This is a genomic window from Vibrio mangrovi, assembly GCF_024346955.1.
GTDB classification, from domain to species: domain Bacteria; phylum Pseudomonadota; class Gammaproteobacteria; order Enterobacterales; family Vibrionaceae; genus Vibrio; species Vibrio mangrovi.
Window position 1 is genome coordinate 1,152,466 of record NZ_AP024884.1, and the last position, 57,671, is coordinate 1,210,136.

At 44.5% G+C, this 57,671-nt stretch carries 53 protein-coding genes (1 of these 53 running past the window's edge); 24 read left to right on the plus strand and 29 right to left on the minus strand.

Annotated elements, in window-relative coordinates; translation table 11 throughout:
* Nucleotides 1-1,379, plus strand: the 3' portion of a protein-coding gene (norR, locus tag OCU74_RS21215; protein WP_087482650.1) for a nitric oxide reductase transcriptional regulator NorR. Its footprint begins 226 nt before the window's first position; the window shows 1,379 of its 1,605 coding nt (coding positions 227-1,605); the start codon falls outside the window, past its left edge; its stop codon occupies nt 1,377-1,379.
* Between the two features lie 4 nt (nt 1,380-1,383).
* Here the strand turns inward: norR and OCU74_RS21220 are convergent, their stop codons facing one another.
* From OCU74_RS21220 to aldA, 3 genes are all read right to left on the minus strand, one after another.
* Entirely contained in the window at nt 1,384-2,268 is an 885-nt protein-coding gene (locus OCU74_RS21220) for a mechanosensitive ion channel family protein (RefSeq protein ID WP_087482651.1), read from the minus strand.
* Nucleotides 2,269-2,490: 222 nt separating this feature from the next.
* On the minus strand, nt 2,491-3,720 hold the full coding sequence (gene pepT, locus OCU74_RS21225; protein WP_087482673.1) for a peptidase T: 1,230 nt from the start codon (nt 3,718-3,720) through the stop codon (nt 2,491-2,493).
* 477 nt (nt 3,721-4,197) lie between these two features.
* A complete protein-coding gene (gene aldA, locus OCU74_RS21230) occupies nt 4,198-5,634 on the minus strand; it encodes an aldehyde dehydrogenase (RefSeq protein ID WP_087482652.1) in 1,437 nt (478 codons plus the stop codon).
* A 479-nt stretch (nt 5,635-6,113) separates the two neighbouring features.
* Between aldA and OCU74_RS21235 the strand changes: the two genes are divergently transcribed.
* Nucleotides 6,114-6,893: a DeoR/GlpR family DNA-binding transcription regulator gene (locus OCU74_RS21235; RefSeq protein ID WP_087482653.1), complete on the plus strand. Its 780-nt coding sequence runs from the start codon at nt 6,114-6,116 to the stop codon at nt 6,891-6,893.
* On the opposite strand, the gene OCU74_RS21240 is transcribed toward OCU74_RS21235, so the two are convergent.
* Complete coding sequence (locus OCU74_RS21240; protein ID WP_087482654.1) at nt 6,866-8,239, minus strand: alpha-amylase family protein; 1,374 nt, start codon at nt 8,237-8,239, stop codon at nt 6,866-6,868. The two genes, OCU74_RS21235 and OCU74_RS21240, sit on opposite strands and share 28 nt — an antisense overlap.
* A gap of 210 nt (nt 8,240-8,449) precedes the next feature.
* Here OCU74_RS21240 and OCU74_RS21245 point away from each other — a divergent pair, with 210 nt between their 5' ends.
* Nucleotides 8,450-9,112 (plus strand): DsbA family oxidoreductase, encoded by a 663-nt coding sequence (locus OCU74_RS21245; protein ID WP_087482655.1) that lies wholly within the window; start codon nt 8,450-8,452, stop codon nt 9,110-9,112.
* Nucleotides 9,113-9,117: 5 nt separating this feature from the next.
* Here OCU74_RS21245 and OCU74_RS21250 read toward each other — a convergent pair whose 3' ends face one another.
* The 3 genes from OCU74_RS21250 to OCU74_RS21260 form a co-directional block, all read right to left on the minus strand.
* A complete protein-coding gene (locus tag OCU74_RS21250; protein ID WP_087482656.1) occupies nt 9,118-10,320 on the minus strand; it encodes an amino acid aminotransferase in 1,203 nt (400 codons plus the stop codon).
* A 96-nt stretch (nt 10,321-10,416) separates the two neighbouring features.
* Nucleotides 10,417-10,617 carry a chromosome partitioning protein ParA gene (locus tag OCU74_RS21255; protein WP_087482657.1) on the minus strand — a complete coding sequence of 67 codons (201 nt, stop codon included), beginning with the start codon at nt 10,615-10,617 and terminating at the stop codon, nt 10,417-10,419.
* Between the two features lie 117 nt (nt 10,618-10,734).
* Nucleotides 10,735-12,651, minus strand: coding sequence for a methyl-accepting chemotaxis protein (locus tag OCU74_RS21260; protein ID WP_087482658.1), 1,917 nt, complete (start codon nt 12,649-12,651; stop codon nt 10,735-10,737).
* 437 nt (nt 12,652-13,088) lie between these two features.
* Between OCU74_RS21260 and OCU74_RS21265 the strand changes: the two genes are divergently transcribed.
* Genes OCU74_RS21265 through OCU74_RS21290 form a run of 6 tightly spaced genes read left to right on the plus strand, consistent with a single transcriptional unit; the run spans nt 13,089 to nt 19,949 of the window.
* Entirely contained in the window at nt 13,089-14,048 is a 960-nt protein-coding gene (locus OCU74_RS21265) for an AAA family ATPase (protein ID WP_087482659.1), read from the plus strand.
* Nucleotides 14,049-14,087: 39 nt separating this feature from the next.
* Nucleotides 14,088-15,017 carry a DUF58 domain-containing protein gene (locus tag OCU74_RS21270; RefSeq protein ID WP_087482660.1) on the plus strand — a complete coding sequence of 310 codons (930 nt, stop codon included), beginning with the start codon at nt 14,088-14,090 and terminating at the stop codon, nt 15,015-15,017.
* Nucleotides 15,018-15,494: a DUF4381 domain-containing protein gene (locus OCU74_RS21275; RefSeq protein WP_087482661.1), complete on the plus strand. Its 477-nt coding sequence runs from the start codon at nt 15,018-15,020 to the stop codon at nt 15,492-15,494.
* Nucleotides 15,495-15,497: 3 nt separating this feature from the next.
* Complete coding sequence (locus OCU74_RS21280; RefSeq protein ID WP_087482662.1) at nt 15,498-16,466, plus strand: vWA domain-containing protein; 969 nt, start codon at nt 15,498-15,500, stop codon at nt 16,464-16,466.
* Complete coding sequence (locus OCU74_RS21285; RefSeq protein WP_087482663.1) at nt 16,459-18,306, plus strand: VWA domain-containing protein; 1,848 nt, start codon at nt 16,459-16,461, stop codon at nt 18,304-18,306. Before OCU74_RS21280 ends, OCU74_RS21285 begins: the two co-directional genes overlap by 8 nt.
* Nucleotides 18,300-19,949, plus strand: coding sequence for a BatD family protein (locus tag OCU74_RS21290; protein ID WP_234993635.1), 1,650 nt, complete (start codon nt 18,300-18,302; stop codon nt 19,947-19,949). Before OCU74_RS21285 ends, OCU74_RS21290 begins: the two co-directional genes overlap by 7 nt.
* A 145-nt stretch (nt 19,950-20,094) precedes the next feature.
* Here OCU74_RS21290 and OCU74_RS21295 read toward each other — a convergent pair whose 3' ends face one another.
* On the minus strand, nt 20,095-21,813 hold the full coding sequence (locus OCU74_RS21295) for a hypothetical protein (protein ID WP_087482664.1): 1,719 nt from the start codon (nt 21,811-21,813) through the stop codon (nt 20,095-20,097).
* Between the two features lie 356 nt (nt 21,814-22,169).
* On the opposite strand from OCU74_RS21295, the gene OCU74_RS21300 reads away from it, so the two are divergent.
* Both OCU74_RS21300 and OCU74_RS21305 read left to right on the plus strand, forming a co-directional pair.
* Entirely contained in the window at nt 22,170-22,643 is a 474-nt protein-coding gene (locus OCU74_RS21300; protein ID WP_087482675.1) for a L,D-transpeptidase family protein, read from the plus strand.
* Between the two features lie 441 nt (nt 22,644-23,084).
* A complete protein-coding gene (locus OCU74_RS21305; RefSeq protein ID WP_261856175.1) occupies nt 23,085-24,041 on the plus strand; it encodes a transposase in 957 nt (318 codons plus the stop codon).
* Nucleotides 24,042-24,245: 204 nt separating this feature from the next.
* On the opposite strand, the gene OCU74_RS21310 is transcribed toward OCU74_RS21305, so the two are convergent.
* The 3 genes from OCU74_RS21310 to OCU74_RS21320 form a co-directional block, all read right to left on the minus strand.
* Nucleotides 24,246-24,464: a DUF3820 family protein gene (locus tag OCU74_RS21310; RefSeq protein WP_087482953.1), complete on the minus strand. Its 219-nt coding sequence runs from the start codon at nt 24,462-24,464 to the stop codon at nt 24,246-24,248.
* 122 nt (nt 24,465-24,586) lie between these two features.
* Entirely contained in the window at nt 24,587-24,796 is a 210-nt protein-coding gene (locus tag OCU74_RS21315) for an SHOCT domain-containing protein (protein WP_200807799.1), read from the minus strand.
* Nucleotides 24,797-24,810: 14 nt separating this feature from the next.
* On the minus strand, nt 24,811-25,143 hold the full coding sequence (locus OCU74_RS21320; protein WP_143693325.1) for a DUF4175 domain-containing protein: 333 nt from the start codon (nt 25,141-25,143) through the stop codon (nt 24,811-24,813).
* Nucleotides 25,144-25,323: 180 nt separating this feature from the next.
* Between OCU74_RS21320 and OCU74_RS21325 the strand changes: the two genes are divergently transcribed.
* From OCU74_RS21325 to speG, 4 genes are all read left to right on the plus strand, one after another.
* A complete protein-coding gene (locus tag OCU74_RS21325) occupies nt 25,324-26,049 on the plus strand; it encodes a response regulator (protein WP_087482955.1) in 726 nt (241 codons plus the stop codon).
* 25 nt (nt 26,050-26,074) lie between these two features.
* On the plus strand, nt 26,075-27,487 hold the full coding sequence (locus tag OCU74_RS21330; RefSeq protein ID WP_087482956.1) for a HAMP domain-containing sensor histidine kinase: 1,413 nt from the start codon (nt 26,075-26,077) through the stop codon (nt 27,485-27,487).
* A 96-nt stretch (nt 27,488-27,583) separates the two neighbouring features.
* Nucleotides 27,584-28,075 carry an acyl-CoA thioesterase gene (locus OCU74_RS21335; protein WP_087482957.1) on the plus strand — a complete coding sequence of 164 codons (492 nt, stop codon included), beginning with the start codon at nt 27,584-27,586 and terminating at the stop codon, nt 28,073-28,075.
* 197 nt (nt 28,076-28,272) lie between these two features.
* Entirely contained in the window at nt 28,273-28,812 is a 540-nt protein-coding gene (speG, locus tag OCU74_RS21340) for a spermidine N1-acetyltransferase (RefSeq protein WP_087482958.1), read from the plus strand.
* A 74-nt stretch (nt 28,813-28,886) separates the two neighbouring features.
* On the opposite strand, the gene ppiC is transcribed toward speG, so the two are convergent.
* The 3 genes from ppiC to OCU74_RS21355 all read right to left on the minus strand — a co-directional run bounded on the left by ppiC (nt 28,887) and on the right by OCU74_RS21355 (nt 30,999).
* Nucleotides 28,887-29,168, minus strand: a complete 282-nt coding sequence (gene ppiC, locus OCU74_RS21345) for a peptidylprolyl isomerase PpiC (protein ID WP_087482959.1) — start codon at nt 29,166-29,168, stop codon at nt 28,887-28,889.
* Nucleotides 29,169-29,244: 76 nt separating this feature from the next.
* Complete coding sequence (locus OCU74_RS21350) at nt 29,245-29,586, minus strand: hypothetical protein (protein WP_087482960.1); 342 nt, start codon at nt 29,584-29,586, stop codon at nt 29,245-29,247.
* A 99-nt stretch (nt 29,587-29,685) separates the two neighbouring features.
* Nucleotides 29,686-30,999, minus strand: coding sequence for a methyl-accepting chemotaxis protein (locus OCU74_RS21355; RefSeq protein ID WP_087482961.1), 1,314 nt, complete (start codon nt 30,997-30,999; stop codon nt 29,686-29,688).
* 374 nt (nt 31,000-31,373) lie between these two features.
* Between OCU74_RS21355 and OCU74_RS21360 the strand changes: the two genes are divergently transcribed.
* Both OCU74_RS21360 and OCU74_RS21365 read left to right on the plus strand, forming a co-directional pair.
* Complete coding sequence (locus tag OCU74_RS21360) at nt 31,374-32,291, plus strand: chemotaxis protein (protein WP_087482962.1); 918 nt, start codon at nt 31,374-31,376, stop codon at nt 32,289-32,291.
* A 105-nt stretch (nt 32,292-32,396) separates the two neighbouring features.
* Entirely contained in the window at nt 32,397-33,014 is a 618-nt protein-coding gene (locus OCU74_RS21365) for an NUDIX hydrolase (protein ID WP_087482963.1), read from the plus strand.
* A gap of 96 nt (nt 33,015-33,110) precedes the next feature.
* Here the strand turns inward: OCU74_RS21365 and OCU74_RS21370 are convergent, their stop codons facing one another.
* The gene (locus OCU74_RS21370; RefSeq protein ID WP_234993651.1) at nt 33,111-33,698 is read right to left on the minus strand and encodes an aldolase/citrate lyase/malate synthase family protein; all 588 of its coding nucleotides are present in this window, start codon (nt 33,696-33,698) and stop codon (nt 33,111-33,113) included.
* A gap of 161 nt (nt 33,699-33,859) precedes the next feature.
* On the opposite strand from OCU74_RS21370, the gene OCU74_RS21375 reads away from it, so the two are divergent.
* Nucleotides 33,860-35,395 carry a DUF3612 domain-containing protein gene (locus OCU74_RS21375; RefSeq protein ID WP_087482965.1) on the plus strand — a complete coding sequence of 512 codons (1,536 nt, stop codon included), beginning with the start codon at nt 33,860-33,862 and terminating at the stop codon, nt 35,393-35,395.
* Nucleotides 35,396-35,425: 30 nt separating this feature from the next.
* Here OCU74_RS21375 and OCU74_RS21380 read toward each other — a convergent pair whose 3' ends face one another.
* Nucleotides 35,426-36,787, minus strand: a complete 1,362-nt coding sequence (locus OCU74_RS21380; protein ID WP_087482966.1) for a diguanylate cyclase — start codon at nt 36,785-36,787, stop codon at nt 35,426-35,428.
* Between the two features lie 373 nt (nt 36,788-37,160).
* Here OCU74_RS21380 and OCU74_RS21385 point away from each other — a divergent pair, with 373 nt between their 5' ends.
* A complete protein-coding gene (locus tag OCU74_RS21385) occupies nt 37,161-38,273 on the plus strand; it encodes a DUF3541 domain-containing protein (protein ID WP_390623663.1) in 1,113 nt (370 codons plus the stop codon).
* A 28-nt stretch (nt 38,274-38,301) separates the two neighbouring features.
* On the opposite strand, the gene OCU74_RS21390 is transcribed toward OCU74_RS21385, so the two are convergent.
* A complete protein-coding gene (locus OCU74_RS21390) occupies nt 38,302-39,018 on the minus strand; it encodes an NUDIX hydrolase (protein WP_087482991.1) in 717 nt (238 codons plus the stop codon).
* 274 nt (nt 39,019-39,292) lie between these two features.
* Here OCU74_RS21390 and pncB point away from each other — a divergent pair, with 274 nt between their 5' ends.
* From pncB to OCU74_RS21405, 3 genes are all read left to right on the plus strand, one after another.
* Nucleotides 39,293-40,600 carry a nicotinate phosphoribosyltransferase gene (pncB, locus tag OCU74_RS21395; protein ID WP_087482968.1) on the plus strand — a complete coding sequence of 436 codons (1,308 nt, stop codon included), beginning with the start codon at nt 39,293-39,295 and terminating at the stop codon, nt 40,598-40,600.
* Nucleotides 40,601-40,738: 138 nt separating this feature from the next.
* Nucleotides 40,739-41,545 (plus strand): DUF5718 family protein, encoded by an 807-nt coding sequence (locus OCU74_RS21400; RefSeq protein ID WP_087482969.1) that lies wholly within the window; start codon nt 40,739-40,741, stop codon nt 41,543-41,545.
* Between the two features lie 90 nt (nt 41,546-41,635).
* The gene (locus tag OCU74_RS21405) at nt 41,636-42,178 is read left to right on the plus strand and encodes a GNAT family N-acetyltransferase (protein WP_087482970.1); all 543 of its coding nucleotides are present in this window, start codon (nt 41,636-41,638) and stop codon (nt 42,176-42,178) included.
* Here OCU74_RS21405 and OCU74_RS21410 read toward each other — a convergent pair.
* The 5 genes from OCU74_RS21410 to OCU74_RS21430 all read right to left on the minus strand — a co-directional run bounded on the left by OCU74_RS21410 (nt 42,175) and on the right by OCU74_RS21430 (nt 47,171).
* Nucleotides 42,175-42,435, minus strand: coding sequence for a transporter associated domain-containing protein (locus tag OCU74_RS21410; protein ID WP_159457483.1), 261 nt, complete (start codon nt 42,433-42,435; stop codon nt 42,175-42,177). The two genes, OCU74_RS21405 and OCU74_RS21410, sit on opposite strands and share 4 nt — an antisense overlap.
* A 270-nt stretch (nt 42,436-42,705) precedes the next feature.
* Nucleotides 42,706-43,803, minus strand: a complete 1,098-nt coding sequence (locus OCU74_RS21415) for a mechanosensitive ion channel family protein (RefSeq protein WP_087482972.1) — start codon at nt 43,801-43,803, stop codon at nt 42,706-42,708.
* Nucleotides 43,804-43,938: 135 nt separating this feature from the next.
* Nucleotides 43,939-44,364, minus strand: coding sequence for a DUF2850 domain-containing protein (locus OCU74_RS21420; RefSeq protein ID WP_087482973.1), 426 nt, complete (start codon nt 44,362-44,364; stop codon nt 43,939-43,941).
* A gap of 176 nt (nt 44,365-44,540) precedes the next feature.
* Nucleotides 44,541-45,410, minus strand: a complete 870-nt coding sequence (locus OCU74_RS21425) for a pirin family protein (protein ID WP_087482974.1) — start codon at nt 45,408-45,410, stop codon at nt 44,541-44,543.
* Nucleotides 45,411-45,524: 114 nt separating this feature from the next.
* Nucleotides 45,525-47,171, minus strand: coding sequence for a methyl-accepting chemotaxis protein (locus tag OCU74_RS21430; protein WP_087482975.1), 1,647 nt, complete (start codon nt 47,169-47,171; stop codon nt 45,525-45,527).
* Nucleotides 47,172-47,217: 46 nt separating this feature from the next.
* On the opposite strand from OCU74_RS21430, the gene OCU74_RS21435 reads away from it, so the two are divergent.
* Entirely contained in the window at nt 47,218-47,364 is a 147-nt protein-coding gene (locus tag OCU74_RS21435) for a hypothetical protein (RefSeq protein ID WP_159457484.1), read from the plus strand.
* 4 nt (nt 47,365-47,368) lie between these two features.
* On the opposite strand, the gene OCU74_RS21440 is transcribed toward OCU74_RS21435, so the two are convergent.
* The 7 genes from OCU74_RS21440 to ectA form a co-directional block, all read right to left on the minus strand.
* Complete coding sequence (locus OCU74_RS21440) at nt 47,369-47,947, minus strand: PDC sensor domain-containing protein (protein WP_200807800.1); 579 nt, start codon at nt 47,945-47,947, stop codon at nt 47,369-47,371.
* A gap of 134 nt (nt 47,948-48,081) precedes the next feature.
* Nucleotides 48,082-49,290, minus strand: coding sequence for a diguanylate cyclase (locus OCU74_RS21445; protein ID WP_087482976.1), 1,209 nt, complete (start codon nt 49,288-49,290; stop codon nt 48,082-48,084).
* A gap of 347 nt (nt 49,291-49,637) precedes the next feature.
* Nucleotides 49,638-50,678, minus strand: a complete 1,041-nt coding sequence (locus tag OCU74_RS21450) for a type II asparaginase (protein WP_087482977.1) — start codon at nt 50,676-50,678, stop codon at nt 49,638-49,640.
* Nucleotides 50,679-51,375: 697 nt separating this feature from the next.
* Complete coding sequence (locus OCU74_RS21455) at nt 51,376-52,800, minus strand: aspartate kinase (protein WP_087482978.1); 1,425 nt, start codon at nt 52,798-52,800, stop codon at nt 51,376-51,378.
* A 156-nt stretch (nt 52,801-52,956) separates the two neighbouring features.
* A complete protein-coding gene (locus OCU74_RS21460; protein WP_087482979.1) occupies nt 52,957-53,346 on the minus strand; it encodes an ectoine synthase in 390 nt (129 codons plus the stop codon).
* A gap of 9 nt (nt 53,347-53,355) precedes the next feature.
* Nucleotides 53,356-54,621 carry a diaminobutyrate--2-oxoglutarate transaminase gene (ectB, locus tag OCU74_RS21465; RefSeq protein WP_087482993.1) on the minus strand — a complete coding sequence of 422 codons (1,266 nt, stop codon included), beginning with the start codon at nt 54,619-54,621 and terminating at the stop codon, nt 53,356-53,358.
* 59 nt (nt 54,622-54,680) lie between these two features.
* Complete coding sequence (ectA, locus tag OCU74_RS21470) at nt 54,681-55,232, minus strand: diaminobutyrate acetyltransferase (protein WP_087482980.1); 552 nt, start codon at nt 55,230-55,232, stop codon at nt 54,681-54,683.
* 705 nt (nt 55,233-55,937) lie between these two features.
* Between ectA and OCU74_RS21475 the strand changes: the two genes are divergently transcribed.
* Nucleotides 55,938-57,458 carry an AMP-binding protein gene (locus OCU74_RS21475; RefSeq protein ID WP_087482981.1) on the plus strand — a complete coding sequence of 507 codons (1,521 nt, stop codon included), beginning with the start codon at nt 55,938-55,940 and terminating at the stop codon, nt 57,456-57,458.
* The last annotated feature ends 213 nt before the right edge of the window (nt 57,459-57,671 follow it).

Below are 57,671 nucleotides of genomic sequence, written 5' to 3' on the forward strand. Positions count from 1 at the left end.
ACCATCCCCGGTTTCAGGAAATTTGCAGCTCCCGTCAGGCTGTGCGGTTTGACACTGACTGCACACTTCCCGATCCATTTGACGGCTTACTGCTTCACCATGACGGTGATGTTCCTATCCATTCCTGCATGGGACTTCCTCTGATTTTTGATGAAAAACTACTGGGTGTTCTCACTCTGGACAGCCTGAAAACCGGTGTCTTTACCCATATACCAACACGTCATCTGGAAGTGCTTTCAGCAATCGCTGCTTCAACCCTGAAAATGGCACTGACATTTTCTCAGTTAGAAATGCAGGCCCGCCAGTCACAGCAACGTCTGGAAGAGTTGAATGAAGATGGCTGGGAAAGAGACCGGGGAGATTTGATTGGTGCAAGCAGTGTGATGCAATCGATGAATGCTGACATTGAGGTTGTGGCTTCATCTAACTTTAATATTCTGATTTTCGGGGAAACCGGGGTCGGCAAAGAGCTGGTTGCCAGACGAATACATCATTTGTCAGCCAGAAAACGTCAGCCTCTCATATATGTGAACTGTGCTGCTATTCCTGAAAACCTGATAGAGAGTGAGCTGTTCGGACACGTGAAAGGAGCTTTCACCGGGGCAGACAGAAACCGGCTTGGTAAATTTGCACTGGCACACGAAGGGACACTCTTTCTTGATGAAATCGGAGAACTTCCGCTTGCAGCCCAGAGCAAGCTGCTCAGGGCATTACAGAATAATGAAATTCAACCGGTCGGACAGGACAGCATCCAGAATATTGACGTACGTGTTCTTGCCGCAACAAACCGCGATTTAAAACAAGAAGTTGAAGCAGGTCGCTTCCGGGCTGATTTATATCACCGTCTGAGTGTTTACCCAATTCATGTTCCGCCTCTCCGGGAACGTGAAGGTGATGTCAGTCTGCTAGCCGGTTACTTTCTCGAACAAGCCAGAAGAAAACTGGGCATGACTCATCTGAAACTGGCACAGGATGTACTGGACTATCTGGTGCAATACAACTGGCCTGGGAATGTCCGGGAAATGGAACACGTGATCAACAGAGCCGCTCTGAAGGCCAAAGCCAGTCAGCGCCAACAAGCACTGATTACCATCAGACTGACTGATATCGGCATTTTAGAAAGCGTGTTACCGGACAACTCTTCAGATATGCCGGATAATACGAATATAACGACAACACCTTCCCATATCTCCGTCAATGACGGGCTCAGGCAGGCAACGGATGATTTTCAGCGCCAACTGGTGAAAGAAGCATTGGTTCAGTCAGACTATAACTGGGCTCAGGCCGGAAGGTTGCTTCAGGTTGACCGGGCCAATCTGACCCGGTTAGCCAAAAGACTGGGTATACAGGTGAGAAAAATTCACAAACTGGAAATGTAGTTACTCAAGATGCAGGATTCAGAGCACCTTCAGGCTGCTGGTTTTCACTCGGCCGGTTGATGAATAGCCTTTCATACTCCGCCATAAAATCTGCCCGAATCAGCTGTTCAAGTTCATGTGCCCGTTCAGTCGGGCAGAAAATCATCACATGAACTTTCTGTTCTCCGGTCGGCATACTGCCAATGTAAACCACGGGGTCGGCTCCGGGCAAATCAACACCAGCATGTTTCTCGATCATAAGGTTATAGCGACGCGCAACTTCAATGAAATGCTCAAAGTGAACTTCCATTCTCTTCCGGAACGAAGGAAGCAAGGTATACAAATTAACAAATTCCGGCACGATAATCTCAAAATTATGAAACACATAACGCTTCATAAAATTCAGGTTTTTGACGGGATATGTAAAAAACATGCTATTGGGTAAGGTGGCGGTTTTCCCCGTGTAGTGATATCGCCCTCCGGCTAAATCAATTTCCTGAATAACCGTTGCCATCATATTGTGCTCAATCACTTCACCACATAGGGAACCAACCTCAATCCAGTCTCCGATACGGAAAGAGCGGGAACTGGCTCGTTGGATCGAACCGGTAAAACACAAAATGATTTCTTTAGATGCTACAACAATCGCAACAGCAATTGCGGTTACAGACAACGCAAACTCATTGATTTCCTCTTTCCACAAAAAGAAACCAATAATCAGCAGCATGGCAAACGTGCCGTTTTTGGTCTGTGACATCCACTTACGCTGCTTCTCGGTAATAAATGCACCATCCCCACGAATCAGAGCCAGAGTGCTCCGACGAACAAGCAAAGTGAAGATAATAATAATGACACTAAACAGTAGTTTGTGGGACAACAGATAATCCAGCACGTTGTTGACATATTCCATGCTTTTCTCTCACAGCCAAAAATCACAAAACGGAGTTCATTTTCAGAAACTCCTTATGCATATCCCAAATAACCAACAAGATAGGTAGACCTGATCCTGTACCTTGAGGTTACTTGGGTATATATAATGTCTGCAAGTTTATCTGAGTTTTTTCATGATGTAGAGATATAAACACCAAAGAACTGATAAATCATAGTGATGCTACACTCTGGACTATGCTGTTCAACGATAAGCCAGTGCTGTCTTTTCAGCAATTCGCACTATAACTTTCACTGCCTGCTCCATGCCCTCAATCGTCACAAACTCATGAATTCCATGAAAATTATAACCACCGGTAAATAAATTAGGGCAAGGTAATCCCTTGAAAGATAGTTGCGCACCGTCCGTTCCTCCCCGGATCGGTTTGATCTTTGGTTCAATCCCCACATCGATCATCGCAGCTTTGGCAATCTCAACAACATGCGGATTTGATTCGATCACATGCCTCATATTCGAGTAGCCATCCGTAATGACAACTTCAATCCGCCCCTTATGCAACTGATGGTTTAGCGTATCAGCCATATCCTGAATAACCGCTTTTCTACGCGCCAATCCCTGCTGATCAAAATCACGCAACAGATAAATCAATTCACTCCGGGAAATCCCCATATTCGCAGATGATAGATGGTAAAAACCTTCATAACCTTCGGTATTTTCCGGTGTTTCATCCTCCGGAATCATCATCTGAAACCGAGCGGCAATATTCATTGCATTGACCAGTTTATCTTTTGCCGTTCCGGTATGAACAGATACGCCATAACAGATAATCTGGGCCGTCGCGGCATTGAAATTCTCATACTCCAGTTCGCCAACAGGGCCACCGTCAACCGTGTATGCCCACTGAGCTCCGAATTTTTCAACATCAAACAGATCTGCGCCACGACCGATTTCTTCATCGGGAGTAAAAGCAACACAGATTTCACCATGGGGAATATCCGGATGCTCAATCAGCACCTTCATAGCAGTCACAATTTCCGCAATACCGGCTTTATCATCAGCTCCCAGTAACGTATTTCCATCAGTCGTAATTAAATTATATCCGTGCAGCTGATGTAGTTCCTGATACTGAATCGGAGACAACACTTCATCACCCCGGCCCAGCGCAATATCACCACCCTGATAATTTTCAACAATCTGAGGAACAATTTTCTTGCCCGGAGCATCAGGAGAAGTATCCATATGGGCAATGAATCCGATAGGTGGTATATCACCATCAACGTTTGCCGGCAGCTTCGCCATGACATAGCCATGAGGATCGAATGTGACATCACTGAGCCCAATTTCTGTCAGCTCCTCATATAATGCCTGTGCCAGTTTCTTCTGCCCCGGCGTACTGGGACAACGATTCCGGTATGGATTGGATTGTGTATCAATCGATACATAATGCAGAAAGCGATCTATCAGACTTTCCATAACATAACTCTCACAGGTTAAATAACAGACACCCCAAGTGTTTCCATCGGATATGGAGCCTTTCATACTAGGGTGCTCTGCCCGGCAAGATGTTGTTGTAAATCAGTTTTTGCGCATTCAATACCATGAATATCTTCAATACCCGACCTAACTCAAAATTTGTTCGGGTATAAACATGGTCTCGGGAGAGAAGAAAGTTGAAATTATGCAGATAAAACAGATGGTTAAATGAGAGGCGACAAATACCTGACAAATAAATTTGCCGGATTATAAATCCTCAACTATGGTTAAAGTAACTCAAAGTTCCCTTCGCTTAACACATAAACGCGCCATTTATGCCTCTCGTGGTTTTATCGCCCGAGAGGTATTTTTCTTTACTTGTTTATTGTTCATTCACGACTTCTCCCGGATTCGGGTCATGAATCAAAAGGGAACAAATCACCATAGTCTGCTCCCTTTTCCAGTTATCAGATATTTCTAATATTGCATGTAAACAACCTGAGTACTCAGATATTCATAAAGCCCATGTTTACCATCAGCGCCACCAATACCTGATTTACGCACCCCGGCATGGAAACCCTGCATTGCTTCAAAGTTTTCCCGGTTAATATAAGTCTCACCAAATTCAAGCATCTTAACCGCCCGGATCGCTTTCGACAGATCTTTGGTATAAATCGATGAAGTCAATCCGTATTCGCAGTCATTGGCATAACCAATGGCTTCATCAAGCGAATCAACGATCTGGATCGGTAAAACCGGCCCAAATGTTTCCTGCCGCATAATGTCCATCGACATATCACAGTTACTCAGCACCGTTGGCAAATAGTAATGTCCGACGGGCATATCGGCGACCGTACCGCCACACTCAAGTTTTGCTCCCTGATCCAACGCTTTGTGAACGCTGTCCCGTACTTTCTCCAGCCCCTGACGGTTAATCAGTGGCCCCATTTCAATGTCAGAGTCAACAAGCGGATTACCGATTCTGGTATCTTTCATAGCCTGCGTAATCCGGGCAATAAACTCATCCGCAATCTCACGCTGAACATAGACACGCTCTGCACAGTTACACACCTGCCCTGAATTAATCACTCTGGAGTCACGAATCGCTTTAACCGCCAGATCCAGATCTGCATCATTAAGTACAATCGCCGGTGCTTTACCGCCCAGCTCCAGATTCAGTTTTGTGATGTGTGGTGCAGCAGCAGCCATAATGTTTTCACCGGTTTTAACACTCCCGGTAAAGCTGATCATATCGACTTTCTCACTTTTACTCAGTGCTGCGCCCACACTTCCATTTCCAGAAACAACATTAAATACTCCGGGAGGCAAATCAGTCTCAGCGACCAGTCTGGCAAACTCAAAACAGTTATTCGGCGTTTCCTCACTCGGTTTGATCACAATAGTATTGCCTGTCACCAGCGCTGGTGCCATCTTCCGCGCAATGAGGAAAAACGGAAAGTTCCAGGGCAGAATTCCGGCCACAACACCAATCGGTTTACGAAAAAGAAAGATGTTCTCATCCTGTCTGTCACTGGTAATGATCTCACCTTCGATCCGTCGTGCCCATTCAGCCATATAGTCGATATAATCCGCAGTAAAGTTGACTTCGACTTCAGCAAGAGCCAGCGTTTTCCCCTGCTCGCGGCTAATCGTTTTTGCCAGATGCTCCACATTCTCACGAATTTTTCCGGCAATCGCTCTCAGATATTTAGCCCGTTCGATAGCAGGTTTTGTTGCCCAGACCTGCTTGGCCTGAGTTGCGGCATCCAGTGCAGACTGAATATCAGCCTCACCTGATGAAGGAATCGTCGATATAAGTTCTTCCGTCGCTGGATTATAAACACTGATCCTTTCGACACATGGCGTAAATTGACCATTAATATAATTATCATAATTAACTATGCTGACTTCCATTTTCGACCTCGATGTTATTAAGCGTATTATTATAAAATTTATTATTTAATCTGATATCAGTTAGCATTCCAAAAATATTTCTACTGAGATAACAAAATACAACTAACAAAAACAAAACCAGTTCGCAACATTTTTACATCATTACTGATTTTATTTTCAAATGAAAATAAAAAACATTTATCAAATATCTTTAAAATATATTGATAACCAATTGAAATATTAGAACTTCAACTAATGACCATTCCCTAAAATAATTTATCCCCATTTTGCCCGGAATTAACCCATATCAGAAATTCCGGGCAATATTTTCAGTCAGAGATCATGTGCAGACAGTCCACAAAATGCCCGATTAACTATTATTTAACCAAAATCGGGCATCAGAGCAGGCATTACCGGTCAAATGTAACAATTTTGTGAACAATGTCGATTCTATTTCGGATGAAATAAATTATGTTACTTTCCGGTTAAGGAGCTAATTTATGCGAAGAAAACAGATCGTTGATATAGTAAACAACAATAGTCAGGTATCAGTTATTCAATTAGCTCAGGAATTTTCAGTTTCGGTTGAAACAATTCGCAGAGATTTAAAATTTTTGGATAAACAGGGGTTAATTGTTCGTATTCATGGTGGAGCAACCAGCAAGACATGTCGTGATATAGGTAAGTCTTTTGACTATCGTGCTAAAAATAATATTCACGAAAAACAAATGTTGGTTGAATATGCATTAGAATATATTGAAGCAGGAATGATTATTGGCTTAGATGCTAGCTCTTCCAGCTGGTTATTAGCTCAGGCAATTCCAAACATTCAGTGTACCATCGTAACCAACTGTACATATGTAATATCAGCACTCAGTCATAAAAACAATATTAATATTGTCGGAGTCGGTGGTAGTTACTCTGAAAAATATAAATCTTTTTATGGCATCATTGCCAGAAATACACTGGAAAAGATTGCACTGGACGTGTGTTTTATCTCATGTGTCGGTGTAGACTTTGACACTGGAATCTGGGACTCCAATGAATACAATTACGATATCAAACAAAGCCTGATACGTTCTTCAAAGAAAACCATTCTTATTGCGGATAAAAGCAAGCTGCATAAACGCAGTTTATTAAAAATATGCGACATCAATACGCTGGCTTGTCTGATCACCAATGCAGAACTCAATCAGCAAGAGAAAGAACATCTGCAATCATCTGGCGTCGGCTTTTCCGGCAACACTCTTCCTCAACCGGTTTCTGAAGGTGTGGAATAAGGTAACAGCATATAGCTATCATGCCCGGGAACCTCAATTGTCAACATATCCGACTGACAGAGGAAGAATCGTCCCGATAACATATCCTGCATCGGGCAAGGCCAGTGAAGTGATAGCACCTTCGGTGATCCGGACTTATTAAGCACAACCAGGCCTCGGTCACCACGGGAAAACACCAGACAATCTTTTTCACTGACCAGCATCTGCATTGGCAATCCATGCAACCGGTTGTGGAAGTCTATCCGGGCTGACATTGCTTCAGCCTGCCATGCATTTTCCCAGCGGGGAAACCCCATCTGATTAGTCATACCACTTGAATCCAGATCAGAATAGACGAGTGGAACACCGCCATCCCGTCCCAGAATATACGAGTAGGCCAGAGCTTCGGCCCACTCTTCCATCACCTGTCCCCGGAATATATCATTATTGGGTATATCATGGGTGATAGAGAAAGTAATCGCCCTTTCCGGAGAAAGAGCCTGCCCGAACCAGTATGGATTAACCAGAGAAGTCAGATCGCCCTGTGGGCTCATTGCATTATAGATAGTCTGAAACAACGGAAAATCATACGCAGCCAAATGAGTCTCCTGAAGATAAGGCTGCAAAAAGATCTGATATTCTTCGTGGCTTGCTCCACCATCAGTAATAATCTCACCAAAAATATGTACATCATGAGTCAACTCTTCAGTCCAGACCTGCTTCAGATGTTCAAGGGTCATATGTTTGGCTGCATCGATCCGGAATCCTTTGACACCCAGCGACTTCATGACCTGAACATATTGTTGCTGCTGTTGCACCACATGAGGATTAGCAACCAGCGTCGGTAACCCCTGATCGTGCGGTCCTCCGGTAATCCGGCCATTCTGAACCTCCCAGGGATCATTCCAGTCCCGGATGCCGAACGCATCAACAAAATCTTCTTCATGGAAAAGCGGCTGACTCAAATCGCCAAAAAGCCGCATTTCCTGATAATAATGTTCATCCTGTTGGTACTGTGCTAACACTTCATGACTCGGATATTGTAAGTCCAGACGCTGTTTGGACTCATTGGCCATATGGTTGAATACTACATCGATATAAACCCAGATATCCTGTTCAGCCAATGTTGCCACCATCCGTCTGAATTCATGCGTATCACCTAACTGGTTTTCAATAACCCGGTAATCCTGAGGCTGGTAGCGCTGCCACCATAATGTTCCCTGCTCTGACATGGCTGATTTCATCGGCGGAGAAACCAACACAGCCCGATAACCACACCGGGCAATCCGGACTGCCCGCTCAGCAATCAACCGATACGGCCAGTCGAAAGCATGTAAAATTACATCCGTTGACTGAGTATCCATCATTATTTCACATCCTTTGTCTGTCCTGATACCGCTCCACCGGGAAGCTCCTGAGACAGCGAAAGCATCATCATCGCTTATTGAATCATACACACATCACAAAAAAATTACCATTTTGCAACATTTTCATATCTTCTTGTTAAGTAGATAACTCGCTTTGAATGCATAACCATCGGTATACTGGAGGTCATCGGTAAGATTTCAGGAGGCTCAATGAAGAAGCTGCGTATCGACATTTTATCGGATATGGTCTGTCCCTGGTGTTTGATCGGCTATGCGCGTCTGGAGCAAGTTCTCAGACAGCTCGAAGTGGAGCAACATCTTCAGGCCGAGATTCACTGGCATCCTTTTGAACTGAATCCAACGCTACCGGCGGGTGGTGAAATGCTGAATCAGCACCTACAGAAAAAGTACAAAATGACCGTGAAACAGCGAAAACAAAGCCAGCAGAAGTTAACCGAGCTTGGCAATGAACTGGGAATCAATTTTCAGTTTACGCCGGAAATGCGTATCTACAATACGCGTAAAGCACACCAGTTGATGATGTGGGCGGCCCGCAGCCAACAACAGACTTCATTTCAGAAAGCACTTTTTCTTGCCTACTTTCAGGAAGGAAAAGTTATGGACGACACTGACGTACTACTGGATATTGCTGAAGCTCAGGGACTGGATCGCAGAGATTGCAGACGGGTACTCGCTGATCCGGGATGGTCTTCTGCTGTTGCCCAGACAGAGCAACAGTGGCTGGATGCCGGAATACAGGCCGTACCGGCCATGATTATCGAACAAAATATTCTGCTGTGCGGTGCCCAGCCAATGGCTGAGCTCCACGATACACTCGACGGGCTGATTGAATCCCTCCCGCCACTACATTAGTTCATTCAGGCCTGGACAACAGAAGCAAACGCCTGAGCGACCTGCTCAAGGTTATGTTCGTTCAAGCCAGCCAGACACATCCGCCCACTTTCAATCAGATAGATACCATACTGCTTACGCAGGGTTTCTACTCTGTCGACCGAAAAACCGGTATAGCTGAACATGCCTTTTTGCTGAACCAGAAAATCAAAATCCTGTTCCGGGCATAACTGCTGCAAACGTTGATGAAGTTTTTGCCGCATAGCAGCAATCCGCTCACGCATCGTAGCAACTTCAGTCAACCACTGCGCATTCAGCACCTGATCATTGAGGACACGGGAAACCAGTACCGCACCATGTTTGGCCGGACTTGAATAGTTACGCCGGACTGTCGCCTTCAACTGTCCAAGAACATTACCGGCTTCCTGTGCATCATCACAAACAACAGACAACCCACCAACCCGTTCTCCGTAGAGCGAAAAAATCTTTGAGAAAGAGTTACTGACTAAAAACGAAACGGATGTCCGTTCTGCCAGAGTCGTAATTGCATAAGCATCCTGAACTGTATCTTCACCAAATCCCTGATATGCCATATCAAAAAAAGGAATCAACTGCCGGGCTTCAAGGATCTCAATCACCTGATCCCATTGCTCAGGCGTCAAATCAACACCGGTCGGGTTATGGCAACAGGGATGCAGCAACACAATATCTTTTTCCGGCAGTTGTGACAGTGCCTGAATCATGCCACTGAAATCCAGCATCCGGGTTTTTGGATTAAAATATGGGTAGCTCCCGACGGCAAATCCTGCGCCTTCAAAGATCGCATTGTGATTTTCCCAGGTTGGACTACTGACCCATACTTTTGAATCAGGGAAATAACGGTGCAGAAAATCAGCTCCAATCATCAGCGCACCAGAACCACCCAAGGTCTGAATCGTTGCTACCCGCTGCTCACTCAGTACCGGATGTGCCGCACCGAAAACCAGTTTCTGGACAGCCAGGCGGTAAGCTTCAATTCCTTCCATCGGTAAATAAATGCAAGGTTCTTTCTCCGCAGCAAACCACTCCTGTTCTGCCTGCCGGACACTCGGTAATGTCGGAATTTTCCCCGCTTCATCATAATAAAGACCGATACTTAAATTCACTTTTTCAGGGCGATTGTCCGTCATGAACTCTTCCATCAGAGACAGAATCGGATCTCCCGCATAGGGGGTAATATGATGAAACACGTTATTCTCCTTTATTTTCAATAAGGCTGACTTTTTATCTGTGATAACTGTTACACCCAGCGTACTGCCGGATGCTCTGCTGTTGAGTGGATCGGCTTAGTGAACCGGCCCTTCAGCATCCGCAGCAAACTGACCAAAATGTGCTTCAAGAACTTCCGGCGTTAGTTTCCCCTGAGCTTCCAGTTCTTTCAGCTTTGCCACAACAGCTTTCTGCTCATCCAGAGAGGGAAGTTTGGTTTCTTCCTCCCCGAATTCCTGCGCTGCTAATCCAGCCAGTTCCTGTTCAAAATCGTTCATACACCACCTCCGCTAATTTTCTGTGCCAGAGTTTACACTGCTCCCGAAAAATGCTCCAGAGCCGTGTTATTCTCTCACTTCCGACACTCTGACCGTAAGTATTCCACTCATCTGCACTTAAAGTTTGAAACCCCCAACCAGATGATCCAGGCGTTCAGAAAGTGTTTTCAGTTCACGACTGGCATCTGCCAGCTCTTCTGCTGTTGTAGTCGTCAGTTCGTTGATTGCATTAATCTCTTCAATGTTCTCATTGATGTTCTGTACTGCTGCTGACTGCTCTTCCGTCGCAGTTGCAACCTGAGTATTCCGATCCGAGATTTCGTAGATACGTTCTGAGATCTGACGCAACTGTTCCACTGTATTTTCAGCCGCCGCCACACCTTCCTGAGTTCTCTCTTGTCCGGTGTTCATCGCGCGCACCGCATTCTGCGATTCACTCTGTAGCTGATCCATCATTGCCTGAATCTCTTCTGTCGATGCCGCCGTCCGTCCAGCCAGATTCCGGACTTCATCAGCAACAACAGCAAAACCTCTTCCCTGTTCTCCGGCCCGGGCCGCTTCAATTGCAGCATTCAGAGCCAGCAGATTCGTTTGATCGGAAATTTCACGAATAACCGCCAGAATTGAACCAATCTCATTGGTCGTCGCAGCAAGCTTTTCAACCACCTGAGTCGTTGTCAGCATATCTTCCGCCAATCGGTGGATGACTTCTTTCGCCTGATTCACGACAGTCTGGCCGGAGTCACTGCTCACTGACGCTTCATTCGCGGTTTCGGCGGCAACAGCTGCATTCGATGCAATTTCACTAATCGTTGCTCCCATTTCATTCATTGCCGTCACGACCTGAATCGTCTGATCACGCTGATTCTGGCTATTATCATGTGTCAGATGAGCCTTCTCAGCAACCAACTGAGATTCATATGACAATGTCCGGCTCGTCGATGCCACTTCCTGCATCGACTGATGAATCTTCGCAATAAAATCATTAAAACCAACCGATAAGCGGGTTATCTCATCATTACCGACAATCTCAATACGCTGAGACAGATCACCCTCGCCTTTACCCAAATCGGTAAAACGTTCCGCAATCTGACGAATCGGTTTAGTAATACTGTTTGCCAGCAAAGCACTCATGAAAATAAAAAGTGCCGCAATAATCACCGTCCCAATCATCATATTCCGGGCAGCTTTATCCATGTCGGCATAAACTTCATTAACCGGTACGGAAGCAATCACGTACCAGTTCATTGTTTTAATGTACTCACTGGCAACAAAAACTTTTTCGCCTTTGTATTGGGCTTCAATCAGATGAAATCCACCATCACTCAGCAGCGCGGATGCTCCTGGCCCATAAAGATCGACCAGTTTCTTACCCGACTGTCCTTTACCCGGATGAATTTTGACTTCACCTTTAGCATCCGTCAGGAAAACAAAGCCGGATTTTTCGATTCGGAAACCATTGAGCAGGCGAACCATATCATCCATAGACTTTGACATACCGGATAATGTAAAACCATCAACCGACTGATAGTTGGCAAACATCTTCACTTCACCGTTTGGTTCCTGAAAAATACTCACCATCGTCGGTTTTCCGGATGCAATAAACTGGAAAAACCATTGATCCTGCTGATGATTTAACTGACGCAAAAATCCATTCTGATTCCAGTAATACGCCGTCTTCCGGTTTGCAACTGAAGCATCATTCAGGTGGTATTGTTGTTTGAGATTGTTCAATTGCTGAATCAGAACTTTTTCTGACTGCTTATCAATGTTTGTCGTATCGACCGTTGCTTTAACAAACTCATTATTGGCAATCTGTTCCGCTGCCAGCAATAATTCGGCAACTTCCCGATCGATCTGATGACGAATTTCATTTAAAAACGATGGTAGCTCGATATTAACAAGCCGGTGTTCCAGAACATTTCTGGACTGATACTGGGCAATAAATCCCACAATGACAGTCGACGCCAGTACAGCAAATGCCATACTCCATACAACTTTCTTTTTAATACTCACTGAATTGAAAAAAAACATATCTACTTGCCTTTATTATTTTTGTCACTGCCCGTCATCGATCGGTATATCCGGATAACAGAGAAACAACACAATACCACTGCACGGTTCTGGAACGGGCAGCTGATAAATCAATCATACATACTTTGAGGTTGAAATTATTGCCGGCATGCGGTGCAATACAAGCCCAAAAAGCATAGATTCTGGCTGAAAATTTGCTATGCGTTTATCACACTGGCATTCATCAGACGTATAGTATACGTCATCGTTTGAGGAATAGTGAACGGTATACGCAATACTTTAAACCTTGCTTTGAGAACACTCTCTGGAAGATGAAGTCTAAAGCCATCGACGTGTAAAAGTGAACTTTTCTGTGTTTTATCAAACTAATCCAGAGGTTGTTGAACCCATAACAACAAATTTTCTGTAGATAAATAAAAATCGGAGCAATACTGGTCATGCAATCAGCAGCAGCTTTTCAACAATTACAACACTATTTAAACAGTCAGGTTATTGGTCAGGAATCTCTGGTCAGACAGGTGTTGGTCGCTTTGCTGGCCGATGGACATATTCTGGTTGAAGGTCCACCGGGACTGGCAAAAACCCGGGCAATCAAATCACTGGCCGACTGCATCGAAGGTTCTTTTCACCGGGTACAGTTTACCCCGGATCTACTTCCCGCAGACTTAACCGGAACCGATATATTTCGCCCGGAAACCGGCGAGTTTCAATTTCAGCCCGGTCCGGTATTTCATTCACTGCTACTTGCCGACGAGATTAACCGGGCTCCGGCAAAAGTGCAGGCAGCGATGCTTGAAGCGATGGCCGAAAGACAAGTCACGGCAGGCAGGAAAACATACGCACTCCCCAAACTATTTCTGGTGATGGCCACACAAAACCCGATAGAGCAGGAAGGGACTTATCCACTCCCTGAAGCACAGCTGGACCGTTTTTTACTGCATCTCAATGTCGACTATCCGGATGCAGATAGTGAATTGTCAATTCTGCGTCTCAACCGGGGAGAAGCTCAGGGCGTTAAACCACAGCAACCGGAAAAACTGTCTCAGGACGATATTTTCAGCGCCCGTCAGGAAGTTCTGAATATTCATATGGCAGAAGCTATCGAGCAATATATTGTTCGTCTGGTCATGGCAACGCGCCAGCCGGAAAAATATGACGATAAACTCAGACAATGGCTTGAAATGGGAGTTAGTCCCAGAGCAACAATTGCTCTGGATCGTTGTGCCCGGGCCAGCGCCTGGCTTGCCGGGCGGGATTTCGTCAGCCCGGAAGATGTCCAGAGCATGGCCTTTCCGGTGCTACGCCATCGCCTGCTTCTGACCTATCAGGCTCAGGCCGAAGGCATTCATCCGAATCAGATCATCAACCACGTTCTTTCTTTGGTCGGTAGTGCCTGATGGCACCAGAATGTCATGATTGAGAAGATGTAACGAGGTATGGCAATGGAACTCCCTGCTTACAGTAATGGTGTCACTCTATGTCTGGAAGAACTGCTCGCTTATAAACAGCACTGTGCTTCCTGGCTGCCACCAGCCAAAAGTCTGTGGTCAACCATGTCCGGACAACACCTGAGCCGCCAGCTGGGCCGGGGCATGAACTTTTCAGAGGTTCGCCGCTATCAGCCCGGAGATGATATTCGGGCAATCGACTGGCGGGTAACCGCCCGGACCGGTAAACCACACACAAAGCTCTTTAGTGAAGAACGGGAGAAACCGGTGATTCTCTATATTGATCTGAGTGCCACAATGCATATGGGTTCCCGCTTATTGCTGAAGTCAGTCCAGGCTGCTCATATGGCTGCATTGCTGGCATGGCTGTCACTGGCTCAGAAAGATCGCTGCGGAGCACTGATCGATTTGGGAGACAGCCTGATCGATATTAAACCTAAAAGTCACCAACCCGGTGTGCTGGCTCTGCTCCAGAAACTGATTGATTGTCAGACCAGACAACTACAGATAAATCAGACACACACATCAGCTGTCTTACCTATGTCAGAAAGTTTAACCGCCTTAAACCGTCTGTCCCCGAAAGGCAGTGAGGTGATACTGGTAAGTGATTACACACGCTATCACGATGATCTGAAACCACAGTTCAGTCAGTTACGCAGACATAATCAGGTACGGCTAATCCATATCTATGACCCACTCGAACAGGGAGAAACCGCCTTTCGGGGGATCGAATTCGTCGCCGATCAACAGCAGAGCCGATGGCTCAACTTTTCAGCACAAAGTACACGGACAGGAATTAAAAAAGCCTTTGAATCTCAGAAAGATAGGCTAGAATTACTCAGTCGGAGTCTGGGAATCCCCTACACCCGGCTTTCGAGTGATACACCTTTGCTGAAACAACTATCCGGAAGTTACTAAATGGCACGATCGATCTCAGAGTTACTTGACCTTCAACCTCTTCATCTGCCGGATTCACCATCGTGGTGGCCCCTTGCATGGGGCTGGCTGAGCCTCGCCGGGTGCATCATCATCACAGTGTTACTGATAACCTGGATGATCCTCTGGCAGCGTAAACGTATTGCACCCAAAAAAGTCGCATTACGATTATTGCAACCTACACATGGTCACGTCACACCATCCGATGCAATCGAGTTGGTCAGACAGGCTTCGCTGAGCTATTTCCCCCGTCAGGACATTGCACATTTAACCGGACATGACTGGTATGCATTCTTAGATGACCAGTTGGGGAAACCGCTGTTTATTCCCAATGAGTCCCTGTGGCAAAAAGCACTGTATCAAAAATCGAAATCAGAAGAACCGCAACAACATCTGATTAACGACTGCCTCATCTGGGTACAGGAAGCCTTACCGCCAAAGAGAAGAAAAAGGAGATAATCTTTGGCACATATTGAGTTCATCTGGTGGTGGATGTTGTTCCTGCTACCACTACCATTGTTGGTTATTAAACTGCTTCCACCGCACAAACAACCCGCAGCAATTCAACTGGCCTATCTCCCGGAAGAAGGCGGTCTGACAAAACCCAGTCACTGGTTTGCCCAACTGCTGACCGGAGCAATTTGGGTGGCACTGGTCGTTGCTTGTGCCCGTCCGGCCTGGTTTGGTGATCCAGTTACGGTTCAGCCCAAACACCGGGATTTGATGCTGGTTGTCGACTTATCTTATTCAATGAGCCAGAAAGACATGCAAGACGGAGATGATTTCGTTGACCGTCTGACAGCAGTCAAACGTGTACTTGGCCGGTTTATCGAGCAGAGACAAGGCGACCGTCTGGGGCTGGTACTTTTTGCTGATCATGCTTATCTGCAAACACCACTGACTTTTGATCGGGAAACCGTACGCCGGAAATTGAATCAAACCGTATTGAAACTAATCGGGACAGAAACTGCCATCGGAGAAGGCATCGGACTTGCCACAAAAACATTTATTGATGGACATGCACCTCAGCGGGTGATGATTCTGCTCAGTGACGGAACCAACACGGCCGGAGTGCTGGATCCAATTCAGGCTGCACATATTGCAAAAAAATATCATGCTATTATCTATACCGTCGGGATTGGCGCCGGTGAAATGGTCGTCAAAGACTTTGTATTCAGCCGTAAGGTAAATACCGCCCGGGATTTAGATGAAGATACACTGAAACAAATTGCCAAAATTACCGGAGGAAAGTATTTCCGGGCACGGAATCGTCAGGATCTGGATAATATCTATGCAACGATTAACCAGTTGGAACCCGTTCAGCAAGCCAGCCAGACCTGGCGCCCTCAGAGTGAATGGTTCATCTATCCGCTCGCGCTTGCACTACTACTCTCGTTTGTTCTGGTGATCGTAAGGAGAAATCATGTCTGACTTTGTATTTCTCAATCCGGTCTGGCTGACCGGGCTGTTTCCTGTAGCGCTACTGCTTGCATGGCTGACGATGCGTAGAAAACAACAATCGCTGATTGCCCCACATATTGCTCAGGCTCTCGGGATGTATAACGAAACAACATCCAGCAATAAGTTGCTCCTGCTTGCTCTGAGCTGGACGATAGCAATCGTGGCACTTTCCGGCCCCAGCTTCGAACGCCAGCTTCGCCCGACATATAACAATACCGGAGCCAGAGTGTTGGTCATGGATATGTCCCGTTCTATGTATGCGACAGACAATCATCCCAGCCGACTGATACAGGCCCGCTATAAAGCCGTTGATTTACTGAAACACTGGAAAGAAGGCGTCACCGGGCTGGTCGCCTATGCCGGAGATGCCTATACCGTCAGTCCGATGACAACTGACACTGCAACAATCCGTAACCTGCTCCCCAACCTGACACCAGATATCATGCCATATCAGGGTGCTGATGCTGCCCGTGGTGTAAAACAAGCGATTCAGATGATGAAAGATGCCGGGCTTCATCAGGGTGCGATCATTCTGATCACCGACGAACTGGATGCACAAGAACGCCAGGGTATCACCGATCTACTCTCCGGTAGTCGCTGGCAACTGGCTATTTTAGGCATGGGCTCCCGAACCGGTGCACCAATTCCTACCGATAATGGTGCGCTTCTCAAAACAACTCAGGGACAAACCGTCATCGCCAAAGCAAATTTCAATGAGATGAAATCACTGGCTCAATCGCTGCACGGTACATTTATTTCCGTACAGCTGAATAATCAGGATATCGACACATTGGTCAATGCAACTCAGGTGAATACCGCAAAGAGCCGTATGTCAGGTAAGCAACAGATAGCGGATCGTATCAATCAGGGTTACTGGCTGGTACCACTCCTCTTAATTCCGGCACTCCTGCTATTTCGTAGAGGATTACTCTTCTGCTGGATTGGATTGTGCGTATCTATTGGTACGACACCCCGTGTGCAGGCCTCGCCCTGGCTTAATACGGATCAGGAAGCAAAACATCTTTTCGATGCACAGGATTACCAGAAAGCCGCCCGGCAATTTTCTGACCCGGACTGGAAAGCAGCCGCCTACTATCGCTCAGGGGATTATCAGCAAGCGATTAAGGCATTGTCATCAATCAAATCCCCAACACCGAGCCAGCAATACAATCTGGCCAATGCGTACGCAAAGCATGGCGATCTCCAAAAAGCAATTGACCTTTATAAGCAGGTGCTTCAGGCAACCCCGGATGATCAGGATGCACGCCATAATCTTGATGTGGTGAAAAAAGCCCAGCAACAGCAACAGCAACAGCAACAGCAACAGCAACAGCAACAGCAACAGCAACAGCAACAAAAGAATAATCGTTCTTCCGCACAGAACCAGTCTTCACAGTCTGCATCACAACAGAAGCAGCCCCAACAGGGACAGTCGCAGGAAGAAAAAACGCAACAAGCGCGACAAGGACAGTCGTCTCAAAATCCATCCGAGCAGAAACAGTCACAGCAGAGTCAACAGTCAGGACAAACCAAAAAACAGAATCAACAGCAAAACTCTCAGACAAAAACGGCTCAGAAGCAGGATGCAACGAAAAAGGCTGCGAATACAGCTCACACCAGAAATACAGATCAAAACCAGAGCAAAGACAAAATGACTCAGCCTCAGGAGCAGAACCGGCAAACAGATCCTGAGCTACGCAAGCTGCAACAGGTTGAAAATACCAGAGATCCCAGCCGCCTGCTTCGGGCAGAGCTGATGCTTCAGGCTGAGCAGAAAGAACCACCAGAGGACAATGGCAAATCATGGTAAACAGACACCAGCATTCTATACGCAAAAGTACACTCTGGATCCTGTTCATCAGTCTGATGGTCAGCCTGAACGCTCAGGCAGCTACTTATGCGACAGTCAGCAAGAATAAGGTCACCCGGAATGAGTTGTTCCAATTACAGATCATCACCGATCAAAGAGCTTCCGGAGATGATGTGAATTTTGAACAGCTTAAACCGGATTTCTTCGTCAACCGTCCAAGTTTCGGCACATCCACCAATATAATTAACGGTCAACGCAGTGTTCGCAGTGAGTGGGATGTATCCATTGCAGCAACCCGGACGGGTGTAGTCACGATTCCTAGCTTTGACATTAACGGAGAGAAAACCCAACCCATCGCCATTCAGGTGGTACGGGATTCAATGTTACCTAATACGGATGATCTGATAGAAATTCAGTCGACTCTCGACAAAGACACTCTGTATCCGGACGAAAGTACCCTGTTTCACGTAAAGATGATGGTAAAAATCAATCCCCGTCGTCTTCAGGACACAAAAATTACACCTCCCTCAGTAGATGGTATGACGTTGGAGGCGGCCAGTGATTCTGAACAACACCGGGAAATTGTCAATGGATTATCTGTCACTGTCGTTCAGCAGACATTCCGCATTACAGCACTGAATCCCGGGCGATTTTCCGTCACTGATCCCCATTTTAGCAGCACACTGCTATACAGTGGTATGAACGGTGAAACTAAAGTACTTTCTATCAACACCAAGTCAAAAGAGTTCCCGATTCAGGTGATGGCAAAACCTACAAATTATCAGGGAGTCTGGCTACCAACCTCAAAACTGTCTCTCAAACAAAACTGGACCGATAGTCAGGGTAAGGCTATCTCTGAAGACACTGCAACACTGAAAGTTGGTGATTCCATCACCCGAACCATCGATCTGCAAATCCGGGGCATAAGTCAGGAGAAAATCCCTGATCTGAAGATTACTTATCCGGAGAGTCTGCGGGTCTATCAGGAAAAACCACAGTTTAAAACACTGGATAATGGTGATGTGGTGATGACCCTTAAACAGGTACTGATCCCGAATCAATCCGGACAAATAAACTTACCCGGTGTTTCTCTCAACTGGTGGGATACCCAGAAACACCGGCAACGCAGGACATTGCTGACCGGGCTTGTACTCAGTGTAGCAAAGGGAACACCTATTGATACAGTGGTCACAGTGCCACAGTCATCTACGATACCATCAACCTCTCAGGTTGTTCGGGTAAGCGATCCCGGTGTCTGGCCTTATCTGACAGCTGTATTTGCCCTCTTATGGCTGATGACAGCAGGGTTATGGCTGTATAGCCGCCGTCATAACACCCACGCAGAGCCAACTGAAACACCGGATTCTCCCAAAAATTCTGAAAACCTGTCTCTGAAAGAAGCACTACAGCAGCAAGACGGGATTCGGATTCAACATCTGGTACAAGAACAACTGGTACAGATGAGTCTGTCACCAGAGGAAAGATCAGCAATCGAATGTGAAGTGAAAAAACTTCAGGCTGCTATCTACTCTTCCCGGCAGGCAACTTACGATCCAAAATCTCTTCTTCGTTTGTTAGCAGAAGCAAATAAGCAGCAGAAGAAAAGAGGTAAAAAGAGTAAAGAAACACTACAGGAACTTTAAGTTAGCCGGTCTTCAATGACCGGCTTCATCGGTATAAATCCCGAAAAGTGTTTTATTGCTGAATCCAATGAAAACACACTATATTAAATTCTAGAATGTGATTTAGAAAATCGGAGACAAAACACTAATCTTTATATAATTCAAATTATATTTCTTCCCACATTCCAGAAGTATTAGAATATAACCACCCTATCGATCCTCCGATTCCGAAAGCCATATTTTTGCTAAATTCTCCGTTATAAGAATTAATCGATTTAGGTTTCATTGAACCAATTGTTCCTCCTTTAGCATAACTTGATAAATCAATTCTAATTCGACTATTCCCCTCGGTAACTTCCGTCAGATTTCCCCCAATATACGAGCCTCCAGTCATAATCAGATTTGAATTATCAGTCTGCACTGAACCTTCATATTTTGACCCGGTATGTAGCTCCAGAGTTTTAGATCTTATATTAGTATCACCACCTAGTGTGACTATAGAATTGATAAATTTACCATAAAATAAAGGGACATAAGAGCCAATAGTGCACCCATCAAATGTCGCTGACGCATAATCATTACCAGGAATAACACTGCTTATATCGCAGTCATAGAATGTAAGACTCTTTTCATCAGTTGAAACAGAATGAACCGTAAGTAATGTGATATTAGCTCCTTCTACAGTTCCATTGATCGATGAGATATCCATACCATTAATTACACCACCGATAATATTATAATGACCGATTTGGTTGGTGACGGTTGTCAGACTCCCCTCAATATGAGGATTATTCAATGTAATCTGCGCTCCATTTACACCTTCTAACCATGTAGTTACAACCGTCCCCTCAGCCCTGTACGCGTTATAACAGGAATTAGATCCAGAAATCGTAACACTGGCGACGCCTGATGTGCTCAACCGGATTGCATTGTACACACATCCAGATCCACCGAGAACCCAGGTGTATACTTTTGTATCTGCAATGCCCCCTTCTGAATGTATTGTGTTAAAGGTACAGCTCAGTGTTTCCGGATCAATAAAAATAGGGTTAATGCTATTCTCTACCTGAATTCTGTTGAAGGTTGATGTATTACTGGTATCTCCATCGTTATTTATAGAGAATGCATATTCGTCAGACGATCCACACTGCTCAACGGAAATAGTGTTAACTAAAGAATCCCACATTCTATTAATTTTACACCCAGCTCCAGCAAAGTTATTCACCCGAATATCAATATCTTTTCCATGACTGATACTTTGTAATACAACTCCATTCGCTGGCTGACCTTCGCCATGTAAAGCAAGTTTCAATTTACTTGGAGCTCCTGTAATGGTGAGACAGTCAATTCCTTTAGTCGGGCAATAAAGATGTGAATCACCACTACCATCATCAATAAATTCAAACTCAAATCCACCAACATACAGATTTAGTGGCGATTCAATTTGGAACACTCCTCTTTTAGCTTTGATCACTCGTTGATTTCCAGCAAAATCAGCACATTTTTTAATACAAGGTGTATTATCAACAGTATAGTTATTAGAAATAGCACCAAACTGTTCAATATATATTCCTTCTGGGAACAATCCATACAACTGATTTCCATCTGATGTATTAATTATAGCCCCATGATCCTCTGGTCGTGATTGACCACTTATTTTTATATAAGTATTACCACCAGCAGGAATTCCTGAAGATATGGTCTCCCATCCGGCGTAATATGATTCTGTTTTTACAATCGAACCGACATCGATGGATGAATCTGATATACAGTCAGATACCGTAGCTCTATAGTGTACCACTAGAGATTCAGTGTTATTTATTATTTTATCCATATTATGATCCATTTCTGTTACAGATTTATCTATCAAATTTTCATCTTTCATTCCATCCTACCTTAATTATTGTCAGTTCATTATCCATTCAATATAAATAACTTCTATATGCTAGAATTTATATTAACTAATAAAATGAATTATAAAACTATCATATTTACTAATGTATCCTCACATTCATTCTCTGACAAATCAGTTTGCGAACTGCCAAATTAGTTATTTGATTATTTTGAATAAAAATCAATTAATTAAATAAGCATAATTTATTGACGAAGCTAGAAATCAATTCAGAGAAAAAGGAGTAACTATTGAGGTCGGCTGAGGATGTGTTACATTGTTTTCAGGCTTTCAAAAACTATCGTCCCGTTATTTCTGGAGTTCTTCAGGTAATCAAAATGACAAAATGTATGACAACCTTTTTTATTTTCATGGCTTGCCTGAGTTTTTCCATTGCAGCTCAAATCGATTTGGTAAAAGTCGATAAATCAAAACGTCGTTTGTATCTGATCGAACAGGGACAGACGATAAAAACATACCGGATTGCTCTGGGAAAATTTCCTAAAGGAGCCAAACACCAAGAAGGCGACCAGCGAACACCAGAAGGGGAGTATGTACTGGATGCGGTCAATCTTAACTCAAATTTCTATAAAGCTTTTCATATCAGCTATCCGGCAACCAAAGACATTGACTATGCCAAGCAGCACACATTAAACCCTGGTGGAGATATACAGATTCACGGTCTGAAAAACGGCTATAACCGTCCTCCTGAATTTATTCAGAGCTTCGACTGGACCAATGGCTGCATCGCTCTGACCAATGAGGAAATGGATGAATTGATTCGGCTAGTTCCTATCGGAACACCAATTCACATTGAGTGGTGAAATCTTTTTCTTATCCTTATAGGGACACACACCCCTGCTTATAAGGACTGCTTATAAGGACAGTCGCTTCAAACTAAGGTATTAACTTTAAATTTTCCACTTTACTTTTATCAGAACGAAGAGGCTTTTTAGGTATGAAAAAACCACAGGCTTCCCTGGTTGCAACTGTCGGTTGTTCCCAGGCTCCGCATAAATCTTTAAGATGATTTTCAGCTCTTTCAAAGTGACGGCATTGACCACAACGATACATCAGAAGGTTCCTTTACTTACGAAGTACTTACGAGGACATACACCTTAAGACAAAGTCAGTATGTCATCCTTTATCAACATCAAAGTTACATCGAAAAAAACAATATGACTCGTATTGTGTTCATATACCCCTTTCCCTCAACTCTCCACTTCGACATACTGCCAGTACCATTCACAGACAGTGTTTCCCTCATGACTATCGCCAGAGCTCAGTTGGTTGCTCTTCATCTCACCACCTACTATCACTGTGTATCACGCTGTGTCCGCCGGGCATTCCTGTGTGGTGAAGACCCTCTGACCGGAAAATCTTACGCGCACCGGCGTGACTGGGTTGAACAACGTATTCTGTCCCTGGCTCAGGTTTATTGCATCGACATCTGTGCCTATGCCGTGATGAGTAACCATTATCATCTGGTGGTTCATATCAATCAGGCAAAAGCCTCACAACTCCCAGACAGTGAAGTGATTGAACTCTGGAAGAAAGAACATCAGCTCCCTTCTCTGATACAACGGTATCTGAAAAATCAGGTCTCTCCATCGGAAGCTCAGACCTGTCGAAGAATCATCCATCTCTGGCGGGAGCGACTCTATTCCCTGAGCTGGTTTATGAAAGAGCTCAATTTCAGTATTGCCAGACAAGCCAATCAGGAAGACCAATGTCGTGGGCATTTCTGGGAAAGCCGTTTCAAGTCTCAGGCATTACTGGATGAAAAAGCGCTGCTGGCGGCCATGGCCTATACCGACCTGAATCCGGTTCGGGCAGGTATTGCTGAAACTCCGGAAACGTCAGAGTATACCTCCCTCAAGAGACGGCTTGACTCACTGGTGGATAATCCACCTATATCATCGGGATTATTTCCATTTGTTGGTGAATCCTATCAGAAAAAGACTGATGGTCTTCCATTTCGTTTGATTGACTATATTGAGTGGGTCGATTGGGTGGGGCGGCAGATCCGAGAAGGGAAACCGGGATACATTGATAGAAATCAGCCCGCAATTCTCGTGCGGCTGTCTTTGGGGCAAACCAAGAGTTTCAATCTATGTACCCAATTTGAACGAAAGCGGTGTTTGTGGATTGGTCACCCCAAACGACTTCAGGTTGTCAAACACAGTTTGAACAGGCAACGACTACACTGCTTATCTGTTTGAGTACATATAAAAATGTGTAAACAATAATCACTCTTGGCGATAATCAAACCATATCTGAAAAACACTTCATTAGAATCTTAAAGAAGCCCCTTCTACTTCTGAATGTTCGGCTTTGCTTTCACCTGTACCCTAACTAAATATGTTTATGAGATAAGGCGTATGTCCTTTTAATAGTTAAGTTACCGCATGTGTCCCTGTAATAAATTAATCAGCTTTCAACGGTTTCACCAGACTATCCAGTCCTTCAACTTTCAAAGTCAGGCACAATTGCATCAATTCACCAAGCTCACCATGAGGAAATTCACCTTTATTCTGAAACCACAGCAAATATTCTTCTGGCAAATCAATTAATACCCGTCCAGCATAACGACCAAAAGGCATTTTCATTGTTGCCAGTTTAAGTAAACTCTCTTTTTGTAACATGTCCTGATTTCTCTTCGAAATTATCCTCCGGTTCATTCTAATCAATTCAGATGAAACTACCAGTCTGATGCGGCTCGCTCTACCTGTTGTAGAACAAGTCAGCACCAGACAAAGTTTTGAAGTCAAAGATGACTCTTGATCTCGTCCAGCTCATCTTTTGTAATTTCTCCGTTGGCGTACCGTTTCTTTGCCAGATCTAATGCTGACATTTGTGGATCTCTCTTTATAGAAACAACCCACCAGACCACTACGCCAATCAACAGTATCCAGAAAAGAAACATATATCCTCCACCAAACAGACCAAAATGAAAATCATGGAATCCGTGCATCATTCACACCTCCCATATCATTTTTCTGCTTCATCATTATCTGGAACATTCCAGTTACCGTGGCATCCGATACCATTACCGTAATTTCCGGCATTGCGGTGCATTTGAGTCATCCATTGTTGCATGGCTTGTGGATCACTGTGTAACTGCTGCATCCGTTGCTGTCTCTCCTGCAGAGTGCCATTCATCGCCTGATGCATCGGATGATCAACATTCATCATGGTCTGCTGACCGCGTCCACCGTTACCGTTAGCAGCAGCCATATAACCATGACCAGCATAGTGCGCCATTGCGCCGGCTGATAATACAAGAGCGACAATACCAAATACGATTTTATTGTGAGTTTTCATTTTGATTTCCTCCATCTCTGTGTTCACTTTTATTACAACAAAAATGTCCCTGAAATGTGTGTCGTAAATCCTTTTGTTTCTGACAATTGATGGCAATCACCCGCTTTGACAAACTTTGTCACACATTCACCAAGAAACCATATATATTGACAAACAGGGCATGTTGATTCAGAGAAGCAGATGGAACGGAGTTATCATATACTCGTCGTTGACGATCATAGTGAAATCAGGGATTTGTTAAAACGATTCTTACTACAACACGGCCTGCAAGTCAGTGTTGCGGCTGACGGTACTGAAATGGCAAAGCTAATGAATCATAGCCATTTCGACTTAATTATTTTAGATCTGATGCTACCGGGAAAAGATGGCATCACTTTATGTAAAGAAATCCGGGCTGAATCTGACATACCAATCATTATGCTGACAGCATTAGGAGAAGAGATCGATAAAATCGTCGGTCTGGAAGTGGGCGCTGATGACTATGTAGCAAAACCCTTTAATCCCCGGGAATTACTTGCCCGGATCAAGTCAGTACTCAGAAGACATTTTGCCATTCCGAATGTAACACAGCAGATCACCACAAGTCCCGTTCAGTACCAGTTTTCCGGATGGATACTAAACTCAACAACCCGAGAATTAACTAATCCTGATGGGGCACTTATCACTCTGACTTCAACAGAATTTGAGCTGCTGGTTGCATTTCTTTCACACCCGAATGTTGTACTCAGCCGGGAAGATTTGCTCAAACTGGTGCAGGGACGGGGAGCTGATGTTTATGACCGGGCAGTTGACACACTGATTAGCCGCCTACGGAAAAAAATCGAAGCTGATCCCAAAATGCCCAAATTGATTAAAACGATTTGGGGTGGTGGATATCAGTTCAGCTGCGAAGTAAAATCGCTATGAGAATCAAGATATTGAGAGGCACTTCATGATTCAGTGGTATCAACGTCAAAAACTGATTCATCAGATCGGCTGGATCATCTTTATCGGCTTCTGTGTCAGTGGATTGCTTTCCCTTTACCTGCTTTCATCTGAAAAATCGAAAAACCTGAGTTACCTTTCAACCTCTGGCGCTATTCAGCGGGTTATCTCAGTTGTCGATATTCTTTCTCAAACGCCACCAGAACTTCATTCATCAATACTCAGAGCCAGCAGTAGTTCAGATCTGTCACTCGCCATTGCAACTTCACCCAGAATAGAGTCAACAGCTCAAAATCAAGAACTCAACCGACTACGCCGTCAAATGGCATCAGCCGGCATTCAAGAAGTGAACCTATCTCTGATTCAGCAACCTCGCTCAATATTAATTATGTCCGGAAATAATATGGACAACATGCATAACGCCATGATGTCAGGCCGGATGCAAAGAAACCAACCCAATCACCATCGGGGCTATCTGGCAACGATTGATGGTTCTGTCCGGCTACAAAATGGGAGCTGGCTGAACTTTTCATCCGGCGTTCAAAAAGAGATTATCCACTGGTCTAGTAGCGTATTGCTCTCTCTGACTCTGGTCATGCTGGGAACAATTCTGATTTCATTGCTGATTGTCCGTCGAGCTTTGAAACCCATTCGGGACCTAGGTACAGCGGCAGAGACTTTCGCCCAAAAAAAACAAGTCACCCCGGTCAATACTGATGGACCTCAGGATCTCTACCCGACAATCAAAGCATTTAATGAAATGCAAAGTGAACTGGCAAATTATCTTGAAGAAAGAACAAAGTTACTGGCCGCAATCTCTCACGATTTAAGAACTCCGCTAACCAGTCTCCGGCTCCGGTTAGAATTCATTGAAGACAGTGAAGATAAACACCAGATGCTGCGAACCCTGTCAGTCATGGAGAAAATGCTACAAAGTACACTGAGTTTTGCCAAAAATGACACTTACCGGGAAGCAAGACAACCAACAGATATTCATAGCCTCATGCAGACGATTGTCGACGAATATATGGAAAAGAACACGAATATTATCTATCAGGCACCAGCAAATATGATTGAGAATGTTCCTCCTCTGGGTCTGAGAAGAATGACTGAAAATTTGATCAATAACTCGGTTCAGTACGGTGGAGAATCCGTCACTATTACACTATCTGTCAAGACAGACCAACAATACCTGACTGTCTCTGTTATCGACACTGGTATTGGAATTGATGCCACCAGACTGACTGATGTCCTCAAACCATTTACCCGCCTGAACTCAGCCCGGGATACAGACAGCTCAAATGTCGGTCTGGGGCTGTCGATCACGCAATCATTGGCAAAAGCTTATGGTGGCGATTTGACCCTGACAAGTAACAAACCACATGGCCTGATTGCAACCTTCACGATTGCATTGCATTAACTGAATATACCTCTATCAATTGTTATATAAATGTATATTGCTCAATGAGACACATTTTGCTATTTATAACGAATAATTATTGATGAGGATGTCGATATGACAAATAGCAAACGGGAACTCACTCTCCGCTTTCTGGCAGAACCCAGTGATGTAAATTTCGGAGGTAAAGTTCACGGAGGTGCCGTGATGAAATGGATCGATTTGGCAGCCTACGCCTGTTCGGCAGCCTGGAGCGGTAAATATTGTATTACAGCTTATGCCGGCGGTATCCGTTTTGTTGCACCGATTCAGGTTGGCCATCTGGTCGAAGTTACAGCTAAAATCGTCTATACCGGGCGAACATCCATGCATGTTGCAATCGATGTTCAGGCCAGCGATCCCAAAGTACAGGAAAAACGTCTGACCACACACTGCATCGTCATCATGGTTGCTGTCGATGAACATGGTAAACCAAGCTCTGTGCCAGAGTGGGTGCCGACAACCCCGGAAGATATTGCACTCAGAGAATCGGCAATTCGCTTAATGAATATGCGTCAGGAAATCGGTGAAGAAATGGAAGCTCACGTGCAATATCTGAAATCATCCTGACCCATCGCAAACTGGAGCTCCCAGTTTAGGCGTCCGGTTTATGGCGTCTGTCCCTCTAACTATCTTATGACGCCTGTCCCTTTAACTAGGCACTTTCTGGTGCCTGTCCTCCCAACGTGTTATGTTATAAACATAAGATTCCCATCGGCAAACATGCCATGAAGAAACCTAACCCAAATACAAATTCGGACCACATCATGAAAAGCGAGCTTTACCTGCGTGCATTAGAACGTCAGGATTTACGTTTTATTCACAACCTGAACAACAACAGAAATATCATGTCGTACTGGTTTGAAGAACCATACGAGTCTTTTGATGAACTCGAAGAATTATATAACAAGCATATCCACGACAACGCTGAAAGGCGTTTCGTTGTAGAGAATGAAAATAATCAATTGATTGGTTTGGTAGAATTAATTGAAATTAACTATATCCACAGAAGTGCTGAGTTTCAGATCATTATTGCACCGGAATATCAGGGGAGAGGCTATGCCTCAGATCTCATCAATAAAGCATTAGACTATTCATTTACAATTTTAAACCTGCATAAAATCTATCTTCACGTTGCAATCGAAAATGAAATTGCACTCCACCTATACCTTAAAGCAGGTTTTGTCGAAGAAGGGCATCTGGTTGAAGAATTCTTCATCAATGGACGCTATCAGGATGTCAAACGGATGTATATTTTACAGCACGACTATTTAAGCAAGATAAAATTGGGCTCAACTCACCCATGAGAGCAGGTCATCGCCATCCTCCGGTGTGGCTTCCCATCTAAAGGAAGGAAACCACGCCTTGTCGGGCAGATAATTCAGGTCCGGTACAACACCTTGACCACATGCCAGCCAAATTTGGTTTTAACCAACACGGGCTTCAGTACTTCTCCCTGAAAGCAGACTTTGTCAAATGCAGGAACCATTTGCCCCTGACGAAACTCACCCAGATCACCACCTTTCTTCCCGGATGGACACAAAGAATATTTTCTGGCAAGCGTTTGAAATTTAGCACCTTTCTTTAGTTGCTGCAGGATATCTTCTGCCTGATTCTTATGTTTCACCAAAATATGTAAAGCTGCTGCTGCTGTTCTCGCCATGATATTTCCTCCTCACCCGAAGGCCGCGAAGTGTAGCGAAATTCAGAGATAAAGTCATTATGACCAACAGATCTGACTATTCGATAAATTCTCGAAGTGCACCATATTCCACTTTGATTTGATTGATATGATTATCATATCTTCTCATTTTTATAATCGAGCTGATAATCAGATATGCACCCAATACAATAAGTGCCAGATTTAAGAGCCCAAGCGGAATCAACAAATGCAAGACGTGAAAAAGGTCGTAATACTTCGAGGTTGCAATCAGTACACTGAATACCGACATTGGCAAAGCAAACACCGCGATCCCCGTACGCATGATCGAAAGCGATGTTCTTTTCTCAGCCAGTAAAAGCTGAATTTCACCCATAATAGTCGGATCAATTGCCTTAAGCTGGAAATCCTGCTGTTCCATATTCTCTCACAACATATAAAGCACTGTAGAAAGAGTATCACCTCGGAGTACGACCATAAAGACTGACTTTACGATTGATCAAATCATTTCATCTCCAGACTAAAGCCGTTGATTAAACTCTTCTATCGCCCCAACCACTTTTTTGGCTCCTTCCTGAATTTCAGAGATAACCACACCGGCATCGTTAGAAAGGCTCAAACCATCTTTTGCCCTCAGTTGCCCATTTTCAATTAATTCCACTGCTTTTTCTGTCAATTTCTGGTTTTTCCCGACAACATCAACAATTTCAGAAGTTGTCTTACTGGTCCGCAGTGCCAGTTCCCGAACTTCATCAGCAACCACGGCAAATCCCCGGCCCTGATCACCAGCTCTGGCAGCCTCAATTGCAGCATTGAGTGCCAGAAGATTAGTCTGATCTGCAATCCCACTGATATTACCAACCAGATCGCTAACCGTTTTAGACAGTTCATCCAGATCTTTGATTCCCTGACATGCCAGCATCATCTGTTGTTCAAGCTCTTCCATAGTGCGAATCGTATCCTGAATAACACCCTGTCCTTTTGAAGCCTGAATATCCGTCGACTGTGAGATCTCATAAGCGATATTCGCTGCATCAGAAATAGCCAGCTCCCGATTCACCTGATCTGTAATCACCGTGGCAAACTTAACAACTTTATATAAATCGCCGTGATTATTATGGATAGGATTATAAGAAGCCTCTAACCATACAGGATGACCGTGGCTATCAATGCGCTTGAAGCGCTCGGAAACAAACTGCCCACTTCTCAATTTACGCCAGAAAGCCTCGTATTCGGAAGAGTTATACAACTCCGGTTCACAGAATATTCGGTGGTGTTTACCGACAATCTGCTCTTTCGTATATCCCATTGCCCGCAGAAAATTCTCATTGGCGGTCAGAACATGTCCCTCCAAGTCAAACTCGATCACCGCCGTTGAACGGAGTAAAGCAGCGATCATATCTTCATGTTCCCGGGAAGTGCGGATTGTCTGAGTCAGTTCAGATGCATACAGCAAAAAATATTGCAGATGTTTCTTCGTATCATATATCGGCTGTAGTATGGCTCTTAACCAGGCTTCTTCACCATTACCTTTCAAAACCTGGATCGCACCATTCCAGTGCTTTCCCTCTGCCAATGCTGAATTTAAACGTTTGTAGTGACCTGTAGAACGCTCTTTTGACGGAACCATCTCCGTCATTTTCTTTCCTTCCAGTTCACGCTGCTCATATCTCATTTCTTCAGCAAAAATTCTATTCACCGCAGAGATAGCGCCGGCGGGAGTAAGCCGTACTGTTAACATCTCATCATCAAGCCCATCATGCATCTGCTTTATTAAATGAAGTTCTTTTTTTAAAGACTCATTCTCTTTAGCTATCGAACGGTTGAAAAGCATGAATACACCTCTCTATATCAATCAAGAAAACAGATAAAATCTAACAAGTGGACCTTTTCAGCATAGACGATAAATTTCATATTGACTTATCAGTTCCTATCTTTGAACAACCGCCGGCGGCTGGGGGAAATATTAGATATCAGGCTGGAGATATATCGTTTGCCACAAATACCGGACATTATGAAAATATCCGCACTAAAACTAGTGAATTAATCGATAAATCGCTGTTTTGCAGTATGCTTACAACATAGTAAGAAGAAGAGTTTCCTGCGCAAATTATCTGGAAAGAACTCAATGTACCAGTTGATTGGAACTCGCATCTTGGAGCAATTTAAGTATAGTATTGGCGTAAGTCTTGTTTAAGGTAAATCACCATGGCGAAAACCGTAAGTAAAGCCAATCAATCGCAAGGTATGCTGATGTTTACACTCAACCTGAAACGTCAGTTGTTTGCTATTGGCACCTTAAAGATTCGAGAAATTGTGTCCTATCAGCCTATGACGCAGATTCCGTATTCTCATCACAATGTGGTCGGAACGGTAACCATTCGCAATATGACCATTCCTGTTATCGATATGGCTGCGGCTATTGGCTTTCGGCCCATTCCCCGCGAAGAGTATCAAAACTGTTACCTAATCGTGACCGACTGTCTGCGCACCGTTGTTGCATTTATGGTGCGTACAATTGAAAAAATCATTGAATGCGACTGGCGTTCTATCGAATCAACTCCCTCAACTGCCGGACATCACGTCTTTGTCACCGGAATCACGCGTTATAAGGACAATATTGTTCAGATGCTGGATGTAGAGTTGCTGCTTTCGAAAATTTATCCGCAGTATGAATCGGCAAAAATTCCGATTCTGACTGACGTCGAACGGGAAAAACTGAAATCCTTTAATATTCTGCTGGTTGATGATTCCAGTATTGCCAGAAAACAGCTGGCCGATGCGCTGGACGGCATTAATATTCCCTATGATATCTGTAAAAATGGTACAGAAGGTCTGCAACTGATGCGCGACAAGGCCGAACAGGGAAACCCCATCGACATTCTGGTCAGCGATATCGAAATGCCGGGCCTTGACGGCTATGAACTGGCATTCGAGATACAAAATGATGATGCTTTAAATCATGCCTACATTATTCTTCATACTTCACTGTCCAGTGAAATTTGTGTTGACAGAGCCAGACAGGTTGGTGCACATGAAGCTCTGGAAAAATTCCATTCTACAGAGTTAGTTGAAGCCATGCTGCGCGGCGCAACCAAGTTACAAGAGCGGGCATTCAGTAGCTAAGTAGCTAACTAACCTATCTCATTATTCTCCGGTATCTTCATATATGCCGGAGAATTTCTCTTCTTTTCGTTCACATCCCACACCATTCAATATAAGGAAAGAATTATGAACCCTTGGATCGACTGGGTAAAACAACTTCAGGCAATTAGTCAGGCTGGGCTGACATATTCAAAAGATAAATTTGATATTGAGCGATTTCAGCAACTTGGTGATATTTCCCATCAGATGTTTTCACATCTCAGCGACGCACCGGTTGAACAGATCAGTGCTGTATTTTTCCCCGAATCCGGTTACCCGACACCTAAGATTGATTTGCGTGCCGCTGTCATTCAGGATGGAAAAATTCTTTTGGTCAGAGAACGTGAAGATGATTGCTGGACCATGCCCGGAGGCTGGGGTGACGTTTGTGAAACACCCAAACAAGGTGTAGTTCGTGAAGTTGAAGAAGAGTCAGGTTTTATCGTCGCCTCTCCCCGGCTTTATGCCGTCAAAGATCGGGCTGTCCATCCTTATCAGCCACTCTTTCCGTTTCACATTTATAAGATGTTCTTCCTTTGTGAACTGATTGATGGTGAGGCAACAGAAAATATCGAGATTTCAGAGATCGATTTTTTCTCGCCGCACAACCTGCCACCACTATCTGAAAGCAGAGTGTTAGCCCAAGACATTCATATGGCTTTTGATGCCTGGGAAAATGGTATCTCTGAGGTGTATATCGATTAATGATCGATGAATGGATGAAGCGTGTATCGATTCTGAGAGAACCGATACACGCTTCATCAGGTGAAATGCCGGAGTGAAACCGCGTAAAGTCATGAACTAGTCAATATTGAAACTAATATCCAACTGATAATCTGCTTCATCTTTTGACTGATACTCTTTGTTTTCACTACAAACCTGAGGATGTCCCAGCTCATCCGCTTTTACCAGACTGACCCAGTGACGAAGACCTAATGTTGCATGACTTTCGGACGCGACAGAGTTCAGATGAGTATAGGTTTCCAGCTGAATATCATCGATAGATACCGGCTCAGGCATTCCTGTGCCTTTTCCATTCCCCAGCGTAACTTCAACATGACATCCGTCCCCATTGCGGAATACAATTGCTTCCGGATTATGCCGGTCCCCAATATAAGCCACGAAATGTTTTGGGTAACGAAGGCCGGTATGACGTCCATCCTTGAAGTAAACCATCAGATGACGGTAGTCGACCACATATCCTGTTACGTCACAGTGTGATCCTTCATGCAGTGGGAAAAGCTGATCAAGCAACTGCTTTGCCTGAAGCTGCTTCTCTTGCGCTTGTCCACCACCCAATGTTTCTACAGAAATCACCATCTCTGTAATAAATTGGTCCGACTGTTGGTTATACGGCTTCTGATTCAACGAACTATGTGGCATTTGCATATTCATTCATGCGTCCTCTTTGCAGCAAATTTCTCTCCGTTTCACAATCTCACGTCATGCAACATACTTTTTCGACTGATTCGTGATTTTGCTTACTTTTTAGACTAATCTATTTTTATAAACAATTTCACAACAAAAATTTCACAGTGTGAATTTTACAAATGACATTATCTAAAAGCTTAATTCGCCAGTCTCACTTTCTTGGCACCAAAGTCAGAAATCTGAGAAAACGGAACCATCTGACGATGGAAGATCTATCGTCTCGCTGTATCCGTCTGAATCCTGAATATGCCCCTTCTGTCTCTTATCTCTCAATGATCGAACGGGGGAAACGGGTACCGAGTATCGAAATGCTGGAAGTCATTGCCGAAGTATTTCAGAAAAAGCCTCAGTGGTTTCTCGACGATCAACCCGATCAGATCGATATCACACCCGACAAAGGAAGCCGGGGGGGAATTAATGGAATGGCATTGGAACCCAGCTTCTTGTTTTCACAAGATATTCTTCAAATTGCCATTCCTGAGATGCTTTCTCAAACCGGAATTACCGGGCGCCAGTTTGCTCAGCTACTCATCCGGGCACATCAGGAAAGTCTGCAAAACCATTTCCCGGATCTGGAACGGGCAGCGGAAAATATCGGACTCAAAAAACTTAACCTGACTGTCGAAGATCTGACTGATATTGCCAGACATCTCGGACTCAGTATCCACTGGTTCTCTCAGGCGCCGCGGGAAGTGAAAGATGAATTGGGACTCTCGGCAAAACAGTTAATCACTTCTTATTTTGAGCCACCCAATGCAATTTATCTCAATGATGTCATGAAACATCATCCAACCCGGCTGAAGTATGATCTCGCGGTTTACATCGGTCACAATATCCTTCACAGCAAGGATGGCTGTAAAACGGTTCTTTCTATCGGACATACCAGTAGTTGGGAAGAACCAGGCAGCCCACAGGCTGACTATGAACTCAACTCCAAAGACATCCTGCAAGCCTGGCGGGATTTTGAATCCAGTTTCTTCGCCGGAGCGCTTCTGTGTCCGAAAGTCCCATTCCGGCAACTGCTGGATCGTAATGGCTATGAAATCAGCGTTCACCAAAAAGTAGGAGTTTCCCCATCAGTTGCAATGCGGAGGATGACGGTTGTTTCTCCCTATCCTTACTGGCATTACTTCGATGCCTACGGTGAAGGAAAACTTAAAGCGGTCTACCGGGGCAATGGTATCCCACTTCCCTGGGGAAATATGAGGACAGTCAACGATCCCTGTCAGCACTGGGCGGTATTTCGGCAACTCAAGCATCCGCAGTCTTCCAGTTCTGCCCAGATTTCACTCCTGAACGTCGGGGATGAACCCAGAATTTACTGTTGTGAGTCACTGAACGTGGTCGACCCGGCAGGGAACAACCGAGTTTTGTGTGCCGGTATAGATTTGAATCCGGCAATCAGTGCTCAAGGGGGAGATGCGCGGCAAATGGCGATGGAACTGAAAGAATCCTGTGTCAGGAATGGTGGTATCGCTGCAATACCACCAGCAATTCAAAGTGATCTGACAACGCTCGCCAGAATACTCAATATCAAATGGATAGAGCGCGGCATCACAAACGATGCACGGCTAATCTGTCCCCGTGGAAGTGTCTGTCCCCGTAAGCCAAGTTGCTACAGTACCCAAACAGGCATTATCGTGACTGACAAATAAGTTCTGTCAGTATGACTCTTAAAACGATCGTTATGATGCATATTTTTCATCATACATTTCATTGTCAGCATGATTGATCATCTCATTGACACTCTTCATTTCAGGCCGGTAGCAGGTATAACCAATACTGATACCGACCGGGATGGCAAGCTCTTCGCAAATCACCGGAGTAACCCGGACGGCATGCCGGACCCGCTCCATAATTTTGCGCAGATCTTCCTCTTTTTCCCCACCTTTTAACAAGACTAAAAATTCATCGCCTCCGATACGGGCCGCGCAGTCATTGTCCCGAATCGCATTTTCAATCCGCCGGGCACATTCCACCAGTACCTGGTCACCGACAATATGCCCATAATTATCATTAATCGTTTTGAATTTGTTCACATCAATACACAACAAGGCGAATCCTGTCGGTTGTCTGGCCTTCTTTTCCCGTTCGAAGTAGCGGTTCAGTTCATTCATAAAATAACGGCGATTCGGTAAATGGGTCAGCTCATCGTAGAGAGAAAGACGATTCGATTTATCGTAGAGACGATAAATTACCCAAAAGGAAGCGATAAGAAAGACCAGAAGCAGATAACCGATCACGCGAACAATATGTGCCTGAAACCAGGGAACCTGATCAAGAATGTTGATGTTATCTCTTTCCGCAATCGCAATACTCCAGGAGCCATACGGGAAATAAATGGTCTCTTTTGCAAAAGCATGTTCAAAAACATCGGGCTGTCCCCAGAATACATCACCCTGTTCTCCAGCGCTGTCTTTTCCCCGAATCGCGATGTTATAGCCCCGCAACACGTCATCAACAGCAAGAGATTTAAACAGACTGTCGATATCAATCACGACACTGATGACTCCCCAGTAAAACTGGTTATATGGCGGATCCAGAAACACCGGGCAGCGGGCAACGATCGCACTACCGCCCTGAACCAAATCGACAGGACCGGCAATAAAAATTTCTTTCAGCTCATGAGCCCGCTGGACAGTCGCCCACTGTTCGGGAATCGTACGGAAGTCCAGCCCCAATGCTTTACGATTACCTTCCAGCGGATAGACATATTCAATAATATCGTTAGGAGCCAGAGCAAGCGAACGAATGTATTTCCCCTGATCCATAATACGTTGAGATACTTTTTCCCAACTTTCTGCCACTGTACTGGCATTTACAGTCGTCAGTGTCGACAAACTTTTCGCCACATAGATATCAGCCAGAACGGTTGCTTCCAGCTTAAATCGGATGATTGAAAGTTCTTCGGTTGTCCGGCTTTGAATTTCCTGCCGCATCACCTCTTGATGACGCTGGAAAATGAATTCAACCAACACAACCAAAATGCATGCAAGTAAAACCAGAAAACCAATCACTGTCCATTTTCTGAACAGAATATCGCGCATAATGCTCCTCTCCCGTGAGGGACTGATATGAAGATGTAATACTCTCTAGCCATGAAATGGTCACTGACCTGATCATAGACGACAAAAGAACTCTGACATCTAAAATCCATGAAAATCAAATGGTTCATGTCAGAATATCCACTCTCAGCCAATAAGAACGCCTCACTAATGACGGGGTCATCAATAAATTACAATATGAAATAAGGCCGGACTTCAATCATCTATCAGTTTAAAATATCAAGAATCTCAATATTGAAGTACCGTTGCAGACAGCCAAAACGGTAATTTCACACACATATTGCACTGCGCTAACATTACTTATTCTACGATTGCATATGTTTTATAAATCATTCCGTCTTTGCTAAGGCAGCACATGTTAAAGAAATGTGGCATCGCTTCAATTTTATTCATCATGCTCACCTGCCAGAGTATCGGAGCACCAACCGAACAAGAAGCTGTTACATTTCCACCAAGTTTTCAGGATTCAGCCGCTCAAATCCGCAATTACTATGAACAACACCTATATACACTGCCAGCCTTCAAAGCCGGTCATTATGCTTTGCGGATGTACCGGCAAACATTAGATACAAAATACACAGCAGGAATTTGGCAGGACACCGCCAGAATCGCCAGCACACTCAACCATTTCGCCAATGATGTCACCACGCCTGAAGCCATTTACCTGTATTCTCAGCAGCGTCTGTCCTCATACGATGGGAATAAAGATGAACGTTCCCAGCTTCGGTATTCCGTAACGAAACATCATCCGGAATACCTCTATCTGGGAATTGATTTGCTTGGGGCAATGGCCAGAGCGGATGAATATGGCCTGAAACACAAATATGATCAGCGTCTGCGTCATATTTTGCGTAAGTATGATTTTAATTTGTACGCTACCGACCCTCAGATGATCAAAGCGTGGGCGGCACAGCTAGCCAATCAGGTTTTCTGGCTCAAACAATTGGGAGAACAGGACACAGTGGCGGCTTTCATTCAGGCATTTCGTAAAACTTATCCGGACGAGCAGGACAAAGCACTCTCAGCCCAACAGTTCGAGAATAAGATTTATGGCATGACGCATATCATTATTGCAGCTTCAGGTTACTATCAGCATCCGATCTCAGCGGCAAAGTATCAGTGGATTTATAATTATTTCCGGACCAATATTGAAACCATTATCAACCGTACCAAACCAGATGTTATCGCCGAAGTCGGACTCAGTTTTCTGCTTGCCGGACTAGAAAATGATCCTGTCGTCGCTCAGACCAGACAGGCGGTTCAGGAAGCAATTCCTCCGTTAAAACAGATGATTCCTTCAGAAAAAGGGAATTTCAGTCTGACACTGGGGGAACATCGTAATCTGCTCGCGATCATGTTACTGGATTGGCAGAAACCCAATTCTGCACCAAAATATGACCAAAATCCGGAGGTATTCCGCTCTCTTCCATACGGACTTGAGCCGAAAAGCTCCGCACAGGCTCAATGACTACCATTCGCCTGAAACAGGTAACCGACTAGCCACGCAAACAAGTCTGAAAATAACTGACTTCATTTTTCGCCAGTTGGTACACCATTGCAGGCTTTCCACCACGTCCTTTACTCGGTGCTGCAATCTTATTGGCACTGATAATCACTTCTGAATCGATCAAACGCCGCTTGATCGTCATGCGGTTGACTTCGACACCGAATTTCGCATAAGCATCAATGATATCTGCGACCAGAAATTCTTTCTCCAGAAAAAACAACACAACGGAAGTATATTCTACGGCTGCCCTCAATTTGGTCCATGCATGCTGGATCTGAGCCGCGTGATCAAAAGCCAGCGTTGTCTGTCCCTGTAAGATCGGAGTTAAATCAAACCAGTCGAGACGATTACGATCCATCCCCGCATTTTCAATCTGCCGGACATTCGAGGCATTGAGTAAAGCATAGTGGGAAATGCTGACACTCCAGCCATCCGGATTCCGCTTAGGATTTCCGTCAACCAGTGGGTCACTGATGAAATTGGGATAAGTATGAACTTTTTGCCGACAGATGCGACGCCGTGCAGATTCAAAATCTTCATCTGCCGGTTCTCCGCCACTGGTAGTGAAGTCTTCATCATAAACCCATCCACCGGGAATCGCCCACATCCCACAATCCGGGCGGCTTGGGTTACTCCGTTTCACCAGCAAAACCTGAATCCCGGCTTCAGACAAACGGAGGCAGATCATATCGATTGTTACAATCATAAGAACAGTTTTCCCATCCAACACCTCACTCATTCTATGAAATGACATCATCATTGGTCAAACTTAATCACAAGATGTTACTAACTAAATCAGTTATACCACTAACAAATATCATGAGAATAAATAGGGTTTTATCTCATTTTGTGCCAAAGATTATACATATTTTTATAAATAACCACACGGACTAATGATTGACAAATGCACGCGTCTCATTTAATGTCCGGCTAGGTTAGGCACAAAATGTTACTAATATATTGTTAGTGAGGATGGCCCCATGAGTAATCATCTTTTTTCTGAACATATCATCCAGAGCCTACTGGACTTAGATGCATATAAAATCAATATGATGCAGGCCATCCATACTTTCTATCCCAATATAGAAGTTCGCTACGAACTGACTGTCCGCTCTGATGAGGATATCAGTGAACTACTCCCGGAGATCCGCAGAGAAGTTGAGCAGCTTTCTGAGTTACGTTTTTCTCAACACGAAATCGAGTATCTGCAAAAGAGTTCACCTCATCTGAAACCTGCGTTTCTGCACGCATTGCGCTATTTTCAGTTCCAACCCACCCAACAGGTTGAATTCGGTATTATTCATCAGGGACAAAAGCGTCAGTTGCGGATCGGTATCCGGGGAACATGGCGCGATACAATTCTGTATGAAACCATGATTATGGCTATCGTTTCTGAAGTCAGAAGCCGTTACTACTGGCAGGATGTTCCGGCTGATTTAGCCCGTCAGGTTTTGCACAATAAACTCACAGATTTGAAAGCCGAGCTGGCAGAACGTGGCATTGATAATTTTAAACTGACTGAAATGGGCACCCGCCGCCGTTTCTCTGCACAAGTACAGCAGCAGGTAATGACATGCCTGAAACAAGAGATTCCTGAGCTATTGCTAGGCACCAGCAACTACCATTTTGCCCGGAAATTTAACCTGAAACCTATCGGTACCATCGCCCATGAATGGTTTATGGGCCATCAGGCACTGGTGAATCCGGGAGATTCACAGCGTGTTGCCCTGGAACAATGGTTAACAGCATTCGACGGTCAGCTCTCTATTGCGCCAACGGACACTCTGAACATTGACGCATTTCTGAACGATTTTAATATGCATCTGGCTAAAGCCTATGATGGTGTTCGTCATGATTCCGGCTGTCCCTTTACCTGGGGAGAGAAAATGATTGCCCACTACAAAAAGCTGGGGATTGATCCGCGGACAAAACTCTTCATTTTCTCCGACAGCCTGAATTTCAGTCAGGCTCTTGAATTATGTGAATACTTTGCCGGACGCGCTCAGATTTCTTTTGGAATCGGCACTTTCCTGACCAATGACCTCGGAGGCTGGAAGAATCAATATGGCCGGACGTATTCACCGTTGTCGATTGTAATCAAACTTGCTGAGTGTAATGGCCGCCCGGTCGCGAAAATCAGTGACGAGCCGGAAAAAGCCATGTGTGAAGATGCAGTATTTCTGGCTAGTCTGAAGCAACAATTCAATATCAATTTAGACATTGATAAGCTGATTGAAACGCTAAAAGAAATGCAGCACAGTCAGCGCAAATATATTGCTGCAGCCTGAATCAGATCGCAGGATTCAGGCAATTCTGGCAGAAAGCAGGATCAGATTATCACTCATCATCAATAACCATTCCTTTTATAAGGCAAAGTTTCTATCATAGACCTTCATTTCAGCAGTAATGACAGGAAATAAATACCCATGGTTGATTTAACGCAGTGCATCGGATTAGGTGTAGCCGGCAATTTTGCCAGACATCTGGAACAGGCCGGGGAAATTACAGATTTTCTCCATATCAAAGCCAAAGAAGGTGCTCCAAAAGGGATTTTTCCCTTTTATCTCCCCAAAAGCGACTCTTTTCTCAATGTATTCCCACTCTCCCACCAGCATCAGGTTATTCCAGATGATGGCAACCCACAGGTTGAACCGGAAGTTGCCCTTTATTGCGAGCTGATCTATCAGGAAGGAAAAGTAACCGGAATCAATCCACTGAAGTTTGCCGCATTCAATGATTGCACCATCCGTAAAGAAGGGGCGAAAAAAATCTCAGAAAAGAAAAACTGGGGTGAACAAAGTAAAGGGGTCAGCGCAACCTGGATCGACCTGGATAAATTTTCACTCGGCGGTAAGCTGGATGAGTACCATCTCGCTTCATTCGTCAAAAGAGATGGTCAGTTACATCCGTACGGTGTGGATACGGAAGTCCTCGGCTACAGCTATTTTTATGACATCCTGCTGGAATGGCTAGTTGAGAAACTAAATTCACAGCAAGACGTCGGCCCTCTGGAAGACTTTGCCCAAATCCTCAAAGATAATCACTTTCCGAGCCATGCAATCATTTCAATCGGTGCGACTGCATATGAAACATTCGGCGAACAGAACTATCTTCAGTCCGGTGATGAAATCACAGTCATTGTTTATCCAAAACATATCGGAAATATCCGCGAATATGTAGAGCGAGGAGAACAACCGGAAGGTGCATCGGCACTGGTTCAGATCGTCGCTTGATTGGTTTTTATCTGAGTGCCGGGATTCACCGGTACTCAGTCAGAATTCATCTCCCTTCCCAGTGAAGATCAAATCGTTTAAGGAAACAATGTGGAAGCCTCAGGTACAAAAATAAAATTAAAACAATTGACTGAATCAGACTGGCCCATTTTTAAAGAACTCTACACCAATCCCCGAACCATGAAACATGTATACAATCCTTTTGATGAGGATGTTGCATGGACAGTTTTTAACTGTCGGTTAAAACCCTGGGATATAAACAGTGATGGCTGGCTTTCGTTCAGTATTAATGAACTGTCAACGAAAGCAACATTGGGGCTCATTGGATTAAAAATCACCAATCATACAGCCAAGATAGCCGAAGTTGGGTTCATGCTATTAGAAAATGCCCGGGGCAAAGGCATTGCTTCAGAAGCTTTAACTATTCTCGTTAAATTTGCGTTTACAGAATTAGGCCTGAACAAGCTAATTGCCATGTGTTCGACGGAAAACTCAGGTTCATATAACCTATTGGAAAAACGGGGTTTTATTCGAGAAGGATGCCTTGCACAAAATTCTTTCATCAATAATCAGTATGTTGATGATTACATCTACGGCTTATGCAAATCAACCCTGAACAGCCAAACGCCTTAATGCGCCGGTAACTTCAGACCCACAACTCTAACCTGCCAGTCACAGACCCGGGCGACAACCCAGGTCAGTCCCTGCCAGTGAAAAGATTCTCCTAATGCCGGCGTTTCTCCCAACTGCTGATAAACCAGCATTTCTAGTGTCATATCTTCCGGATAATCACTCAAATCCAATCCGTAATACAAACTGATATCTGCAATAGCTACTTTCGCTTCAAGAAAAAAATCTCCCAAAAGCCGACCAACGATGTCAACACGCATCTTTCCCCCTTGATTCATGTTCTGGCATGTGGGTTTGCTCTGATTATCCTTCCTGTAGACATAATTTTGTCAGGAAGGTTTTATATATAACAAAATTTAATATTATGAAATCAATTTCATTATATCAAATTCAAGGAGATCTTCTGTTTCAGAAATAATGAAAATTGCCACAGAAGTACAAGAAACACGCTCTCGTATCAACAGACAGGTAATATATAACCGGACAGATAGATTTCTGCCCGGGTTATTCGATGATATTGGTATCGGAGGTCAGCGGCTCAGACGCGCTTCCAGCGATTCAACTCCGGCACTTTCAGGTTCCAGCCGGAGTGTCTGAGTCGGATAGGCAATGTCGGCACCGTGACGATGAATGATTTCCATCACTTTTAACAGCACATCCTGTTTAACTTCATGATAGCGCATCCAGTTCACCGTTTTGGTAAAGGTATAGATAAAGAAATCCAGTGATGACGCTCCAAAAGCATCAAAGTTGACAATCAGGGTCTGACTGGCATCAATATCAGGGTGATTTTCCAGCATCGCTTTCACTTCGGCCACAATGGCAGCGACTTTCTCCGAATCACCATATCGCAAACCAATCGTCTCATAGATTCGCCGGTTCAGCATCCGGGATGGATTTTCGACCACAATATTACTGAATACCGAATTCGGTACATACAGAGGCCGTTTGTCAAAAGTACGAATCACTGTCATCCGCCAGCCAATTCGCTCGACTGTCCCTTCAATCGCACGATCCGGTGAGCGGATCCAGTCTCCGACTTTAAAAGGCCGGTCAAAATAGATCATCATGCCGCCAAAAAAATTGGACAGCAGATCTTTGGCTGCAAAACCAACCACTAAACCACCGACACCACCAAAAGTCAGCAATCCGGACAAACTCAGGCCAAACGTCTGCATAATAGACAACAGAGCAACAACAATTACAGCCAGTTTCACAACCTTGGTAATCGCCTGCACCGTAGTTTTATCTTTATCTTTAGTCAGCAGAAAATAATGCTCGATATTGCCGACCAGCCTCAGTAACGTCCAGACAAAGCAGAAAACCAGCAACACAAGTTTCAGGGTTTCCAGCCAGTCTAAGGAACTGTCGGTCAGATCATCCAGTAGCAGACCAAGAGAGATGCCCGCCGGCCAGAGCCAGATCAATACACTGACAGGAGCCCGCAATGCATGGAGTAACAAATCGTCCCAATGAACCTTGGTCTTTTCAGTGAGGTCATTCAGATGACGGTACAAGAAACGCCATAACATCCAGGCAATCAGACTGGCAAACGTAATCAAGAGAATGCTCGTGTCTTCTCTTTTCCAGACGGGTGATGACAGAATATCGGTAATCCATGGATTCATAAATAATGGTCAGTTACATATATCAGTGACAAAACGCTAGCAAAAAACGCCACACATCGCCAGAGACAATGCACATCATGTACATTGTCCTGACAAAGTGTTCACAAAATTGGTAACGAAAAGGAAGAAGAATAGTTAGTCGCTGGTGAAACCTTCGGCGAAAGCACTTCTCGTATTCTGCCGGCGCCAGGCATTATCAGGTTCTTCTAATGTGTGTTCATAGCCCTGCTTAATCAAGACCTGAACAGGCTGACTGGGTTCAATACGTTTTAGCTGCGGAGATGCTGAAGTTCCACTAATCTGATAAATAGTCTCCCGTCCGCCACTCTTAAACTGAATTAGTTTACCGTCGAAGTCAAACTTCGTCGTAATGAGGTGGCTATTCCGGTAAACCCCGTGCTTATTAAATGTAATGACTTCCCGCCGGTCATGCATCACCTGCGTTTCCAGCCAGGAACCGTAAATCTTTTCAGGACTGATATAATCCCGGTAACTCATATAAATTAAAACTGCGCTACAGCTTATAAGCAGCAGACCCAGCACCGCCAATACCGATTTCAATGGTGCGCTCCTTTCAACAACTTCATCAGGGACAACCGGCCATCAAAGGCCTCGATCGTCAGGTGCCCCATTGGAACAAATTCCGAGCATACACACAATCTGCGAACGATGATATAGCCCTCAAAATTGACATCTACTGAAAGAATAGCGCATTTGACAACATATGAAACTTCTGACTAATAAGTCTCAAATTTACCGCTGTTGTAATCAGTGATGGCTTGTTCGATTTCAGCATATGAATTCATGACAAACGGGCCATAATGTACCACAGGTTCATCAATCGGTTCACCGGATAAAACCAATATTCCACTTTCCTGACTTTGAGACTGAATAGCCAGAAAGTCACCAGATGTCAGCAACGCCAGTTGTCCGGCTTTTACACTGCCGCTTTTCTCAGTACTGTTATCACCAAGTTGGATCTCACCTCGATAAACATAGATCATCGCCTGATGAGGCCGCGGTATACTCAGTGTCAGTGACTGTCCCCGCCAGGCCCGCCAGTCCGCGACTAAAAGAGGGACGCCAGTCTGAAGCAACGGACCACTCAGTGCCTGACCTGCAACTTCTGTTTCTCCAGCAAGCACACGCAGTAATCCGGTCTCATCATGAGTATATTCAGTAATCACTTCGGGCTGGAAATCATGATATTGTGCCGGTTGCATTTTATTTTTCGCCGGCTGATTAATCCAGATCTGAAATCCATGTAATGAGCCATCTTCCATCATCGGCATTTCACTATGAATCACACCACGGCCGGCAGCCATCCACTGGGCACCTCCGGAGCGAAGTTCTCCGACATTTCCCATATGATCCCGGTGTTGAAAATGCCCCTGCATCATATAAGTCAGAGTTTCAATTCCACGGTGTGGATGAGGTGGGAAACCACCGACATAGTCAGCCCGCTCATCAGACTTCAGCTCATCCAGCATCAGAAACGGTGAAAATTGTTTGTGGTTAAAACCGGCGACACGACGTATTTTTACGCCGTCCCCGTCAGATGTGGGCTGAGCTGGGATAATTTGGTGAATCTGCCGTACGTTTGACATGATTTTTCTCCGATTCGCGACTCGAATGACAGACAGATTCTAAAAAAACCAGAGATCAATGAAGAGGAGGAACATTCGAGTCTCTTCATCAAAAAATTTGAAGAGACTCCTGATTCACACGGTAAATTTTCCGAGAACCTGAGACAATTGCCGATGGAGTTCATCCAGCTTACGGCAAGCCTGATCGACTTCTGAGGACTCTTCAACACTCTCCTGAGATTGTGTCTCAATCACACTGATCTCTTGCTGAATATGTTCCGCCATCTTGCTTTGCTCAACAATCACAGCAGCAATCTGGGTTGTTCTTTCGGTCACATGATTCATCGACTCCATCATGTCATTGATCGCCTGCCGCGTCTCATCACTGGAGTTTTTCGTCGCCAATGCCCTTTCCGTCGCCTGATTCATAATACCGACAGCATCCTGAACACCTTTTTCCAGATTGGTAATCATTTCATTCACATCTTCGGTACAGCTTTGGGTTTTATTCGCTAACCCCCGGACTTCATCGGCAACCACGGCAAATCCTCGTCCGGACTCTCCCGCCCTTGCGGCCTCAATCGCAGCATTGAGCGCTAACAAGTTTGTCTGCTCAGCAATACCGCTGATAATCGTTAATACTGAGCTGATCTTGTTTGTGAATTCATCAATCCGTGAAATGGCGGTCACAGCCTGTTCGACACTCTCGTTCAATAAACCGATACTCTGTTGTGTTGCCTCAACCTGCCGATGTCCCTCACTGGCCGACTGACCTGCCTGCTCTGTAGAACCGGCCACTTCAGAGGTCCGCAGAGAAACATCCTGAATTGCAGTACTCATCTCCTGACTGGAAACAGATACCTCACGCATCGACTCGACCTGTTTCTGGGCGGTCTGACAGGCCTTACGGGACATATCACCCAATAGCGACACATGCGTATTATTCTGCCCGGCATTGGCAATAATCTGTTTGACGAGGTGATGGAGTTCGCTCATAAACCGATCCAGATAAGATCCAAGCTCTCCCAACTCATCACGACGGTCTAATCCCAAGCGTTTGGTTAAATCCCCACCACCTTTTGCCAGTGCCTGAATATGCCTGGTGATATGTTGCAGATCACCGATGATCAATAATGGGAAAAGCCAGATGATACCCAGACAGACAAGCAGAGAAAACCCGACGAGCAATAGCTGCCCGGTGCGATATTTCTGATGCATCTCTGTTAACTGTTCAGCACGTTCATCCGAATTGAAAATAACGATATCCGTAATCAACTCGAGGTAACGCTGGGTCTGACGGAACAGGTCAAAGGCCTCCTTGTACGATAGTCCGATCGCCGTACTTCTCCCTGCCCGGGTATTTGTGCTCCTCTCATACTCGATTCTCTGTGTGACCTTGACCCACTCAGGATAAGACTCCCAGAATTGATCGACTAATTGCTGCATTTCGGGATTTAACTGATACGCACTGAGCTTTTTCATACGCTCACCGGCACTTTTGATACTATCAGCATGCATTTTCTGCATCAGCTGATACTGCTCAGTTTTGACTGCCAGCGTCAGCATACTCCGTTCTGCGACCCAGGCCTGATACAGATCCCGGTCAGCCATCTGTACCAGACTGAGGGTCGGAATTTCATGACGGGTAACCATCGTAATCGCTTCAGCCTGTAACCCTTCGGAATACAGGCTTCTGCCCGAAAGGCTTAGCACCAGCAACATCACAAGAACCAATGGAATACATAGCTTCCATCGAATTCCCAGATTTTTAAAATAATTCATCAATCCCTCCTCACAAGCAGTACAGCACACCCCACCAACAGGTGACGTGTCATACTTTGTTCTTTATCTGACGATTGTGATTATTATTGGTGTGATTATTATTGGTAAAAGCCTGCTGACGGCAGTCTGGTCTGGCAAAGACCCGGATGCTCTCAAGATTCAGTTTCAGAGGGAATCATCCGGGCAATCATAGAGGTTTACTGGTCTTCATACTCATCCAGATTAATTCCGATGGTAATCGCGCCTATCGTGTTTCCCTGCCAGTCAATCACAGGAACAGAGATCTGTACAAGATAAGCCAGAACACTGTCATCGTACTCCACCTGGCCGATGTAAACTTTCCCGTGACCACCATTGAACGATTGGATGAATTTATCTTCATCTCCCTGCCAGTAATCCGATGTCTTATTCGTCATCGCGACGTTGGCACCTTGATTATCCATGAGAAACAGTTCGACAAGAAATGGCATACTCGCTTCAAATTCCATTAATCTCTGGGCTGCGGAATTCGACATCAGAGACGACATAAAATCATCAACATCCGATGTCTTCCGCCATGTTTCATCTATTTTTTTTATCTCATCCAGAGAGACTCCCCGGTCATTCTGCGCTTTAACGGCGTCAACCAAAGCAGGATCTTTCCCCCAGGTTTCCAATTGAGGGATCAATTCTTTCAGACTGTCGGGGGCATTCTCAGCATGGACCACCGTGAGTGGCAGAAGTGAGCAGACGGATAATAGTATGGTAAAAATCATCGATGATAGATGGCGAATCATGATCTGAGTCCTTATCGCAACGATTGCTTAGATATTGGACAATATAGTCAACGATAGAGGACTCAGACAAATTAACGGGGGAAAAAACATCAATTCGTGAGATCAATTTCCTGATGGTTAAAATGACTGTCCTGTCAAGCTGAGGATACCCGGTTTCGACCATTGTCCTTCGCCAGATATAACTGTTGATCCGCCTGAAGTAACAAATGTTCCATATGCTCATGATCCGTTTTACTACTGATTCCAAAACTCATCGTAACCCGTAGCCCTGCTGCAATTTCCTGCCAGGGATGAGACTCAATCGTCATCCGGATACGCTCTATGGTCTGAATTGCCTGAGCGATATCACTATTTGCCAGAGCGATCACAAATTCTTCGCCACCATAACGGGCAACGACATCCTTGTCCCGGCATGAACTTTGTAGAATTCCGGCAATCTGCTGTAAGACCAGATCTCCGACAGTATGTGAGTAGCGATCATTAATCATTTTAAAATAATCCACATCCCCAAGAACCAGACAGAAAGGACTATCTTCCTGAATCGACTGTTCATAAAGTGATGCAACTTCTTCATTAAAAAAGCGTCGGTTATATAGTCCCGTCAAAGCATCTCTGATACTCAGCTCTTTCAATTGTTCCGCCTGCCTGACAATCTGGCTGCTCATAGTATTAAAAGCAGCCGCCAGCCGTCCGACTTCATCATTCGAACGTACAGTCACCTGCTGTGCCAGTTCGCCCTGCTCCATTTTTTCTACAGCAGAGATTAATCGCTTGAGCGAGTTAACCAATTTATGTCCTTCCCAAAGCCCCAGCGGAATGAGAATGGCAAACGAGATCACAAATGCATAGGCAAGAGACTCTTTCAGTGCTTTCAGATAATTTCGGTCTGAAGCGGTCAAAGGGACTTTCCCACTGGGTAATGCATAGGCAACCGTTTCACCATTCAACCGGATTGGTTCTCCCTGAGATAACAAGGCTGAACTAATTTTTGCTCCCGGTTGATAATCTTTTCCGCCAATGACTACATGTCCCTGTATATCGGACACAACAAATTTAAAAGGTATCTCTTGCCGTAGCGCTCGCGGGGGATAAAACCCGGCCCGGTGGTTTCTCATTTCTGAATCCAGATGGGCGAAACGCAATGCATCTTCTAATGTATTCCAAGAGCCATTCTGTTGAATATAGTGGCCGATCATTTGGGCAAAATTCTGATAATGAACGGATTTCGCTTCATCCAGAAAACGTTTTTCAACTTGCCAGGGAGTGATCATTGCAAAGATAGCCATCACTAGAATATTTGAACCTATCAAGGCAACCATTAATTTTACTTTCAGAGAATTCATGCTTTTCACGCTATATTATACTTTGGCAAAACTGTGTTTCAGGTAGAAACTGATACTCAGATAAATCCACACTACATTTCTGGAATATTGTAAATGTCGTTGAGATAGAATCCCGACTAGCATTGTTCCTGAATAGTGCTGACTGGAGACACTCTGAATCCCGCATCTTGAGGTTATTTGGATGTATATGCACAAGATTAAATAATAAATAATTTACATTTTTGTCAATTCTAGCGCATATTGATTTTGAAATTCAGCTTTTTCACACCTGATGTGGCAAGGAAAATCAGAGGACAAAAAAAAAGAAAGGGTCCGCAGGCAGACCCTTTAAAGATGAGAAGTAATATCTAGTCTTCGAAATAATTTCTGATTGTCTCGATACTGTCACCCTGAGCCAATGCCAGAGACAAAAGAACTTTTGCTTTCTGAGGATTGTAAACACCAGAGCCAATACCTTCATGTTTTGGCGTTACGAATCCATTACCGGTACGTGTTGAGCGAACAACCGGAATGCCTTTGTCCATTGTTTCCTGCACAGCGGCAAGCATAACATCAGATAAAGAGCCGTTTCCGGTCCCTGCAATCACAATCCCTTTCGCACCGTCTTTAATTGCCGCACGAAGCAAAGTGGGATCCTGATCCTGATAGCTGTACAGAATTTTCACTTTCGGCAACTGTTTCATATGGCTGATATCAAAATAAGGCTTGTCAATCGGTTTAGTCGGCTCATAGTAGAAATGAGGTTCACCACTTAAGAACGCTCCCAGATATCCCTGTTCCGTTGCTTTAAATGTATCCAGCATGGTTGAATTGGTTTTGGTGGTATAAAATGCAGAGCCAATCCGATCATTCAGCACAACCATTGCACCGCGTTGCTTCGCTCCATCATCTGATGCAAGTCTGACGGCTTCCAGCAGGTTCATGCCACCATCAGCACTGATTGCAGTCGCCGGACGCATCGCGCCAACAACCACTACAGGCTTATCGCTTTTCACAGTCAGATCAAGAAAGAATGCTGTTTCCTCAAGTGTATCTGTTCCATGAGTTACGACAACACCACTGGTTTTTGCATCCGCCAGTTGCAGGCTGATAGACTTACTGAGCTTTAACAGAATATTTTGGTTGATGTTGTTACTGTCTGTATTCGCAATTTGCTCACCGATAACATGAGCAAAATTTTTCAGCTCGGGCACAGCGGCGATGAGCAGATCAACACCGATTTTCCCCGCAGCGTAATCTGTTGTATCAGTGTTCGATTCAGAACTCCCCGCAATGGTTCCTCCGGTTGCGTAGATTTTGACGGTTGGTTTATCCGCATTTGCAAACGAAGCAAAAGAGGTACAGAGCATCAACGCAGCCATCGTTTTGGATAAATATTTTTTATTCATTTCATTTACCTTTTAATTATTTTCTATAATCTTTACTGCAATTAGTTTTCGTACTCAAACGAAAATATGTAGAATATAGATAAAGGTAATGTCCTTATTCATCATTGTCCGTAAATATATGCCAAACACATGCATAAGCCGATGTAATAATACATCAGGCTTTATCATGATGTCCCAAGACCAATTGCACCCAGATTGTGCAACATTTTTTCCCCGAAAAACCAGACAAACATCAAAATTAAAATATTTTTATAAAGATCATGAAATGACAGATCATTTTTAGAATTTATTTATATATATTGTAAAATAATTAGATTTTATTCATCATCAATCGGGTCTATTGATTGACGTTATCTTGAAAAACGTCACTAAAAATAGAATAGATAAATAGCATTGTCACGATACAGAATACTATTCACTTAGCATATTCATTTTATAAACTCAATTAAAACATTCTATTTAAACAATGAACGGAATGATGGTGCATATCATTCGATCTCTTATTTTTACACAAAAAAGCAAACTGGATATATATTATTCTATTTGTATTCACATCCCGTAAAATAATTATCAATATTTATTTCACATCTATTTTCTTACTGTTATTTGCAAGAAAATTCGGGGGGAGTTCTGGCCGTAAAAAACCGGACGTCTGTGACAATCGGTCCGGTTTTCAGATCACTCGATTCAGACAAACTTATGCAGCATGACGGTTCGGATTTCCGGGGCAATGCCCTTCAATCAGCATTTCATGCAACAGACAGATAGCTTGATGGTAATGTTTATCTTCCACACAAAACTGTACATTGACGTTTCTGAGTGATGAATGTACGGCCATCGGCTGAATATCTCCCTGACTCAACGCCGTCATACCATTTGCCAGCACTTCACTGGTATCCATCGAAGCACCGATAGCCGATATCAGCGCAACCATTTTTCCGGAGACTGACGCTGCCGGATAACACCGTTCTACATTGGCAAGCAGCCGGTTCAGACTATCACTCTGACCATGCAGATAGTATGTCATTGAGTTGGCATTCATCTCTTTCCCGATCAGGTTTACCTGAGATTCAGCAATCATTTCTGCCATTTCATAGCTGACTGTATCCACCAATCCGACCATTGATTGATCAAAAAGATGAAGTGCGAACACTTTATCCCGACCAGCAATAATCTCGACCCGGCAGCCATCCGGGTCATGCTCTCCTGAAATACGAGTCCCGATATGCTCCGGTTCAAACGTGTTTTTCACAATCAGAGGAATATTCTGCTGGCGCAATCCTGTTGCTGCATTGGGATGAATCGCTTCCATTCCTAGGTTCGCCAATTGATCGGCAACATCAAAGTTTGTCTCTCCCATCGGCCGAACCATATCTGGCCCGACAATTCCCGGATCTGCTGTACTCAAATGATACTCTTTATGAATAATGGCCTGCCCGGCACCAGTCAGAGCTGCAATACGACTGAATGTCATTTCACTATAACCACGGTCATAAGTTTTCATCAGTCCTTCATCACAATAAGCATAACCAGTCACAATCGGAAGCTCACATGCAACATCAATATGCTCAAAAGCCTGACGGATGACTTCATCCAGACTCCCGTGATGATGTTCATTCCATCCCGACAGATCTACAAACCGAGAATTGATACCGGTAAATTTGAGCTTCAGTGCCGTATTGTAAGCACTGTGAGCTTCCCCCAGAGAAGCCAGAAACTCCCGGATCTGTGGTAAATAACGATTCAGCGAAAACTGACCATGCTGGCAGGTATCCAGAATATTACGGATACAGATTTGGGCTTCGGACAGACGGGAACGGATAAACTTATCGGCCCGGAGACGGCACATAGGATCGGCAAAAATATTCTGATTGATAAGCATCATTCGCTGCTCTAAATCCCCCATTTTTTCCTGCCATTGTTCGCTTCGCTGAGCAATTAACTGGTAAATACCGGGTTGCCCGGTTTTCTTACATTCCAACAGTGCGTCGGTTATGCCGGAATAAGCTGAAACAACAAAAATCCGCTGATATGGATTCTCCGGTCGTAGCAGGATATTTTCCAGTACTGCATCAAATGCAGTCATTGATGTACCGCCGATTTTCTCTACGGTAAATGACATGTTTTCTCCTTTGTTATATTCGGCCAGTTCTGAGACTGACCGGATAAATTCATTCCTCCAAATACAATAAGCTCACCGATGACTAAAGCATCTTGACCTTTCGTAATGGTTTTGCAGCAATTTGTCATGCATTTAGCCACGAAATATCAACACCCCCTACACTTGAGTGAGCGGATATACACCGGAGTCATCGTGGATTTCCTGTCCATTCAATGGGGGATTGAATACGCAGGCCATCACCATATTCTGTCCGGGGAAAGCCCGCAGATAGTGTTCGTCATGCTGATCCAGGATGTACAGCGTGCCGGGCTGAATCGGAAAGGTTTCACCACCAGCCATTTCAATTTCTCCATTACCGGAGATGCAGTACACAGATTCAAGGTGATGTTTGTAATGAATATGCGTCTCGGTATCCTGATATATCGTGGTAATATGAAATGAGAACCCCATATTGTCATCTTTCAATAACATGCGGACACTTTCCCAGTTTTCCGACACAACCCGGCGTTCACTTTGAATACATTCATTTAATGTTCTGACAATCATAACAATCCCTTAAGAAGCCTTTTTTATATATTGAGGAGCGATTTTCTCCGCCGCACAGATAAAGATATCCAGTCCTTCTTTCAGCTCTGACATACTGATTGTCAGCGGACAGAAAAATTTCAGGACTTCACTGTCCGGGCCGGCAGTTTCGATGATCATTCCCAGATTAAAACATTCCCGGGCAATTTTTCCGGCAATCTCGCCGGAAACACATTCAATCCCCTGCATCAGGCCACGGCCTTTTCTTCTGGAGAATAACTCCGGATATCGGCTGGCCATCTGTTCAACAACCTGTGTCACCTGTTGACCACACTGACTGACATGATTCTCCAGCTCACGACTTTTCCAGTAAGTTTCGATCGCTTTGGTTGCTGTAACAAAAGCATGATTGTTACCGCGGAATGTCCCGTTATGTTCACCGGGTTCCCAAATATCCAGCTCCGGTTTCATCAATACCAACGCCATCGGCAAGCCGTATCCGCTGATAGATTTTGACAAAGTGACAATATCCGGTGTAATCCCGGCAGATTCAAAACTGAAGAATGTCCCGGTGCGCCCGCAACCAGCCTGTATATCATCGATGATCAACAAAATATCGTGCTGTTTACAGAGAATATTTAACCGTTGCAACCAGCTCTCGGAGGCAACATTCAAACCGCCTTCCCCTTGTACGGTCTCAAGCAGTACTGCCGCAGGTTTATCCAGCCCCGAAGAACCATCGGATAACATGGTCTCAAACAGTTTCAGGCCATCCACTCCTGCATATCCGTCATATGGCAGACGATGAATGCCATGTAAATGTGGTCCTGCCACACCCCGGTGATGCTGATTTCCGGTAGCAGCCAGCGCACCGTATGAACAACCGTGAAAACCGTTGGTAAAGGCGATCACATTACTGCGACCTTTCACTTTGCGGGCCAGTTTCAATGCTGCTTCAACAGCATTCGTACCTGTCGGCCCGGTGAACTGAACTTTATAGTTCAGCATTCGGGGGCGGAGAATATGGTGCTCAAGTGCCTGTAAAAACTCAGCTTTGGCCTGTGAATACATATCCAGACCATGAGTGAGTCCGTCCCGGTCGATATAATCCAGCAATGCCTGCTTTAAAATCGCATTGTTATGGCCGTAGTTCAGCGCACCGGCACCGGATAAAAAATCAAGATAACGGTCACCACATTCGGAATACAAACAACTCCCTTTGGCTGTAGCAAACACAACCGGAAAGTGATTGGCATACGATTGTACGTTTGACTCTTTCTCGCTAAAAATATTCATAACAGAATAAATTACCTTTGTTTTCATTTTCTATGTATGGAATGGTCTGACGGCAGCAGTCACTTCTGTGACATTGATTTCAGTGGAATGCGATACAAATATTCCGTCTCATGCTGCCCATCGAAATGGCGGGTTTCATCAAGGAAAGTCGAAACCTGACCCTGTAGTCCGAAGGACCGGTCGAATTTCTTAAACAGGCTCCAGGAACCCTGATTATCTTTTGTAATGGTGGTTTCAATGGCTTCTATGTCATGAAGGTGCGCCTGAGAAACCAGTGCATTCAACATTTCAAATGCCAGCCCTTTCCCCCGGGCAGCAGGATGAACGGCGACCTGCCAGATAAAAAGCTCGGACGAACAATCTGGTTTACGGTAAGCAGAAATGAATCCCAGTACATCATTGTGCTGTTCGGCCAGAATGCAGGTCTTTTGGAAATGGATTGACTGCAAGAAATTACAATATGCAGAATTCTCATCCAATGGTGGACATAAACTGACTAATTCATGGACCCGCTGACCATCGGAACGAATGGGGGTTCTGAGAACCCAGGTTGAATTCTGAGACTCTGATATCGCTAAAGCGACATCAGAGCATCGTGTGTTTGTGATCATGATAATGCTCAATTAGTTTGAACTCTAATTAATTTTCTAAAACAATAACACACGAATTACCATAATTCCAACTGGGCATTTAGAATAAAACACCAAAAATAAACACAACTCATTGATTTTTAAATCATAAAAATTAAAAACATTCACTATCATTCATAATTTCAATTGTTTAGATATATAATCAAATGATTTAATTTATATGACTATTATTTAACATAAATATGACAAAGGTATCACTAGCATTTTGTTTTTATTTTGCATATTGCATTTTCATTTTGCAAAAGAAAGAACTCATATGACTTTTTTTGCCTATAAAATGAACAAAATAGGGAATTTTTGTAGTTGGCACGGTCCATGCATATATTAAAGCGACCCTTTTTAAGCCGAGGGTCACCTAGCCAACTGACGTTGTTAGTGAATACAAATTTGTTCACAATAAATTACGGCCAATCACCTTCGTTGTGATTGGCTATTTTTTCATCTGAATTTTGCCGGACAACTCACTTTATTTACAATTCTCCTATCTCAATGACATTTTCTTATTTGACGTTTTCACCAAATCTTACAAGACTTTAGATATCTATAATCGGATGAGTAGCTTCTGATTCAAGTGGATTCATCAGGTTATATACAACGAGTCAAGTTATATACGACTGATAATGCGGAGCCGATTCCCTTATCTGCACATGACAACGAGATAAAACTATGGCAAACGATGCTCAACTATGGACACCCAGTCCCGAATCCATTCGTTCATCAAACCTTTACCAGTTTATCCAGCACATCAATATGCAGGGCGAAGCGCTTGAAGATTTTGGACAGCTTCATCAATGGTCGGTTACGAACAGTAAGCAATTCTGGCTGGAAATATGGCAGTACTGTGACGTTATCGGATTCAGGGGAGACTGTGTTTTCGGTGAGGGAATTGCCAGATGGGACAAGTTCATTGCGGCCCGAGATACTATCTGGTTTCCTCAGGCACAGCTCAACTACGCAGAAAACCTGCTTTCCTATGCATTTCAGGAACCGGAAGCGATCGCTCTGTGGTTTAAAAACGAGAATGGTCAGACAAAAACACTGACCTGGCAGCAATTATGTGATCAGGTATCGCTCGTCCAGCAATGGCTAATCCAAAATGGTGTTGAAAAAGGAGATGTTGTGGTCGCCTATCTGCCTCACTTACCGGAAACCATTGTCTCTTTGCTGGCGGTAACTAGTCTGGGTGCAATATGGTCTTCTCTGTCTCCGGAAGATACAGATATTCAAACCGCTATTGAGAACTTTCAGCCACTTCAGCCAAAAGTCCTGTTTTGCAGTAATGGTTATAACCGGGCTGGAGCAACGATCAATACGGAAGAAAACAATCAGAAACTGGCAACCCAACTTTCAAGTGTAATCAACACCTGTCAAATCGAATATCTGCAAACGCCACAATTTTCTTCTCATTATGTCGACAAGTTCTCTGACTGGCAGGCCATTCTGGCCAGCTATCTGCCCAGAGGCATCAACTATGAACGCATCGGTTTTAACGATCCACTGTTCATTCTCCACCGCAGATTACCCTCAGGAAGAACAGAACAAATCGTTCATCGCGTTGGTGGAACAATTCTCAACCACCTGAAGGAACATCAGCTCCACTGCAATATTCAGCCGGAAACCCGCCTGCTCAGTCACTGTTCGTGCAGCAGCACTTCCTTCATCTGGCACACTTCAGCACTCGCCAGTGGTGCAACTCTGGTTTTTTATGATGGAGAACCTTTTTTCCCCAGTATGAATGCATTGTGGTCACTGGCAGAGGAATCCAAAAGTAATATCGTTCATATCTCTTCTGCATATCTGACACATTTACAGGAGAAAGCCTTCTCGCCGGGACATTTCTACCCACTCAGTGCTCTGAGAACTCTGATTGTCGGCGGTCCGGTTAAATATCCGGATCTCTTTGAATATATTTATTCCCATATTCAGCCAGATATCTATGTTATCCCGGCATCTCAGGAAGCGGATATTGCCGGCTCTTTTTTGATCGGAAATTCAATGGACTGTGTGGACAGACGATACACCACAACACCAGCATTGGGATGTGATGCTATTCCAGAAGAGAGAGTATTATGCAAAAACAGTTTCCCCAATCAACCACTGGGGTTCTTGCATGATTCCGGAGAGAATTATCATCAGACCTACTGGCATCAGGTTCCGGGGATGTGGTCACAGCCAGATCCCAACTAGTGTGTACTAATAATAAGGTGCACCAATAAATAAGGGCCTGTCGAAGACAGGCCCTTATTATTTTGTTATAGTTTTTTTCGTTTCAGCCAGCGTTGTTAGTCACCGCGCTCCTATCACTGATACTTTAATCTGACGTCATCAGCTTCAATTCTTTTCAAGCAGATTTATTCATTAAACGTGACTTTTCATCAAAAAAACGTGACTCGCGCCGCA

Coding starts and splice junctions, on each gene's coding strand:
- OCU74_RS21220 (WP_087482651.1), bottom strand. CDS start 2,268: ATGGAATATGTCAACAACGTGCTGGATTATCTGTTGTCCCACAAACTA.
- pepT (WP_087482673.1), bottom strand. CDS start 3,720: ATGGAAAGTCTGATAGATCGCTTTCTGCATTATGTATCGATTGATACA.
- aldA (WP_087482652.1), bottom strand. CDS start 5,634: ATGGAAGTCAGCATAGTTAATTATGATAATTATATTAATGGTCAATTT.
- OCU74_RS21235 (WP_087482653.1), top strand. CDS start 6,114: ATGCGAAGAAAACAGATCGTTGATATAGTAAACAACAATAGTCAGGTA.
- OCU74_RS21240 (WP_087482654.1), bottom strand. CDS start 8,239: ATGATGGATACTCAGTCAACGGATGTAATTTTACATGCTTTCGACTGG.
- OCU74_RS21245 (WP_087482655.1), top strand. CDS start 8,450: ATGAAGAAGCTGCGTATCGACATTTTATCGGATATGGTCTGTCCCTGG.
- OCU74_RS21255 (WP_087482657.1), bottom strand. CDS start 10,617: ATGAACGATTTTGAACAGGAACTGGCTGGATTAGCAGCGCAGGAATTC.
- OCU74_RS21260 (WP_087482658.1), bottom strand. CDS start 12,651: ATGTTTTTTTTCAATTCAGTGAGTATTAAAAAGAAAGTTGTATGGAGT.
- OCU74_RS21265 (WP_087482659.1), top strand. CDS start 13,089: ATGCAATCAGCAGCAGCTTTTCAACAATTACAACACTATTTAAACAGT.
- OCU74_RS21270 (WP_087482660.1), top strand. CDS start 14,088: ATGGCAATGGAACTCCCTGCTTACAGTAATGGTGTCACTCTATGTCTG.
- OCU74_RS21275 (WP_087482661.1), top strand. CDS start 15,018: ATGGCACGATCGATCTCAGAGTTACTTGACCTTCAACCTCTTCATCTG.
- OCU74_RS21285 (WP_087482663.1), top strand. CDS start 16,459: ATGTCTGACTTTGTATTTCTCAATCCGGTCTGGCTGACCGGGCTGTTT.
- OCU74_RS21290 (WP_234993635.1), top strand. CDS start 18,300: ATGGTAAACAGACACCAGCATTCTATACGCAAAAGTACACTCTGGATC.
- OCU74_RS21295 (WP_087482664.1), bottom strand. CDS start 21,813: ATGAAAGATGAAAATTTGATAGATAAATCTGTAACAGAAATGGATCAT.
- OCU74_RS21300 (WP_087482675.1), top strand. CDS start 22,170: ATGACAACCTTTTTTATTTTCATGGCTTGCCTGAGTTTTTCCATTGCA.
- OCU74_RS21305 (WP_261856175.1), top strand. CDS start 23,085: ATGACTATCGCCAGAGCTCAGTTGGTTGCTCTTCATCTCACCACCTAC.
- OCU74_RS21310 (WP_087482953.1), bottom strand. CDS start 24,464: ATGTTACAAAAAGAGAGTTTACTTAAACTGGCAACAATGAAAATGCCT.
- OCU74_RS21315 (WP_200807799.1), bottom strand. CDS start 24,796: ATGATGCACGGATTCCATGATTTTCATTTTGGTCTGTTTGGTGGAGGA.
- OCU74_RS21320 (WP_143693325.1), bottom strand. CDS start 25,143: ATGAAAACTCACAATAAAATCGTATTTGGTATTGTCGCTCTTGTATTA.
- OCU74_RS21325 (WP_087482955.1), top strand. CDS start 25,324: ATGGAACGGAGTTATCATATACTCGTCGTTGACGATCATAGTGAAATC.
- OCU74_RS21330 (WP_087482956.1), top strand. CDS start 26,075: ATGATTCAGTGGTATCAACGTCAAAAACTGATTCATCAGATCGGCTGG.
- OCU74_RS21335 (WP_087482957.1), top strand. CDS start 27,584: ATGACAAATAGCAAACGGGAACTCACTCTCCGCTTTCTGGCAGAACCC.
- speG (WP_087482958.1), top strand. CDS start 28,273: ATGAAAAGCGAGCTTTACCTGCGTGCATTAGAACGTCAGGATTTACGT.
- ppiC (WP_087482959.1), bottom strand. CDS start 29,168: ATGGCGAGAACAGCAGCAGCAGCTTTACATATTTTGGTGAAACATAAG.
- OCU74_RS21350 (WP_087482960.1), bottom strand. CDS start 29,586: ATGGAACAGCAGGATTTCCAGCTTAAGGCAATTGATCCGACTATTATG.
- OCU74_RS21355 (WP_087482961.1), bottom strand. CDS start 30,999: ATGCTTTTCAACCGTTCGATAGCTAAAGAGAATGAGTCTTTAAAAAAA.
- OCU74_RS21360 (WP_087482962.1), top strand. CDS start 31,374: ATGGCGAAAACCGTAAGTAAAGCCAATCAATCGCAAGGTATGCTGATG.
- OCU74_RS21365 (WP_087482963.1), top strand. CDS start 32,397: ATGAACCCTTGGATCGACTGGGTAAAACAACTTCAGGCAATTAGTCAG.
- OCU74_RS21370 (WP_234993651.1), bottom strand. CDS start 33,698: ATGCAAATGCCACATAGTTCGTTGAATCAGAAGCCGTATAACCAACAG.
- OCU74_RS21375 (WP_087482965.1), top strand. CDS start 33,860: ATGACATTATCTAAAAGCTTAATTCGCCAGTCTCACTTTCTTGGCACC.
- OCU74_RS21380 (WP_087482966.1), bottom strand. CDS start 36,787: ATGCGCGATATTCTGTTCAGAAAATGGACAGTGATTGGTTTTCTGGTT.
- OCU74_RS21385 (WP_390623663.1), top strand. CDS start 37,161: ATGTTAAAGAAATGTGGCATCGCTTCAATTTTATTCATCATGCTCACC.
- OCU74_RS21390 (WP_087482991.1), bottom strand. CDS start 39,018: ATGATTGTAACAATCGATATGATCTGCCTCCGTTTGTCTGAAGCCGGG.
- pncB (WP_087482968.1), top strand. CDS start 39,293: ATGAGTAATCATCTTTTTTCTGAACATATCATCCAGAGCCTACTGGAC.
- OCU74_RS21400 (WP_087482969.1), top strand. CDS start 40,739: ATGGTTGATTTAACGCAGTGCATCGGATTAGGTGTAGCCGGCAATTTT.
- OCU74_RS21410 (WP_159457483.1), bottom strand. CDS start 42,435: ATGCGTGTTGACATCGTTGGTCGGCTTTTGGGAGATTTTTTTCTTGAA.
- OCU74_RS21415 (WP_087482972.1), bottom strand. CDS start 43,803: ATGAATCCATGGATTACCGATATTCTGTCATCACCCGTCTGGAAAAGA.
- OCU74_RS21425 (WP_087482974.1), bottom strand. CDS start 45,410: ATGTCAAACGTACGGCAGATTCACCAAATTATCCCAGCTCAGCCCACA.
- OCU74_RS21430 (WP_087482975.1), bottom strand. CDS start 47,171: ATGAATTATTTTAAAAATCTGGGAATTCGATGGAAGCTATGTATTCCA.
- OCU74_RS21440 (WP_200807800.1), bottom strand. CDS start 47,947: ATGATTCGCCATCTATCATCGATGATTTTTACCATACTATTATCCGTC.
- OCU74_RS21445 (WP_087482976.1), bottom strand. CDS start 49,290: ATGAATTCTCTGAAAGTAAAATTAATGGTTGCCTTGATAGGTTCAAAT.
- OCU74_RS21450 (WP_087482977.1), bottom strand. CDS start 50,678: ATGAATAAAAAATATTTATCCAAAACGATGGCTGCGTTGATGCTCTGT.
- OCU74_RS21455 (WP_087482978.1), bottom strand. CDS start 52,800: ATGTCATTTACCGTAGAGAAAATCGGCGGTACATCAATGACTGCATTT.
- OCU74_RS21460 (WP_087482979.1), bottom strand. CDS start 53,346: ATGATTGTCAGAACATTAAATGAATGTATTCAAAGTGAACGCCGGGTT.
- ectB (WP_087482993.1), bottom strand. CDS start 54,621: ATGAATATTTTTAGCGAGAAAGAGTCAAACGTACAATCGTATGCCAAT.
- ectA (WP_087482980.1), bottom strand. CDS start 55,232: ATGATCACAAACACACGATGCTCTGATGTCGCTTTAGCGATATCAGAG.
- OCU74_RS21475 (WP_087482981.1), top strand. CDS start 55,938: ATGGCAAACGATGCTCAACTATGGACACCCAGTCCCGAATCCATTCGT.